Genomic DNA, 53,440 nt, shown 5'->3' with positions numbered 1-53,440 from the left:
GGTCGCCGAGGCGTACCCGCAGCTGCAGGCCAACCAGAACTTCCTCCAGCTCCAGGGCGAGCTCGTCGACACCGAGGACAAGATCCAGGCGTCGCGTCGCTTCTACAACGGCGGCGTGCGCGAGCTCAACACGAAGATCAAAGTCTTCCCGAACACGCTCTTCGTGCGCGGCCTCGGCTTCCACGAGCGCGAGTTCTTCGAGGTCGACGAGCCGTCGGCCATCGCGGAGCCGCCGAAGGTTCAATTCTAAGAAGTGACTCAGGCTCCGCCGGTTGACTGACCGGCGGAGTCGTTTCATACCCGGACCCCGGCTCTCGAGGAACTGAAGAACATGTACTCCGCGATCGCGAAGAACAAGCGCAACACCATCCTGATCATCGTGCTGTTCATGCTGATCATCGCCGCCCTCAGCCTGATCCCGACCTTCCTCTACGGCGACTGGATGATCTCGATCATCACGGTCGTCATCGCGGCGGCCTACGCGGTGTTCCAGTACTTCATGGCGACCCGTCAGACCCTCGCGCTCTCCGGTGCCCACCAGATCCAGAAGTCTGACGAGCCGCGGCTCTACCGCATCGTCGAGAACCTCGCGATCACCGAGGGCATGCCGATGCCGAAGGTCTACGTCATCAACGACCCGGCGCCGAACGCGTTCGCGACCGGCCGCGACCCGGAGCACGCCGTCGTCGCGGCGACCACGGGGCTCCTCGAACTCATGACCGACTCGGAGCTCGAGGGCGTCATGGCCCACGAGATGGGCCACGTCAAGAACTACGACATCCGCGTCTCGCTCATCGTGTTCGGCCTCGTCATCGCGATCGGTCTGATCGCCGACATCATCTTCCGCATGATCTTCTGGGGCGGTCGCAGTCGCGACAGCAACGCCGGTCCCGCCGCGCTCATCATCCTCGCGATCGGCATCGTCGCGGCGATCCTCGCGCCGATCGTCGCCGGCGTCGTCCAGGCCGCCGTCTCGCGTCAGCGGGAGTACCTGGCGGATGCCACGGGCGCCCTCACGACGCGGCACCCCGAGGCGCTCGCCTCGGCCCTGCAGAAGCTCGGTGAGTACGGGCGACCGGTGAAGCGCACCAACACGTCGATGTCGCACCTGTGGATCTCCGACCCGAACCGCCCGGGCTTCCTCGCCCGCCTGTTCTCGACGCACCCGCCGATCCAGGACCGCGTCGCACGCCTGCAGGGCAACGCCGCCCGCTTCTGATCTCGGTGGTCGAGTAGGTCGCGCAGCGACCGTGTCGAGACCTCCTACGGGGCGAACAGCCCCGCGACGTGGTGCGCGAGCTGCCGCGCCCCGGCGTCGGAGTCGGGCGCTCCGTTGACGACGGTCGACACCCAGGTGCCGTGGGCGACGAGGTCGATGCGGTACGAACCGTCGGAGTGCGACGTCATCCGCGCGACACCGTCGGCGGCGAGCGCCGGCACGTCGACCTCGGTACCGTTCGTCGTCACGCCGAGGTGCCGGGCGAGCCACGCGCCGCCGGGCTGCCACGAGACGCTGATCGTCTCGACGCCGCCGAACCAGCCGCAGCCGAAGCCACCGTTGCGCGACATCGCCTCGGCCCAGAGACTCCAGCCCCCGCCGCCGTCGCCCTCGTAGAGCTCGTGGCCTGAGCCGAACACGGAACCGACGAGAGTCGCCGGGAGGGTCACGTCGCAGTCGGAGGGGATCACCTGCAGCCCTGCCGGATACCACGGCTCCCGCAGCGTGCCGAAGCCTGCGGTCGCGGCCTGCAGGTGATCGCCGAACGCCCGTACCGCCGCTTCCGTCCCCGCGCCGACCGTGGTGGCGATCTCTGCCGAGAACCAGTAGCCGTCCGCATGGACGTCGAGGCTGCACACTCCGCTCGCCGCGAAGCACGACACGGAGTCGGCCGTCGGGGCGAAGCCGTAGTACCCGGCGAAGAGCTCCCAGCCGCTCGTCGCGTCCGGCAGCACCGAGAGTTGGATGCCGTGGAACGCGCTCGACCCGGTCTCGCTCGAGTAGGGCTCGCCGTTCGACCATTCGCAGAGCAGACCGCCGACCTGCGCCACAGCGCCGTGGCGGGGGATGGAGGGGGACGCGAAGTACTCCGTGCGCAGCACGTCGTGGGCTTCGAACGCGAAGGGGAGGATCGGCGTCAGCAGGGATGCCGGCACGAGGGTGTCGCACGATGTCTCGAAGCGCGGGGTCGGGCGGTCGGCGGCGAGCTCCGGGGGCCCGGACGTCGCCCCGCCGTCGGGGTCGGCGGTCGCGGTGCTCCCGGGTGTCGTCGCCGGGGTCGGTGTGGGGGAGCCCGGGCCGCACGCGGTCAGGGCGAGCAGGGCGACGAGCGCGGCGGCGGCCGCGGCGGCCTTCCCGATCATGGTCACATCATGTCGACGTGCACGCGCCTCTGAGAGGTTGACGGGGAGGGACCTCGACACGCGGCGGAGCCGCTACTCGACCACGGAGGTGCCCAGGGCGGCGGCGAGGTCACGTGCGAGGTCGCCGCGGTCGGCGACCGTGATGTCGCCGAGACCCTGCCACGCCGCCGTCTCCCGCAGCACGGGCACGAGCCGCTCCACGGCATCCCGGGGGGCGCCCTCCTCGCGCCACGCCGACTGCACGCGCAGCACGCCCGCCTGACGGTCGCTCTTGAGGTCGATGCGGCCGACGAGCTGGTCGTCGACGAGCGCGGGGAGCGTGTAGTAGCCGTACACGCGCTTCGGGGCGGGCGTGTAGATCTCGATGCGGTAGTGGAATCCGAACATCCGCAGAGCCCGATCGCGCTCCCAGACGACCGGGTCGAAGGGCGACAGCAGCGCCGCGGTCTCGATGCGCCGCGGGATGCGCGCACCGGTCGCCAGATAGGCGGGCGCCTTCCAGCCCTCCACGCTCACGCGCTCCGCCTCGCCGGCCTCCACGAGTTCGTCGAGCAGTCGCGCGGTGGTCGCCACGTAGAGCCGGTAGTAGTCGGCGATGTCCTTCGCCGTGCCGATGCCGTGCGACCGGAGCGCGCGGCGTACGAGCTCGCGCTGCGCGTCGTCGATCGGCACTTCGGCGTTCAGCAGGGCGGGGGAGAGCACCTGCTCGGGCAGCGCGTAGACGCGCTCGAACCCTTTCCGCCCGGCGGTGACGACATCGCCGAAGACGAACAGGTACTCGAGCGCCTCCTTGATGTCGGAGAGCCCCCACCACGGACCGCGCCGCACGTTCTCTTCGTGCTCGATGTCGCTCGCCGCCCTCGGCCCGTGGGTACGCAACTCGTCGAGCACGAACCGCATCATCTCGGGATGCGCGGGAACCCATTCCCCGGGGCGGGTGTACTTCTCGCGCATGCGCGCCATGCGCCACTTCCAGAGTGGCCAGTCGTCGCGCGGCACGAAGGTGGCGACGTGCGCCCAGTACTCGAGGTACGGCGCCTTCGGCCGGAGAGTCAGCCGGTCGAGCAGCGTCTTGTCATACGCGCCCAGCCGCGCGAACACCGGGAGGTAGTGGCTGCGCTCGAAGACGTTGACGGAGTCGATCTGCAGCACCCCGAGACGCTGCAGGAGCAGGTTGAGCTGACGCGTTCCGACCTCCGCGGGGCGAGGGATGCCGAAGCCCTGCGCCGCGAGCGCGACCCGTCGGGCGCTCGCCGCTGACATCCGCTCCGGCACGCTTCGACACTAGCCAGCGCCGCGGACACCTGGTCGTCGCCCGCTGTTCACCGTCGGGCTGCCGGCGTGTCGATCGGCGCACCTACCGTCGCTCCGTCGCGGGTCTGCCGCGGCCATCCCCACCACAACGGAGGAATCTGTGATCACCACGCGTGCCATCGTCGGCGTCGCGGCTGCGGCCGCCCTCGCCGTCGGGCTCAGCGCCTGCGCCGGCTCGGACACCCCGGCCCCGTCGGACGTCGACGCGGCCACCGCCACGTCGGCCGAGGACTTCGGCGGACTCGACGCGCTCATCGCGGCCGCGCAGGCCGAGGGCGAGCTCAACGTCATCGCGCTGCCCGACAACTGGGCGAACTACGGCGAGATCAAGGCGCTGTTCGAGGAGAAGTACGACATCATCGTCAACTCCGCCGACCCGGACATCTCGTCGGCCGAGGAGATCGCCGCCGCCGACAACCTCCGCGGGCAGGACACGGCTCCGGATGTCTTCGACCTCGGCACCGCGGTCGCTCTCGACTCGCTCGACTACTTCGCGCCCTACCAGGTGGTCAACTGGGACGAGATCCCGGACGCGAACAAGGAGGCCACGGGCCTCTGGGTGAACGACTACACGGGCTCGATGTCGATCGGCTACAACTCCAACGAGGTGCCGAAGCCGGAGTCGCTCGACGACCTCCTCGGCGACGACTACCGGGGCGCGGTCGCCATCAACGGCGACCCGACGCAGGCGGGCTCGGCCTTCGCCGCGGTCGGCCTCGCCACCGTGCAGAACGGCGGCGACCTGGATGACTTCCAGGCCGGCGTCGACTTCTTCGAGGAGCTCAACGACGCGGGCAACTTCCTGCCGCTCAACGTGACCGACGCCGCCATCGCGTCGGGCGAGATCAAGGTCGCCTTCGACTGGAGCTACAACAACCTCTCGTACGCGAACCTCGTCGACGGGTGGGAGGTCACGACCCTGCCCGGCACGGTCTACACCTCGTTCTACAACCAGGCCATCAACAACGACGCCCCGCACCCGGCGGCGGCTCGCCTGTGGATGGAGTTCCTCTACAGCGCCGAGGTGCAGAACCTCTTCATCGTCGGCGGCGCCTACCCGGTGACCATCGGCACGCTGCAGGAGAACGGCACCGTCGACCAGGAGGCGCTCGACGTGCTCGGCGCCCTCGAGGGCGAGCTCGTCACGCCGACGCCCGAGCAGGCCGAGGCCGCGGCCGCGCTGCTCGCCGAGAAGTGGGCCGCCGCGATCTCCTGATCGCGCCTCCCATGACGCTTCTCACGCGTTCGCGTGGGGGGTGGGCCCTGCTCGGGCTCACCCCCTTCGCGGTGTACGTCCTCGTCTTCTTGGCCATCCCGACCCTGCTCGCGGTCGCCACCGGCTTCCTCACGGAGGAGGGTGCGTTCACGTTCGCGAACATCCTGGGGGTCTTCGAACCGGCCGTGCTCGGAACGTTCGTGAGCTCGTTCTGGGTCTCCGCCGTCACTGCGGTGGTCGGCGCGGTGGTCGGCGCCCTCGTCTGCTTCGCGATGCTCGGAGCGAAGCCCGCGGGGGCCCTGCGGTTCGTCGTCGAGTCGGGCTCGAGCGTTCTCGCCCAGTTCGGCGGGGTCATGCTCGCGTTCGCGTTCATCGCGACGGTCGGCACGCAGGGGCTCATCACCCTGTGGCTGCGCGACACGCTCGGGATCGAGCTCTTCGCCGACGGCCCCTGGATCTACCAGGTCCCCGGTCTTCTGCCCGTCTACATCTACTTCCAGGTGCCGCTCATGGTGATCACGTTCCTGCCCGCGCTCGAAGGGCTCAAGGCCCAGTGGGCGGAGGCGAACGCGACGCTCGGCGGCACCCGGTGGAAGTTCTGGACCCGCATCGCCGGACCTGTCCTCGCGCCGTCGTTCATCGGCAGCCTGTTGCTGCTCTTCGCGAACGCCTTCTCGTCCTACGCCACGGCGGCCGCGCTGATCAGCCAGGGCTCGCAGATCGTGCCGCTGCAGATCCGATCGGCCCTCGTCTCCGAGACCGTCCTCGGTCGCGAGAACATGGCGGGCGCACTCGCGCTCGGGATGATCGTCGTGATGGTGGTCGTGATGTGGGGCTACTCGGTGCTCGCCGCGCGCACCTCGAGGTGGCAACGATGAGCCGACGACTGACCGGCCCGGTGCCGCTCGGACTCGAGCCGGCGACCGCCACGCGCGTCGCCATCCTCGTGATCGTCGGCGTCGTCTTCGCCGTTCCGCTGCTCGCCCTACTCGAGTTCTCGCTGCGCGACGGGCTCACGGGCGACTACACCGGATCGCACTGGACGGGGCTGTTCGATCCCGAGAACGCGCGCGACTACCGGCAGCTCTTCCAGGCGATCGGCAACTCGTTCGTGCTCGCCGGGGTGACCGTCGCGATCATGCTCGTCGTGCTGCTCCCGACGATGCTTCTCGTGCACATCTCGTTCCCGCGGCTGCGACGCGTGCTCGAGTTCGTCTGCATCATCCCGATCACCGTGCCCGCGATCGTGCTCGTCGTCGGGCTCGCGCCCGTGTACTCGATCGTCGTGACGATCTTCGGAAGTGGCACGTGGACGCTCGCGTTCGCCTACGGCATCCTCGTGTTGCCGTACGCCTACCGCGCGATCCAGTCGAACCTCGATGCGGTGCCGGTCGTGACGCTGAGCGAGGCGGCCCGATCGCTCGGGGCGAGCTGGCCGGTGGTGGTGTGGCGCGTGCTGCTGCCGAACCTCCGCCGAGGTGTGCTGGCGGCGGCGTTCATCACGGTCGCCGTGGTGCTCGGCGAGTTCACGATCGCGAGCCTCCTCAACCGCCGCAATCTGCAGACCGCGATCCTGCAGCTCTCGCAGTCCGACCCGTGGGTCGCCGCGATCCTCGCGCTCCTGGCCCTCGCGCTCGCCTTCGTCCTCCTTCTCGTCATCGGCCGCATCGGTTCGGCCGGAAATCGGAGCAAGCCATGACCATGACCACACCTCACCATGCGGCGACCTCGCTCGTCGTGTCGCCGGCCTCCGTCGGGCTGCGCGGCGTCGTCAAGGCCTACGGCGCGATGCGCGCCCTCGACGAGTTCTCGCTCGAGCTCGCCCCCGGCGAGTTCGTCGCGCTGCTCGGCCCCTCGGGCTGCGGCAAGACCACGGCGCTGCGCGCGCTCGCCGGGCTCGAGGCGATCGACGCGGGCTCGATCACGATCGATGGCGACGACGTCTCGACGCTGCCGACCAACAAGCGCGACCTCGGCATGGTCTTCCAGGCCTACTCGCTCTTCCCCCACATGACGGTGCTCGAGAACGTCGAGTTCGGGCTGCGGATGCGCAAGGTCGCCGCGGCGGAACGTCGCGCGCGAGCCCACGAGGCGCTCGAGCTCGTCGGCCTCGGCGAACGTGGCGGGCGGTTCGCGCACCAGCTCTCCGGCGGTCAGCAGCAGCGCGTCGCGCTCGCCCGTGCGCTCGTCACCCGTCCGCGGGTGCTGCTGCTCGATGAGCCGCTGTCGGCGCTCGATGCCAAGGTGCGCGTGCAGCTGCGCGAGCAGATCCGGCGCATCCAGACCGAGCTCGGCATCACGACGCTGTTCGTGACGCATGACCAGGAGGAGGCGCTCGCCGTCGCCGACCGGGTCGCCGTCATGCGCGCGGGCCGCATCGAGCAGATCGGCACTCCTGAGGACCTCTACGTGCGACCGGCGACGCCGTTCGTCGCGGACTTCGTCGGGCTGTCGAACCGCGTTCCGGGGGTGCTCGCCGGTGGTGTCGTCACGGCGTTCGGGTCGACGTTCGCGCTGCTCGGCGACGCGCAGCCCGACGGGCCGGTGCTCGCCTACGTGCGCCCGGAGGATGTCGTGCTGACCATTGGCACGACGCGTGCGGGTGCGAAGAGTGCGAAGGATGCGTACATCCCGGCCACCGTCGTCGCGTCGAGCTTCCTCGGCTCGCTGCGACGCACCGCGGTGAGGCTCGACGACGGCACGCTGCTGAGCGTGCAGCACGACGTCGCGCTCCAACCGGCCCCCGGGGATGCCGTCGGGGTGGCGTTCCGCGGCAACCCCGTGAGCGCGACCCCGGCGGTGTGACCGGAGAGCCGCACCTAGACTGACTCCGTGGCCCGAGCCGAGGAGACGCCCGCCGAGGGCACGAAGCGTCCTGCGCCCAGTCGGCGCGTCCGCAAGGCCGCCGAGGTGGCCACCGCCGTCGCCCAGGCGGCCCCGGCGAAGCCCGACGACAAGGTCGCGTTCGGCATGCGCGTCGCCGCCGCGTGGTCGTGGCGCATCCTCATCGTGCTCGCCCTCATCGCGGTCTTCGGCTTCCTCATCGTGCAGCTGCGCTACGTCGCGGTGCCGTTCTTCATCGGGGTGCTGCTGGCTGCGCTGCTCGTGCCGTTCAGCAACTGGTTGCAGAGCAAGGGGTGGCCGAAGTGGCTCGCGGTGGCGGTCAACGAGATCGCCGTGATCGCCGTCATCGGTGGGCTCATCACCCTCATCGTGTTCCAGGTGCGCGCGGGATTCCCCGCGCTGCAGGCACGCACGATCGAGCGGTTCGAGGAGCTCAAGGCGTTCCTCGCGCAACCGCCGTACGACGTCAGCGAGGACGACATCCAGAACTACGTCGACGGGCTCTTCGCGAGCTTCGGCGACAACCTGTCGACGCTCATCGATCCGGCGCTCGAGATCGGTTCTCTCGGCGGTCACATCCTCGCCGGCTTCGTGCTCGCCCTCTTCACGACGCTCTTCATCCTCATCGACGGTCGCCGCATCTGGCAGTGGATCGTGAAGCTGTTCCCGAACAACGCGCGTGCCGCGGTCATCGGCGGGGGAGAGGCCGGCTGGATCACGCTCACGACCTTCGTGAAGGTGCAGATCGCCGTCGCGGCGATCGACGCGATCGGCATCGGCGTGGGTGCCTTCCTGCTCGGGGCGTTCACGGGCCGCGAGTTCCCGCTCGTGATCCCGATCGCGATCGCGGTCTTCCTCGCCTCGTTCGTGCCCGTCGTCGGTGCCGTGCTCTCGGGGGCGGTCGCCGTGTTCGTCGCCCTCGTCTTCCTCGGGCCGATCGAAGCGCTCGTCATGCTCGGCATCGTGATCCTCGTGCAGCAGGTCGAAGGGCACGTGCTGCAACCCCTGCTCATCGGGTCGGTCGTGAAGGTGCATCCACTTGCGGTCGTGCTCGCCGTCGCCGCCGGCGGCTTCACGGCGGGTATCCCCGGGGCGCTCTTCGCGGTGCCGCTCGTCGCCGTGCTCAACAACACCGTCAGCTACATCGCGCGCGGCGACTGGCGCACCAACCCGCACCCGACCGTCGCCGACGTCACCACGCAGCTTCCCGTCCCGGGGCGTCGACGTGCGGGCTGAACTCGACCGGGCGGCGCTCCCCGGACCGACCCTCGACGACTTCCACGCCGCGCGCGAGCGCGTCTCCGCCGTCGCCGAGGTGACCCCGATGGAGAGCTCGCGGTTCCTCTCCGAGATCGCCGGGCAGCAGGTGTTCCTCAAGACCGAGAACCTCCAGCGCACCGGGTCGTACAAGATCCGCGGCGCCTACAACCGGCTGTCGCAGCTGACCGCCGAGGAGCGCGCCCTCGGCGTCGTCGCCTCGTCGGCCGGTAACCACGCGCAGGGAGTCGCGCTCGCGGCTCGGGAACTCGGGATCCGCGCGACGATCTTCATGCCCAACGGCGTCGCGCTGCCGAAGCTGCAGGCGACTCAGGGCTACGGAGCCGACGTCGTGCTGCACGGCGACGTCTTCGACGAGACGAACGCCGCCGCCCAAGACTTCTGCCTGCGCACCGGCGCCGTGTTCATCCCGCCGTTCGACCACCCCGCCGTGATCGCCGGCCAGGGCACGGTCGCGCTCGAGATCCTCGAGCAGGTGCCCGACGTCGCCACCGTCATCGTGCCGATCGGTGGGGGCGGACTCATCTCCGGCATCGCGTCGGCCCTCGCGCTCGCCGCGCCCGACCGCGACATCCGCGTCATCGGCGTGCAGGCACGCAATGCGGCTCCGTACCCGGCATCGCTCGCCGCGGGCGAGATCCTGCCGGTCGTCGTCGGCCCGACGATCGCCGACGGCATCGCGGTCGCCCGACCGGGCACCCTCAACTTCGAGATCATCAGCCGCACGGTCGACGACGTCGTCACCGTGAGCGACGACGACATCGCCCGCGCCCTCGTCGTGCTGCTCGAGCGCGCGAAACTCGTCGTCGAACCCGCCGGTGGTGCGGGCGTCGCGGCCCTGCTCTCCGGCGATATGGAGCTCACGGGACCGACGGTCGTCGTCCTCTCCGGCGGCAACATCGACCCGATGATCATGGAGCGCGTCATCAGCCGCGGTCTCGTCGCCGACCGCCGTTACCTCAGGGTCGAGATCCCGCTCCCCGACCGACCCGGACAGCTCGCGCGCATCGCCGAGATCATCTCCGAGGCGAATGCCAACGTCGTCGAGGTGCTGCACACCCGGCACGGCACGGGGCTGCAGATCACCGAGGTCGGCATCGAGATCCACATGGAGACGAAGGGCACGCGGCACGCCGAAGAGGTGCTGCAGCATCTGCGGGACGCCGGCTACCGCCCGCGGGTCGACACGCGAGCCTGAGAGCTCAGCCCGTGTAGGTCTCCACCTTGACGACCTCGACGGAGATGTCCTTGCCCGACGGCGCGGTGAACGTCGTCGTCGCCCCGACCTTCAGCCCGAGGATCGCGACGGCGAGGGCGCTCGTCGCGGGGTAGACGTCGATGTCGCTCGCGTCGCCCGCGATCTCCCGGTTGCCGAGCAGGAAGCGCGACTCGCTGCCCGCGATCTTGGCGGTGACGACGGTGCCGATCTCGACGACGCCCGAGGCCGCGGGGGGCTCACCGACGACTGCGTCGCGCAGGAGCGCGGCGAGGGAGCGGATGCGCGCTTCGATCTGACCCTGCTGGTCTTTCGCGGCGTGGTAGCCGCCGTTCTCCTTGAGGTCGCCCTCTTCACGCGCGGCCTCGATCTTCTTGGCGATGTCGAGGCGTGCGGGACCTTCGAGCTCGGCGAGCTCGGCGGACAGGCGGTCGTAGGCCTCCTGGGTGAGCCAGGTGGTGGCGTCGGCGTCGGACATCGGGTGCTCCTTGCGGGATGAGGGGACGTGCCCCGGATAAAACGCGAGCCCGGCCGAAGCCGGGCAATCGCCCCATGCTAGGTCAGCCAGCAGCGGTAGATCAACCCGGTGACGGCCGGCTCTGTGACGCGTACGTTCTCGACGAACGAACGGGTGATCGTGTCTCCCGGGGCGAGCTCGACGATCCTCCAGCCGACGATGGCGAACTGCTCGTTGAGCGCTTGCAGGGCGCATGACACGGGCGTTCCGGGCTCGGTCGTGACCTCGAAGCGGATGTCGACGCTCGTGTCCGACTCCGTGAGCGCGCCGCCTCCCGGTGCGGTATAGCCCGTGTCGCGGGCTTCGAGACTCGCCGACGGGCTGAAGAGCCCGACCCAGACGACCCAGGCGACGACGACGAGCAGCACGCCGACGGCAGCGACGACCGCGAGCGTGAGACGTCGTCGTCGGTCGACGTCGGTGCGCCCATACCGCTCCGCGAGCGCTGAGTCGACCATCCTGCCTCCGTTACCCTGGACTACAGGTTAATCCGATCGGAAGGCTCCCCGTGCTCTGGCTGTCGACGCCCCCCGCGGGCGAGGAGATCGATCCGAACATCGTCACCCCTGGGGTCTGGGGGTTCGTGATCACCTTCGGCATCGTCGTCGTGGTCGTGCTGCTCATCGTCGACATGGTGCGTCGCACGCGTCGCGTCACCTACCGCGCGGCGATCAACGAGCAGCTGGATGCCGAAGAGGCCGCCGCGCGCGACGAGTGACTACCAGCCGAGCGGGTTCAGCACGATGAGCAGGATCGCCGTCCAGTGGCAGAGGAAGGCGATGACCGTGCAGGTGTGGAACAGCTCGTGGAAGCCGAATCGGCCCGGCCAGATGTTCGGCTTCTTGAAGCCGTAGAACATCGCGCCCGCGGTGTAGGAGAGGCCGCCGATGAGCACGAGCAGCATCGCGACCGGGTTGAACGACACGAGGTCGACGGCGTAGAACACCGCAGCCCAGCCGAGCCCGACATAGAGCGGCACGTACGACCAGCGCGGCGCGTGCACCCACACGACGCGGAACAGGATGCCGAGCAGCGCGACGGCCCAGACCGCGCACAGCAGCACGATGCCCTTGTCGAAGGGGAGGGCGCTCACCGCGAGCGGCGTGTAGGTGCCGGCGATGAGCACGAAGATGTTCGAGTGGTCGAGCCGGCGGAACACGGCCTTGACCTTCGGGCTCCAGTTGAACCGGTGGTAGACCGCGGAGACGCCGAACAGCAGGATCGACGACGCCATGAAGATCGCCGACGCGGCCTTCGCAGCGGCGCCGTCGGCGAGCACGATGAGCACGATGCCCGCGACGAGCGCGACGGGGGCCGTGGCGGCATGGATCCAACCGCGCCAGGTGGGCTTCTGCTCGTCGTCGGGATGCGCGATCGCGTCGTCGAGAAGGGGGATGTTGGGCAGATCGGGCTCGACCTCGGTCGATGCGGTGGGCATGCGGGGAGTGTACGGGGACTCGCGGTCAACACCCTGGGAGGCGTCGACTACCTTAGTCAGGTGCCACAACGGAAGGGCGCATCAGGCCGGGGCCTCTTGTATGGGCTCTACTCGGCTCGTCTGCGCAAGGAGCTCGCGGACCTCCCCCGACCCCACCACGTCGGCATGATCATCGACGGCAATCGACGGTGGGCGCGCGAGCAGGCGCTCGAGACGGCCGCGCACGGCCACCGCGCGGGGGCGGCCAAGATGCGCGAGTTCCTCGGCTGGTGCGACGCGCTCGGCATCCGTCACGTCACGATCTATCTGCTCTCGACCGACAATCTCACGGGCCGCGACGACACCGAGCTCAGGCAACTGTTCGAGATCATCGCCGACCTCGCCGACGATCTGTCGCGCGCTGCGGACTGGCGCATCCAGCACGTCGGCAATGCCGAGGGGCTGCCGCAGCAGCTCATCGACGTGCTGCAAGCGGCCGAAGACCGCACCGCCGGCAACGCGGGACTGCACGTCAACCTCGCGGTCGGCTACGGCGGGCGCCGGGAGATCGCGGATGCCATGCGCAGCATCGTGCGCCAGCACGGCAAGGGCGGCGGATCGATCGACGACCTCGCCGAGCTCCTCACCCCGGAGCTCATCGCCGAACACCTCTACACGCAGGGCCAGCCCGATCCCGACCTCATCATCCGCACGTCGGGTGAGCAGCGCCTTTCCGACTTCATGCTCTGGCAGAGCGCTCACAGCGAGTTCTACTTCCTCGAGTCCCTCGGCCCCGACCTCCGTGAGGTCGACTTCCTGCGCGCGCTGCGCGCCTACGCTACGAGGGATCGCCGTTACGGAGCCTGAGGCTCGTACTCGGTGATGCGCACCCCGGACTCGAACTCGCGGCTCGCGACGGGACGAAACCGTCGTAGGGCTGCCGTGCCCGAGAACAGCGGGATGCCCTCGCCCAGCACGAACGGATTGAGCTTGAGCACGAGGCGATCGATCTCGTCGACGAGCGCTCCCGCCAGCTCGCCGCCTCCGGCGAGGTAGATGCCCGTCCCGGGCTCGCGCTTGAGGGTTCGCACGGTGCCGACGGGGTCGCCGGTCGTCTCGATGCCGTCGGCCAGGTGGCGGGAGGAGCGCGTCGCGACGATCTGGCGGAGATGGGCGTAGGGATGGGTGATGCCGACGTCGAGGGCGGGCGTATATGTAAGCCAGCCCATGATCACGGTGTCGAAGCGGGAGCAATCGGCCTCCAGCCCGACGGCGGCCTGCACGTGGGTCGGAATGGTGTCGGTGAACTCGTGCATGAGCACCTCCATGTGGTCGCCCTCGACCGGGAACGCGCTCGCGTCGCCGTCGGGGGCCGCGATGAAGCCGTCGAGGGTGACGGCGACGTAGTAGGTCAGCGGGCGCATGCGACTCCAATCACGACAGATGTAGTACTTGAGTGATCGACAATGTACTACAGCCGTAGTGGGTGCCGCTAGACTCGGGCCATGGTGCGCAACGACGATCGGCGCCGCGAGTTGACGGATGCCGGCATCCACGTGCTGGCCCGCGAGGGAGCCCGCGGGCTCACCCACCGTGCCGTCGACGCCGCTGCCGCAGCTCCCGCGGGCACCGCGTCCAACTACTTCCGCACGCGCGCCGCCCTGCTCGACGCCCTCGTCGCACGGATCGGGGAACGGCTGGCGCCCGACCCCGTCGTGCACGCCGCCCTCGCCGAGCGCGCGCCCGACCGACAACTGTTCCGCGACTACATCCGGGACATCGTGTCGCGCCTCACCGCCGAACGCGACGTGACGCTCGCACTGTTCGAGCTGCGGCTCGAGGCCGCACGCCGCCCCGACGTGGCGGACGTGCTCGGCGGGTGGCTTCGGGCGGGGCTCGAGGGAGACGTGCGGTTCAACCGCGAGGCCGGCCTGCCCGGCGGCCGGACTGAGATCATCCTCCTCCACTACGCGATCGACGGGCTGCTGCTCGACCGGCTCACCACGTCGATCGACCCCGGAGCCGCAGCGGACGAGGCCGTCGAGGAGCTCGTCGATCGCCTGCTCGAATCGCCGCGTCGACCCCGAGTCGACACAATGGAGGGGCACATCGAGCGAGGAGAAGTGACGGCGTGAACCTGGGGGACTATCAGGCACGGTTCGGGGAGGAACCCGGCTACCTCGACTACGCGCGCCTCGCGCCGGTCGGCCGCACCGTGCTCGAGGAGCAGACGGCGCTGAGCGACACGCTGTCGCACCTGCGGTTCGGATCGACGGCCGCACTGCTGATGCAGCACGATCGGATGCGCGACGCGGTCGCCGCCGTCGGCGGATTCCGCCCCGACCAAGTCGTGTTCCAGCCCAACACATCCCAGGCTCTGATGCACGTCGCCTTCGGGTTGACCGGCGGGGTGGCGCTCTCGCCCACCGAGTTCCCGTCGCTCACCTTCGCCGCCTCGCGGGCATCCGACGCGCTCGGGGTGCTCCAGCCGCTCTGGCTCGAGACCGAGGACGGCAAGGTCACGCCGGGCAACCTGCGCGACCAGCTCACGTCATCGGTCGTCGCCGTCGCGGTGAGCCTCGTCGACTTCCGCACCGGGTTCCTCGTCGACCTCGAGGGCATCCGCCAGGTCATCGGCGACCGCCTGCTCATCGTCGACGCCATCCAGGGCTTCGGCGTCATCGATGCCCCCTACGAGGTCGCGGATGTCGTCGCCTCGGGTGGCCAGAAGTGGGTGCGCGCCGGGATGGGCACGGGCTTCCTCGCGCTGAGCGATCGCGCGCGCGAGCACCTCACGCCGGTGTGGTCGGGCTTCGTCGCGGGCGAGGAGGGTGCGTACGACCGCGTCACCCCGCCCGTCGCCGGAGCCGCCGCGTTCCAGATCAGCCACGCCGACCCCGTCGCCGCCGGTCGTCTCGCCGCCGCGCTCGAGGAGATCCAGCGCGTGGGGGTGCCGACCCTCAACGCGGCCATCGCCGAACGGGTGAGCCGCATCATCGACCTCGCCGACGAGTATGCGCTTCCGGTCGTCTCGCCGCGCGCGGAGGCGGAGCGCGCGGGAATCATCGTGGTGGAGCCCTCGCCCGAGCAGCTCACGCTTCTCGCAGCGTCGCTGCACAATCACGGCATCACGGCGACGATCCGCAACGATCGTGTGCGCTTCTCGGCTCACGCCACGACCGACGAGGAGACTTTCGCGATGCTGCGCGCAGCGCTCCTCTCTTACTCCACGTCGCTCTGAGGTTCGGGCGCAGAGCCGCGCCGGCGTCACGTTCGCACCCGACCGGATGCCGCCCGCCAGCACTGCTCGCGCACTCGGATCGCCTGCGCGACCGGCTCACGGCATCCACCTCTCCGTGAAGTTCACAGGTTCGTAACCGGCGCCCGGGGCGTGTCGGCACGGTGGAGTCTCCGGGGCGGGGTTAGCGTGACGACATCAGGCACGGCGCCTGGTCGGAACGGCCACATAAGTTCGTTCCGTGCTGAAGTGGCCGCTCCGAACACATACCGGGGGAACACCCGGGGATGGAGTGGGAGTGCCCGCGCTCGACAAGCCCCAGCAGAACACCACCACCGCAGCCTCGAAGGGCGGAGGTGGGAAGCCGAAGCAGGGGGAGCGTACGTTCGTCCTCGACACCTCGGTGCTGCTGAGCGATCCCAAGGCGATCTTCCGGTTCGCGGAGCACGCCGTCGTCCTTCCCGTCGTCGTCGTCACCGAGCTCGAGGCCAAGCGCAACGACCCCGAGATCGGCTACTTCGCCCGTCAGGCGCTGCGCAACCTCGACGAGTTGCGCCGTCAGCACGAGCGACTCGACTTCCCGATCGCCGCCGGGGAAGGCGGATCGATCCGAGTCGAGCTCAACCACTCGAACCAGTCGGTACTGCCCTCGGGGCTGCAGCTCGGCGACAACGACTCGCGCATCCTCGCCGTCGCGATGAACCTCGCGAATGACGGGCTCGACGTCACCGTCGTGTCGAAAGACCTTCCGATGCGCGTCAAGGCCGCGTCGATCGGCCTCACCGCCGAGGAGTACAAGGCCGAGCTCGCGGTCGACTCCGGCTACACCGGCATGGCCGATGTCGACCTCTCGTCGGAGCAGATGGCCGACCTCTACGAGACCGAGACGATGTCGTCGCGCGCCGTCGCCGATCTGCCGATCAACACGTCGCTCGTGGTGCACTCCGATCGCGGGTCTGCCCTCGGCCGGGTCTCCGGCAAGGGCGAGTTCAAGCTGGTGCGCGGTGATCGGGATGTCTTCGGGCTCCACGGTCGCAGCGCCGAGCAGCGCCTCGCGATCGACCTGCTGCTCGACCCGGAGATCGGCATCGTCTCCCTCGGCGGCCGCGCCGGCACGGGCAAGTCGGCGCTCGCGCTGTGCGCCGGACTCGAGGCCGTGCTCGAGAAGCAGCAGCACCGCAAGATCATGGTCTTCCGTCCGCTCTACGCGGTCGGCGGTCAGGAACTCGGCTACCTGCCCGGCGACAAGGACGAGAAGATGAACCCCTGGGGGCAGGCGGTCTTCGACACCCTCGGCGCCCTCGTGTCCGACAACGTGCTCGAGGAGGTCGTCGAACGCGGCATCCTCGAGGTGCTGCCGCTCACGCACATCCGCGGCCGGTCGCTGCACGACGCGTTCGTGATCGTCGACGAGGCGCAGTCGCTCGAGCGCAACGTGCTGCTCACGGTGCTCTCGAGGATCGGACAGAACTCCCGCGTCGTGCTCACCCACGACGTCGCCCAGCGCGACAACCTGCGGGTCGGACGCCACGACGGCGTCGCCTCGGTCATCGAGACGCTCAAGGGGCATCCGCTGTTCGCGCACATCACCCTCACCCGCTCGGAGCGCTCGGCCATCGCGGCCCTCGTGACCGAGATGCTGGAAGGCAACGAGCTGGCGTGAGGTGACGTCCACGCGGCGGCGGGTGGCTCTCGACGGGCCGCCCGCCGCCTCGCGACGATGAGGGGATGCAGCTCCTCCCGCTCTCCGAGGCCGACGGCTACGTCGAGCAGCTCTCGGTGCCCGACCTCTCCGTCGGGCTGTACCGCATCCCCGCCGGCGGCTCCGATCCGCAGTCGCCGCACACCGAGGACGAGATCTACGTCGTGCTCTCCGGTCGCGCGACGTTCACCGGCGACGACACGGGGTCGGTGCCGGTCGGGCCCGGCTCGGTGATCTTCGTGCCGGCGGGGGAGGGTCACCGCTTCCGCGACATCACCGAAGACCTCACCACGGTCGTCGTGTTCGGCCCTGCGGAGGGATCGCGCGCCTGACCGGCCGTCGCGGTTAGCATCCGGGCATGCGACGGATCGGGTGGCAGCTTCCGCTGACGCTCGCGCTCGGGGTGCTCGCGTGGTTCGCGATCGGCCCGCTGGTCGCCGCCATCCCGGCTCTCTACGTCGCCGCGGTGGCGCCGGAGCTCACGAGGATCGACCTGGCCGAACATCGGCTGCCGAACCGGCTCGTCGTGCCGGGGCTCGTCGTCGGACTGCTCGCGGTGGCCGGGTCGTGGGCGACGACCGGGGCCTTCCCGCTCGTGCCGCTCGTCGCCGGGTCGGCGTACGGCGGGATGCTGTTCCTGCTCGCGCTCACCGGGGGCATGGGGATGGGCGATGTGAAGCTCGCCGCAGTGCTGGGGCTCGCGTCGCCGACGGTGACCGTCGCGCTCGCGTCGCCGGTGATCGCGTTCCTGAGCGGCGGCGTCGTGTCGCTGGTCGTGCTGATGCGGCGGGGGAGGGCTGCGCGCATCCCGTTCGGACCGTTCCTGCTGCTCGGGTTCGTGGGCGCGCTCGTCGCGGTTTGCGCTCTATCTCTATATAGGTAGATTTGTGGGATGGAGCCGCTCAGCCGCCTCACCCCCGCCACCCTCGACGTGCTCGCGGCCCTGCTCGGCGAGCCCGAGCACATCTGGGGCCTGCGCATCGTCGGCCTCACGTCACGCCCGGCGGGCAGCGTCTACCCCATCCTGGAACGGCTCGAGCGCGCGGGGTGGGTCGACTCGGAATGGGAGGACGACCCCGACCGCAGCGGTCCACGGCGCCGGCTGTACCGCCTCACCGCCGACGGAGCGGAGGCCGCACGTGCGGCGGTCACCCGCGCGCCCGCGACCCGGCCGGCCATGCGTCCCGGGATGGCCGGCGCATGAGCGGGCTCTCCGGTGCCGTCGTGCGGCTCGCGGCACGCAGCCTTCCGGCACTCGTGCGAGCCCGCTATCGCGAGGAGTGGCTCGCCGACCTCGCGGGGGCCGACGAGGCGGGCGTCGCCCGATCTTCGATCGCACTCGGCGCGCTCTCGACGGCCGTGACGATCGACCGACTCCACCCGGCGGCTCTCGGGATGACGCTCTCCCGCGCGTTCGCGCTGCGGGTGCGCGCGGCGGCGGGATTCGGATTCGCGGCTGCGCTTCTCGCGATCGGCTCCGACGCGTACGCGGGCTTCCCGGGCCTCCCGGCGCTGGCCGCGGTCGTCGCCACCCTCGTCGCCGTGCTGGCCGTCGGTGCGGTCATCGCGACGGTCGGGGCGCTGCAGGTGGCGGTCGTCGCGCGGCGGCTCGGGGCGGCGATCCTCGTGGTGCTCGCGGCCCTCGCGCTGCTCGCGGTCGTGCTCTCGCGGGTCGGCGCCATGCTCGTCATCCTCGCGGCGGTGCCGGGCGTCGGCGGGCTCATCGCGCTCGCACTGCTGCTCACGGGAGGACGACGCGCCGTGCGGTGGTTCCGGGTCGCGGCGGGAGTGGTGGTGCCGGTCGTCGCATTCACCGTCGCAGCAGTCGGACTCGCGCACGTCTTCGTCTGGAACCCACTCGCCAAGCTGCCCGGCATGACCCTCGCCGAGGTCTACGCGGGTCTGGCGGCCGCAGGCGAGGGCCCCGGCGGCGGACCGACACCGTGGATCGTCGCGGTCGCGGTGCTCGTCGGTCTCGGCGCCGCCGCCTACTCGACGTTCGCGCTCGCGCCGGCGCGTCGCTGGGCACGGTTCCGCACTCGGCGGCGCCTGGTGGCGCTCGGTCTGCTTCTCGTGGGCGGCGTGGTCGCCCTCGTGTTCCTCCCGGGCTTCTCGATGGGCATGGGCATCGCCGACGCCTTCGCCACGAGCGGGGGCGATGCCGCGGGATCGGGCGCCGTGCTCGCGGTCATCGGGATGCTCGCCTTCGCCGGCTCGGTGCTCGTCTCGTTCGTCAGGATCGAGCCCGCGCCGCCCGAGGGGGCTCCCGCCCCGGTGTGAGCGTCGTCAGCCCGCCGCAGGGTCCGGGTCGCGCAGCCCGACCATGACCTCGGCCCAGCGGAGCAGGAACGCGGGCTCGTCGCGGCGGGTGCGCCGCAACCATCCCGTCACCTCGTCGTTGCTCTTGCTCGCATTGCACGATCGGCAGGCCGGTACGACGTTCTCGAGCGTGTAGCGGCCGCCCCGGGAGAGGGGGAGCACGCAGTCCTTCTGCAGGTCGTCGGCGACCACTCCGCAGTAGGCGCAGCATCCCCACGCGACGCGGATCGACATCCATTCGGCCGGCGTGAGGTCGTTGTCGGCCGCGAGGAACCGTCGGTAGCGTCGCCTGGCGGCGACGGCGCGGCGGGAGCGGTTGACGGGCACGCGGTCAGTGTCGCACCGCGGCCCGACGCTCGGCAGCTGCGCGCCCGCGAGTTGCCGGCGCGCCCCGATTCGATAACCTGACGACAACTCGACGACCGAAGGGCCCTCGATGGAGCGACGGAAGACCGCACGTGCGGTACAGGTAGTGGCTGCGGCTGCCGTGGTGGGAGCGGCCGTGGGGGTCGCAGTTCCCGCAATCGCCGCCGAATTCACGGTGCAGACGGCTGGCTGGGACTGGATCGAGGTGCACGACACCGCGCTCGGCATCTCCGACGCGACAGCGTTCCATCGCGACGTGCTCGGCAGCGGAGTCGTGCTCAAAGGCTGGACCGAGGATGCATTCGACGCGTACGACGGCGTCGACGGTTACCTGTCGAACCTGGGCTTCACGCATCAGGATCCGGGGCTGAGCAGCGTGCTCTCACCCGTGCCGGTGTCGTTCGTCAGCCATCCGGGCGGTGGCGCGACGGTGGTGTCGGTCGTCGAGGACTACGACCTCGGAGGCGGCGAGCTGCTCGACGTCGAGGTCACGCTCGACATCGAGGGAAGCTTCGCCCGATGGACGATCGTCGTCGACGACGGAGGCTCGGGTCTCGTCGAGAGCATCTGGGGAAGCGGCGAACTCGGGTCGCCGACCACGATCACGACGGTCGGCGGCAACGGGCTCGTCGTGTCCGGCCCGTCCGGGCTCGGTCCGGTGATCGGGTTCCACGTCGAGTCGGACGGGGTGAGCGACACCGTCGACGACGTCGACCCCGAGTACCCCGGCTTCGAGTCGTTCGGAGCCGCGACGATCGTCTACACGCTCGCGCTGCTCGAGTACGACCCGTGTGCAGAGAGCGCGGCGATCGCGCAGATGACGTCGCTCGTGCCCACGCTGTCGGCATCGTTCGGCGATGACCTGGCGCCCGTGCTCGCCGAGTGCGTGCTCGTCGCGCCGCCCGTCGCGATGCAGGCGGGAGCATCGACCGACCAGCTGCTCGAACTGACGCTCGACGGGGAACTGGCGGGTGGGCATCCCCGCCTCGACGGCGAGACCTACTTCGACTACCTCGACCTGTGGACGAGCGGGCTCGCGGTGCTGGCGCCCGACCTTCCCGCGGGCCTGACCCTCGAGGTCGTGGAGCACCCCGTCACCCTGCAACCCGCGTTGCGTCTCAGCGGCACACCGACGGAGGCGTTCACCGGCGATCTGCCGCTTCGCTTCTACGGCATCCGTAATTCTCCGGACTTCGCGGGCGAGCTGCCGGTGGCCGCCACCCTCGGCGTCGACATCGCCGCCGCCGATCCGCCGGAGGGCGAACTCGCCGCGGCCGGCGTCGACTCGCGCGTGCTCGTCACCACCGCCGCTGCGCTGCTCGCCGCGGGCGGGCTGGCCCTGTTCGTCAGCCGCCGGCTTGGAGCTGCGACGCCGCGGGGATGACGCGATCGCCGATTCCGGGTGGTCGTCGGAATCGCAGATTGCTGCCGGAAGACGCAGCAATGTGCAACTAACCCGACAAAACCCTCAGCCGGGGTGCGTCATCGACAGCACGTCGAGGGCGGTGTCGAGCTGCTCTTCGGTGAGCTCACCGCGCTCCACGTAGCCGAGGTCGATCACCGCTTCGCGCACCGTGAGGCCCTTCGCGACGGAGTGCTTCGCGATCTTCGCGGCGTTCTCGTAGCCGATGAACTTGTTGAGCGGGGTGACGATCGACGGGCTCGACTCGGCGAGGGCGCGGGCCCGCTCGACGTTCGCCTCGAGGCCGGCGACGGTCTTGTCGGCGAGGAGGCGCGAGCTGTTCGCGAGCAGACGGATCGACTCGAGCAGCGCCGTGCCCATGACCGGGATGGCGACGTTGAGCTCGAAGTTGCCGGTCGCGCCGGCCCAGGCGATCGTCGCGTCGTTGCCGATCACGCGCGCGCCGACCATGATCACGGCCTCCGGGATCACGGGGTTGACCTTGCCGGGCATGATCGACGAGCCCGGCTGCAGGTCGGGGATCGAGAGCTCGGCGAGACCCGTGTTCGGGCCCGACCCCATCCAGCGCAGGTCGTTGCAGATCTTGGTGAGCGAGACGGCGATGACACGCAGCGGACCGGATGCCTCGACGAGCCCGTCGCGCGCGCCCTGCGCCTCGAAGTGGTCGAGCGCCTCGGTGATCGGCAGGCCCGACGTCTCGGCGACGACCTCGATCACGCGGGCCGAGAAGCCGGCGGGGGTGTTGATGCCGGTGCCGGTCGCGGTTCCGCCGAGAGGCACCTCCGCGACGCGCGGGATGGATGCGTGGATGCGCTCGATGCCGAGTCGCACCTGGCGCGCGTAGCCGCCGAACTCCTGCCCGAGGGTGACGGGCGTCGCGTCCATGAGGTGGGTGCGTCCCGACTTGACGACGCCCTTCCACAGCTCGGCCTTCTGCTCCAACGCGACGGCGAGATGGTCGAGCGCCGGCACGAGATCGTTCAACAGAGCACCCGTCACGGCCACGTGCACCGAGGTCGGGAAGACGTCGTTCGACGACTGCGACATGTTGACGTGGTCGTTCGGGTGCACCTTGTCGCCGCGCTTCGCGGTGGCGAGGGTCGCGAGCACCTCGTTCATGTTCATGTTCGACGACGTGCCCGAACCGGTCTGGTAGGTGTCGACCGGGAACTGGTCGTGGTGGGCACCGCCGATGATCTCGTCGGCGGCCGCGACGATCGCGTCGGCGATCGACGCATCGAGGATGCCGAGCTCGCTGTTCACGACGGCGGCGGCGCGCTTGATGCGCGCGAGCGCGACGATCTGGCCGGGCTCGAGCCCCGAGCCCGAGATGGGGAAGTTCTCGACGGCGCGCTGGGTCTGCGCGGAGTAGAGGGCGGACGCGGGCACGCGCACCTCGCCCATGGTGTCGTGCTCGATGCGGAAGCCGGACGCGGTCTTCGGGGTCTCGGTGCTCACGGCGACGTGGCCTTTCGTAGGGGTTCTGGCGAAGGGTTGGTGGCGTGGCGGGTGACGCGGGTCAGGACTCGATGACACCCAGGACGACGCCCGGAACCACGCGACCCTCTTCGAGTCGGTAGTTCGCGCCGACGACAGCCAGCGTACCCGCGGCGACGGCGTCGGAGATGAGCTCGCTGCGCTCGACGAGCGCCTGCACGGTGCTCTCGAGGTGCTTCGCGCCGACCGTCTCGGGATCGCGCGACGCCGAGGCGCGCACAGCGGGCCGGATGCCGGCGATGTGCCCGGCGATGCGGGGCGGGAGGGGAGCGGCGTCGGCGGAGTCGAGGTCGATCGCCGCCTGCACCGCGCCGCACGCATCGTGGGCGAGCACGAGGATGAGGGGCGTGTCGAGCACGGACACGGCGTACTCGAGCGACGCGATCGCCGAGTCGGAGATCACCTGACCGGCGTTGCGCACGACGAAGAGGTCGCCGAGCCCCTTGTCGAAGATGATCTCCGCCGCGAGACGCGAGTCGGAGCACCCGAACAGGGCGACCTGCGGCGACTGTCCACCCGCGAGTTCGGCGCGGCGTTCCGCGTCCTGCCGGGGATGCGCGGGCTCGCCCGCGACGAAACGCTCGTTGCCGCGCGCCATCTCGCGCCAGACGTCGGCCGGGGTGCGGCGCACGGTCATGACAGCGACTCCGCGACGGCGGCGGCGAGGGTCTCGAACTCGTCGTCGGAGGCGGTGCCGCCGAGCACGACCGTCGACGTGTCGACGGTGGTCGCGAGCGCGTACTCGAGGTTGCCCGGGTCGTCGTTCTCGCGGCGGTCGTAGCGGTCCCACGTGAGTCCGCCGATGCGTGCGGTGCCTTCGGCCCGTTCATTCGCGACCTCGGCCGCGAGCCACGAATCGTTCGCATCGACACCCTGCACGAGGCCGATGTAGGCGCCGTCGGGGGTCAGGAAACCGATCTCCCACCGCACGACGCCGTCGGCGGGGTCCGAGACGAGACGCGCACGGTTCGCCGACCACCCCTCGGGCAGCTCGGGCACGGCGAGGTTCTCATCGATCGACTGCTGCGACGTCTCGCCGACGGCGATCCAGTCGATCGTGGGGCGCTGCATGTCGGGGCGCACGACCACGACGACGATGAGGATCACGAGCCCGAGCGAGGCGAGCAGCGCGATGACGAGGTTGAAGGTGGTCTGGTTGGCGCGACGCGCGGCGCGGCGCTCCTCGATGGTCGGCGCCGACTCTTGAGCAGGTAGCGTCACGAGGCGCTCTCCGGCGACGCCGGTCCGCCGGGGGCGTTGCGGGCGGCGTCGAGTCGCGCCTTCGCCCCGATGAGCCACTCCTCGCAGCGTTTCGCAAGGGCCTCGCCGCGTTCCCAGAGGGCGAGCGACTCCTCGAGCGACACGCCGCCCTGCTCGAGCGCGGAGACGACCTTCACGAGCTCGTCGCGGGCCTGCTCGTAGGAGAGGTCGGCGAGGTCGGACACGGCCTCCACCTTACCCAGCGCCGTCGACGGTCGCGGCGACCTCGCCATCGCTGAGGGTGAGCCGCACGCGGGCGCCGGCTGTGGCATCCGCGGCTCGGCGCAGCACCGCACCCGACTCGAGTCTCGGGATGGCGTAGCCGCGTTCGAGCGTCGCCTGCGGTGAGAGGGCGCGCAGCTGGCCGCGCAGCTCGACGACCCGCTGGCCGGCGCGTTCGAGGGCGTAGTCGACGAGCTCGGAACCGCGCGCGACCCATCGGGTGAGCTCCTCGGCGCGATCGGTCACGAGGCGACCGGGGTCGGCCATCACCGGGCGGGAGCGCAGATGTCCGATCCTGTCGATCTCGGCCGTGACCTGGCCGGTGACACGCATCGCCATCCGGCCGCGGGCCTGACGCACGCGCGCGAGTTCGTCGGCGATGTCGGGCACGACGCGTTTGGCGGCGTCGGTCGGCGTGGAGGCGCGCAGATCGGCGACGTCGTCGAGCAGCGGACGGTCGGCCTCGTGCCCGATCGCGCTCACGACCGGCGTGGGGCACTCGGCGACCGCGCGAAGCAGCCGCTCGTCGCTGAACGGCAGCAGGTTCTGGAAGTCGCCGCCGCCGCGCGCGACGATGATGACGTCGACTTCGGGGTCTTTATCGAGCGACCTGATCGCGCCGATCACATCCGAGACGGCGCGGTCGCCCTGCACCGACGCGTACCGGATGCGGAACTGCACGGCGGGCCAGCGCAGCTGGGCGTTGCGCAGCACGTCCTTCTCGGCATCCGAGTCCTTGCCCGTCACGAGGCCGATGCACCGCGGCAAGAACGGCAGCCGCTGTTTGCGCTCGAGCGCGAACAGACCTTCGTCGGCGAGCGTGCGTCGCAGCGCCTCGAGCTTGGCGAGCAGGTCGCCGATGCCGACATGGCGGATGTCGTAGACCTGCATCGTGAGGGTGCCGCCCTTGGGCCACCACTCCGCCTTCACGAGCGCGACGACGCGGTCGCCCTGGCGGAACTCCTCCTTGAGCTTCATGAGCGTCGTCGACCACACGCGGAAGGAGAGCGTGACGTCGGCCTCGAGGTCTTTGAGCTTGCCGTACGCGTTGCCGCCCGAAGCCCCCCACTGGGTGATCTCGCCTTCGACCCACACGGTGCCGAGGCGGTCGATGTAGTCCTTGAGCTTTCCCGACATGACCGCGACGGGCCACGGCGCCTCGGGGGAGGAGCGCTCGGGCTCGGCGCTCTGCTGTCCGGAAGGCACGCACCGAGGCTAGCCGAGCCCGCCGTCCTCCCAGCCGAGCTGGGGAGGGCTCCGTAGAATCGACGCATGGCCGGCATCACGAACGGCGCGGTCGTCGTCGAGACCCCCCGCGCTCCCGCGGTCCGCGGGCGACTCGTCGACCATCCCGTCGCAGGGGGCAAGCGCGTGCTGCTCGCCGCCCCGCGCGGCTATTGCGCCGGCGTCGACCGCGCGGTGATCGCCGTCGAGAAGGCGCTCGAGAACTTCGGCGCCCCGGTCTACGTGCGCAAGCAGATCGTCCACAACGTGCACGTCGTGAGCACGCTCGAGAAGAGCGGTGCCATCTTCGTCGACGACGTCGACGAAGTGCCGCACGGCGCCCACGTCGTCTTCTCGGCGCACGGCGTCTCGCCCGCCGTCGTGCAGGGCGCCGCCGACCGCGGGCTCCAGGCGATCGACGCCACCTGCCCCCTCGTCACCAAGGTGCACCGCGAGGCGACGCGTTTCGCGAAGCAGGACCTCGACATCCTCCTGATCGGTCACACCGGTCACGAAGAGGTCGAAGGCACGATGGGGCACGCGCCCGAGCGCACCACCCTCGTCACCTCGCCCGACGACGTCGACTCGCTCGTCGTGCGCGACCCCGACAACCTCGTCTGGATCTCGCAGACCACGCTCTCCGTCGACGAGACCATGGAGACGGTGCGCCGGCTGCGCGAGCGCTTCCCGAACCTCCAGGACCCGCCGAGCGACGACATCTGCTACGCCACCCAGAACCGTCAGGTCGCGATCAAGAAGGTCGCGCCGGCCGCCGACCTCGTGATCGTCGTGGGATCGGCCAACTCCTCGAACTCGGTACGACTCGTCGAGGTCGCGCTCGAGCACGGGGCGAAGGCCGCGCACCGCGTCGACTACGCGAGCGAGATCCGGCAGGAGTGGCTCGACGGGGTGTCGACGGTCGGGGTCACGAGCGGTGCGAGCGTGCCCGAGGTGCTCGTCCGCGAGGTGCTCGACGATCTCGCGGATGCCGGCTACCGCGAGGTCGAAGAGGTGACGACGGCGGAGGAGGACCTCATGTTCTCGCTCCCCAAGGAACTGCGCAGGGATGCCGACGGCAACCCCGACGAGCGCGGACTCGGCGGACGCACCCGTCGCCTCGACTGGCAGAGCTGAGCTTCCGCGTGCGCGTCCGCGTCCTGCCGCGCGAGACGGCGGCCGCCGTCATCACGGGGGCGGTCTCGGCGATGGGCTGGGCGGTCGCGGCGGCGACGATCGTGCTCACCGTCCCGGTGCTGATCGAGACCCTCGCCGCGCGCGGCCGGCTCGGCGATCTGCCGCTGCCGCTGCTGCTGCTCGCCGTGATCCTGGGAGGTATCGTCGCGGTCGCGCTGCGGCCGAGGCGCTGGGTCGTTCTCGTCTACTTCGTCGTCGCGGGCGCGGCCACCGTGGGCTACGAGGTCGCGCTGCTCGTCGGCGATCCGGGCATCGTCGAGGCCTCCCCGTACGTCGTCAATCGGCCGACCCTCGCCCTCGTGCTCGTCGGCATCCCGGCGACGCGCGCGCTCGTCGGCATCGGCTGGTCGTTCCTCGGATTCCTCGTCGCGGTCGTCGTCGGACTGGTGGCGGCGCGCATCGTCGAACAGCAGTTCCAGCCGGGCTTCGGCCCGCTCATGGTCTTCCTGCTCGCGAGTGTCGCGTACCTGACCCTCGCGGCCGTGCAGCTGCGCATCCGACGGCGCGTGCCCAACTTCGATGAGCTCGAGGCGGAGACGCGCGCACTCGCCCACGGCGAAGACCTCGCCCGTCGCACGACGGCGGTCGTGCACGACACCCTGCTCAACGATCTCGCCGTCGTCATGAACGCCCCCGACCAGCTCGCCCCGGCCGCGCGCGACCGGCTGCTCGCCGATCTCGACACCCTCCGCGGTGCCGACTGGATCTCCGCGGCCGCCGACACCGAGGCGCTCGACGAAGACGAGGCTGAGCTGCGCAACGATTTCATGCGGCTCGCGAGCGAGTTCCAGTGGCGCGGGCTCAGCCTGCACTTCACCGGCGACCGGAACGCGAACTACCGGGTGCAAAGCGATGTCGCGGCGGCGCTGCTCTCCGCGACACGCGCGAGCCTCGAGAACGTGGCCCGCCACTCCGGCACGTCGAGCGCGGAGGTCGAGATCATCGCGTCGCCGGGCACGGTGACCGTCATGATCACCGACCAGGGTGCGGGCTTCGATCCCGCCGAGATCGGTCCCGACCGTCTCGGGCTGCGCGCCTCGGTCGTCGAGCGGATGGCCGCGGTCGGCGGCAACGCGAAGTTCTGGTCGGCTCCCGGCCAGGGCACCTCGGTCGTCATCACGGCCCCGGCTCTCGAGGAGGACGAGGAATGAGACCTCTCGTCTTCGACCGCCGGTTCTGGAACCTCTCCGCCCAGGAGGCCGACCCGCTGAGCTGGTTCACCGGCTCGCTCGTGCCGCTCGTCTTCGCCGGACTCAACCTCGCCTACGGCATCACGTTCGCGATCGCGACGTGGAGTGCGAGCAAGCAGCCCGTGCTGCAGATCGTGGGAGTGCTGCTGTGCGCGGCTTCGTGCGTGCTCGTGCACGTGCTGACGCGGCCGATGAGGCGACGGCTCGGCTGGGGCGGCGCCTCGATCGCCGTCGCGATCGCCGTCGTCGGGTTCGGCATCTCGGCGCTCGGCTACGCGGGCACCGCCCTCTCGATCGAGCTCTGGTGGGCTCCGTTCGGCCTCGCGCTCGCGATCGGCAGCCTCGGCCCCTACCTCCCCGCGCGCGCCCTCATCCTGCTCGGCACGGCGGCGGCGCTCGTGGCGGTGCCCTTCGCCTGGGTCACGGTGCGCGAACATCCGCTTCCCTGGGGTCCTGTCTCCACCGCCCTCATCATCGCGTCGCCGATCGTGAGCGGCGTCGTGGCGCTGTCGGCGTTCTCGCTCGCCGTCGTGTCGCGCACCGTGCCGCTCATCGAGCGGCGCACGCAGTCGATGCTGTCACTCGATGCGCCCCGCGGGGCGAGCAACGAGGCCGCCGAACGCGAGCGGCTCTCTGTGCTCATCTCACGTGCGGCGCCGTTCATCGAGCAGATCGCGCGCGACGGCGTGGTGCGTCCCGCCGACCGCACCCTCGCCGGTCAGCTCGCCCGTCGGCTGCGTGACGACCTCGTGACGCAGTCGAACCTCTCGTGGCTCGATTCGGTCGCCCACGACCGGCTGGTCATCGTCGATCCCGACCACCAGGCGGGGATCATGCGCGCCGCCCAGCGCACGGCGCTTCGAGCGCTCATCCGTGCGATCCTCGCGACGCCGGGCACCGACGCCGGGTCGCTCCTCGTCGAACTCCGCGCGCATCCGGACGGGTCGACCGCGGTCGGCGTCTCGCTCGACTTCGAGCTGCCCGAGGGGCGGCGCATCATGCACCTCGCGCCCTACTACCTCGCGCTGCGCGGCAGCGTCGACGACCTGCAGTGGAGCGACGACAGGTTCCTGCGCGTCACGTTCAACCTCCCCGCGGAAGACGCGGGCCCGAAATCGGTCGTCGAGTAGCCGCGCAGCGGCGTGTCGAGACGCGCGAGGTGGTCTCGACACGCGCCCAGGGGCGCTACTCGACCACCGAGACGTCTACTTGGACGTGATCGAGTGGGCGGCGCTGCCGAGCTGGCGGGTCGCCTCCGCCACGCGCGCGGCCATCGCGGTCTCGGCGATCTTGCCCCACGCGCGCGGGTCGTAGATCTTCTTGTTGCCGACACCGCCGTCGACCTTGAGGACGCCGTCGTAGTTCGCGAGCATCGTGCCCGCGATCGAGCGGGTGAACGCGTACTGGGTGTCGGTGTCGATGTTCATCTTCACGACGCCGTAGCTCACGGCATCCGCGATCTCCTGGTCGGAGCTGCCGGAGCCGCCGTGGAAGACGAGGTCGAGCGGCTTCGGTCCCGTGCCGTACTTCGCGGCGAGGCCATCCTGGATCTCTTTCAGCAACTCGGGGCGCAGCTTCACGTTGCCCGGTGCGTAGACGCCGTGCACGTTGCCGAAGGTGAGCGCCGCCATGTAGCGGCCCTGCTCACCGAGGCCGAGCGCCTCGACGGTCGCGATCGCGTCGTCGAGCGTCGTGTAGAGGTGCTCGTTGATCTCGTGGGCGACGCCGTCCTCCTCGCCGCCGACGACGCCGATCTCGACCTCGAGGATGGCGTTGATCGCCTTCATACGGGGCAGTAGCTCCTTCGCGATCTCGAGGTTCTCCTCGAGCGGCACGGCCGAGCCGTCCCACATGTGCGACTGGAAGATCGGGTTGCCGCCCGCCTTCACCTGGGCCTCGGACGCCGCGATGAGCGGCTCGACGAAACCGCCGAGGGCGTCCTTCGGGCAGTGGTCGGTGTGCAGCGCGACGGTGATCGGGTAGTTCTTGGCGACCTCGGTGACGAAGGCGGCGAACGCGAGCGCGCCCGAGGCGCGAGCCTTGACCGTCTGGCCGGCGAAGTAGTCGGCACCTCCGGTGGTGACCTGGATGATGCCGTCGGACCCCGCCTCGGTGAGCCCCTGCAGCACGGCGTTGATCGTCTGCGACGACGACACGTTGATCGCGGGGAACGCGAAGCCCGTCTTCTTGGCGGTGTCGAGCATCTCGGCGTACTGGTCGGGCGTGGCGATAGGCATGGGTTGAGCCTACCGAGGCTCGATAGGCTGGTTCCACGCCCTCCGCCACCGGGCTCCAGCAGCACTTCGACGACGACGAGGACACACCGCATGGCGGACGACGACGGCATCCTGTTCACCCACCCCGACCGCAACCTCGGCATGGAGCTCGTGCGGGCGACCGAGGCGGCCGCCATCCGCGCGTTCCCGTTCATCGGACGCGGCGACAAGAACGGCGCCGACGGAGCGGCGGTGGATGCGATGCGCAAGTTCCTGGGCACCGTCGACTTCGCGGGCACCGTCGTCATCGGCGAGGGCGAGAAGGACGAGGCGCCGATGCTGTTCAACGGAGAGGTCGTCGGCAACGGCAACGGTCCGGCCTGCGACATCGCGGTCGATCCGATCGACGGCACCTCGCTCACGGCCGCCGGCCGCAGCAACGCGATCTCGATGATCGCCGCGTCGGACCGCGGCACGATGCTCGACGCCTCCTCCGTCTTCTACATGCAGAAGCTCGTGACGGATGCCGCCGGCGTCGGCGTCGTCGACATCCGCCGACCGGTGGGCGAGAACATCCGCGCCCTCGCGAAGGCGAAGGGCAAGACCGTCGGCGAGATGCTCATCGGCGTGCTCGACCGCCCGCGCCACGCGGAGCTGATCGAGGAGATCCGCGCCGCCGGGGCCGGCACGCGACTGCTGCTCGACGGTGACGTCGCGGGCGGCATCAACGCCGCCTCCTACGAGAGCCGACTCGACATGTGCGTCGGCATCGGCGGCAGCCCCGAGGGGGTCGCGACGGCGTGCGCGATCAAGGCGCTCGGCGGGTTCATCCAGGGCATCATGCACCCTCAGACCGACGAGGAGCGCGAGAAGGGCGCCGAGGCGGGGCTGCTCTTCGATCACGTCTACGAGGCCGACGATCTCGTGCGCGGCGACAACACGTTCTTCGTCGCGACGGCGGTCACCGACGGCGCTCTCGGTCGCGGGGTGCTGCGCAAGGGTCCGATCATCCGCACCGAGTCGATCGTGCTGCGTGCACGCTCGGGCACCATCCGCCGGGTGACGGCCGATCACCTCGTTCAGAAGTGGCTCGGCGAGGACTGAGAGCACCGCGGGGCGCCGGGTCAAGACGCATCACGCGCGGCACGCGGCTGTCACGCTGAGCGGATGAGCAACCGCACCCGGTCCACGGCGTCCCGCGCCCGGAACACCCCGGCACTCCGCACGGCCGCCCGCCTCGGCTTCGCCGTGAACGGCCTCCTCAACATCGCGATCGGCGCGATCGCGCTCGGCATCGTCGGGTCGGGGGCCTCGGGTTCCGCGAGTCCGAACGGCGCGTTGTCCGGTCTCGCACAGGGTCCGGGCGGCCAGCTGCTCATCTGGGTCATCGCGGTCGGGATGCTCGCGCTCGGGCTCTGGCAGTTCGCCTCCGCAGCGCTGGAGAGCGAGCCCGACCGCCGGAAGCGGTGGATGTCGCGCGCGAAGCTGGTCGGCAAGGGGGTCGCCTACCTCGCGATCGGCGGGATCGCCGTGCGCGTCGCGTTGCAGGGTGCGAGCGGCGGGGGTGGCGCGGAGGAGGATCTCACCGCGCGGCTGCTGGCGACGCCGGGCGGTGTCGTGGTGGTCGTGCTCATCGGCCTTCTCACGTTCGCGATCGGTGCATACCTCGTCGTGAAGGGCGCTCGGAGGAAGTTCCTCGATGACCTCTCGGTGCCGGCGGGCGCGATGGGAAAGGCGACGACGGTGCTCGGGGTGACGGGCTACGTGGCTCGTGGGCTCGCCTTCGGCGTGATCGGCATCCTGTTCCTCGTCGCCGCGGTCACCGCCGACCCGTCGACCGCGGGCGGCCTCGACGCGGCCCTCGCGGCCCTCGCCACGCTGCCGTTCGGTCAGGTGCTGCTCGTCGCCGTCGCGATCGGTTTCATCGCGTTCGGCGTGTACTCCGTCGTGCGCGCCCGGTACGCGAAGCTCTGACTCAGCGCGTTCCCTACGTGAGCGGGTCGGCGGCGGCCTCCTCGCGCCGCACGTGACTGCGGGCGTGCTCCACGGCGTCGGGAAGCGTCGCGAACAGGTGCTTCTGGTGCCGAAGGGCGCTCAGCACGCCCACGCTGCGGAACAGTTCGGCATGCCCCTCCTGCACCCCCTTGAGCAGGACCGTGACCCCGCGGGCCTCGAGCCGGTGCACGATCTCCGTGAGCACGTGGGCGCCCGTCGCATCGACGAGTTCCAGCTTCGACATCCGCAGCACGACCACCGAGACGCCGTCGAGGGTCGTGACGGTGTCGAGCACGCGGTCGGCGGCGGCGAAGAACAGCGGCCCGTCGAGTCGGACGATCGCGATGCGCTCATCGCCCGCGACGGGTTCACCCGCGATGGGCTCCCGGTGCACCCCGGTCGCTCGTGACAGACCGCGGAGGGCGAACACGCCCGCGACCAGCATGCCGATTCCGACGGCGACGATGAGGTCGACCGACACCGTCACGAGCGCCGTGAGCACGAACGCCGCCGCATCCGCACGCGTCGAACGCAGGATCGACCGCACCGTCGCGGCGTGCACCATCCGCGTCGCCGTCACCATGAGCACACCGGAGAGGGCGGCGAGTGGGATGTTGCCGACGGGTCCGGCGATGATCAGCACGACGACGAGGAGCACGACCGCGTGCGTGACCGACGCGAGTCGCGTGCCCGCGCCGGACCGCACGTTGACCGCGGTGCGGGCGATCGCCCCGGTGGCGGGCATCCCGCCGAAGAGGCCCGCCGCGACGGACGCGAGGCCCTGCCCGACGAGTTCGCGGTCGGGGTCGTAGGGGCCAGTGTCGGCGAGGCCTGCCGCGACCCGAGCCGACAGCAGCGACTCGATCGCGGCGAGCGCGGCCACCGTGGCCGCAGGCAGGAGGAGCGAGCCGGGCACCGCCGGGTCGAAGACGGGGATGCTCGGCGCCGGGAGTGCGTGGGGGAGCTCGCCGATGAGCGAGAGCGGGCTCGGCACCGCGAGCACGAGAACCGTGACGATCACGATCCCGACGAGCGACCCGGGGATCGCCCGATGCAGCCGGGGGAGGAGCAGCATGCACGCTGCGATGATCGCGACGGCGCCCCCGGCCCACGCGAGGTAGACGGGATCGGCGGAGGCGAGAGCGGTGACGGCTTCGACGACGACGTTGCCGTGCGAGGCGCCGCTCGTGGACGACGTGAGTGCCGGCACCTGCTGCAGGAAGATGATGACCGCGATCCCGAGGGTGAAGCCCTCGATCACCGGCCACGGGATGAAGGACACCGTGTGCCCGAGGCGCGCGACGCCCGCCGCGAGCACGAGGATCCCCGCGAGGAGGCTCACGACGGCGACGGCGGCCATGCCGTGTGCGGCGACGATGGGCGCGAGCACGACGACCATCGCGCCCGTCGGCCCGGACACCTGCACGTTCGAGCCGCCGAAGACCGCCGCGACGACGCCCGCGACGATCGCCGTGATGAGGCCGGCCTCGGCGCCGGCGCCGGACGAGATGCCGAAGCCGAGGGCGAGGGGGAGCGCCACGATCCCGACCGTCACGCCGGCGAGGAGGTCTCGCCGCCAGGTGCGCGGAAGCGCGGCGTAGTCGCGCGGCGACGGCACCAGGCGCCGGAGGTGGGCGACGACACCGCTCACGGGATGCTCAACTCCGGCAGCGCGTCGAGGGCCGCGTAGCGCTTGTGGTCGGTGGTGACGACGGCGCCGAGAAGCCGTCGCGCGACGGCGAGGAGCTCGGCGACCTCGGGCTCGGCGATGCGGTAGTACACGTGGCTCGCGCGTCGTTCGGAGAGGACGAGCCGGTGGCGACGCAGTACGGCGAGGTGCTGGGACAGGTGGGAGGGCTCGAGCCCCGTGCCCTGCTGGAGCTCACCGACGGTGTGCTCCTCGCCGTCGGCGAGCAGTTCGAGCAGTCGGATGCGCAGCGGATGTGCGAGGCCCTTGAACAGGCCAGCCTTGACCTCGTAGAGGGGGCGCTCACTACGATCTAGTGACATGATGGAGTCATCATATTGTCCGACTCGACGATTTGCGGAGTGAGCGCTCACTCAGTTAGCATCACCCGGTGGTCAAGGCCGGGGAAGCGTTCGTCGACGTCGCGGAGTTCTCGCGCGCCCGCGCCAAGCCGCTCGCTCCCGAAGACCGGCGCGACGCCATCCTCGACGCGGTCGTGCCTCTCCTGCGCGCCAAGGGCCGGGATGTCTCCAGCCGCGAGCTCGCCGAGGCCGCCGGCGTCGCGGAGGGCACCCTGTTCCGCGCGTTCGGCGACAAGGAGTCGCTCATCGCCGCCGCGATCGAGCGCATCTTCGACCACACCCACCTCTGGGCAGCGCTGAGGGGGATCGATCCCGAGCTCCCCTTCGAGCTCAAGCTCGACCGTGTGGTCTCGCTGCTGCGTCACCACCTCAGCGACATCGTGGCCGCCGTCATCGCCCTGCGGATCGAGGAGCGGCACCCCGGGCCCGATCCCGAAGACCGGCAGCTGGCGATCATCCTGCGCGAGGTCTTCGTCGGGGACATGGATCGCTTCGCCGTCCCTCTCGACATCGTCGCCGACTACGTGCGCATGGTCGCGTTCGCGTCGGCACTTCCCCTCATGCCCCAGTTCGACAACGGCGTGCTCTCCGGGCTCATCGCCCGCGGCATCCTCACCACCATCGATCTCCCCGAAGGAGTGCACCTCTGATGCTCGGCAAGATCCTCGTGCGCTTCGTGCGGCCCTACTGGCCGTGGCTGCTGCTCGTGATCGTCTTCCAGGCGGCCCAGTCGGTCGCGACGCTCTGGCTTCCGAGCCTCAACGCCGACATCATCGACGACGGCGTCGCGCAAGGTGACTCGGGGCTGATCCTGAGGCTCGGCGCGGTCATGCTCGCGATCACGCTCGGCCAGATCATCTGCGCCGTCGTCGCCGTGTACTTCGGCGCGAAGGTCGCGATGGCGTTCGGCCGCGACCTCAGGGCTGCGATCTTCGCGCAGGTCGGCAGCTTCTCCGAGCAGGAGGTCTCGCGCTTCGGCGCCCCGTCGCTCATCACCCGCACGACGAACGACGTGCAGCAGATCCAGATGCTCGTGCTCATGACCTGCACGCTCATCATCTCCACCCCGATCCTCGCCGTCGGCGGCGTGATCTTCGCGATCTCCGAAGACCCCGGGCTGTCGTGGATCATGGTCGTCGCCGTGCCGGTGCTGCTCGTCGCGGTGGGGCTCATCATCTGGCGCATGACGCCGCAGTTCCGTCGCATGCAAGACCGCATCGACGCCGTCAACCGGGTGCTGCGCGAGCAACTCACCGGTATCCGTGTCGTGCGCGCGTTCGTGCGCGAGCCCGCCGAGGTGCGCCGCTTCGGCGTCGCCAACGACGAGCTCACCGAGACGGCGACGAAGGCGGGGCGGCTGTTCGCCCTCATGTTCCCCGTCGTGATGCTCGTGCTCAACGTGTCGAGCGTCGCGGTGCTGTGGTTCGGCTCGTACCGCATCGAAGACCAGAGCCTGCAGGTCGGATCGCTCATCGCGTTCCTCAGCTACCTCGTGCAGATCCTCATGGCGGTGCTCATGGCGACGATGCTCGCGTTCTTCCTCCCCCGCGCGGCGGTGTCGTCCGACCGGATCGGCGAGGTGCTCGCGACCGAGTCGAGCGTCGTGCCGCCCGTCGACGGCATCACCGCGCTTCCCGACCCCGGTCGCCTCGAGTTGCGCGACGTCACGTTCGCCTACCCCGGTGCCGACGCCCCTGTGCTGCACGGGCTCGACATCGTCATCGAGCCCGGCACGACGACCGCCATCGTGGGCAGCACGGGAGCCGGCAAGACGACCCTCGTGAACCTGCTGCCGCGGCTTTTCGACTCCTCGTCGGGCGCGGTGCTCGTCGGCGGCGTCGACGTGCGCCGCATCGACCCCGACGTGCTGTGGGGCGGCATCGGTCTCGTGCCGCAGCGCGCCTACCTGTTCTCCGGCACCGTCGCGTCGAACCTCCGGTACGGCAAGCCCGACGCCACCGACGAGGAGCTGTGGACCGCCCTCGAGATCGCGCAGGGACGCGACTTCGTCGAAGCGATGCCGGAGAAGCTGGATGCCCCCATCGCCCAGGGCGGCACGAACGTCTCGGGCGGTCAGCGGCAGCGCCTCGCGATCGCGCGTGCGCTCGTGAAGCGGCCGGGTGTCTACGTGTTCGACGACTCGTTCTCGGCGCTCGACACGGCGACGGACGCGCGCCTGCGCGCCGCGCTGACCCGTGCCGTCCCCGACGCGACGAAGGTCATCGTGGCGCAGCGCGTCGCGACCATCCTCGACGCCGACCAGATCATCGTGCTCGACCACGGCGTCGTCGTGGGACGCGGCACACACGACGAGTTGCTCGAGAGCTCGGCGGAGTACGCCGAGATCGTCGCGAGCCAGCTGGCGGCGGAGGAGGCGGCCTGATGTCCGACGAGACGATCACCGAGGAAGAACCCCGCCCGGCGCCCCCGCGCCGCGGACCGGGCGGCGGCGGCCCGTTCGGCATGCAGCTGCCGGCCGAGAAGAGCATGAACTTCGGCCCCTCCGCGAAGCGACTCCTCGGGTTGCTCCGCCGCGAGCGGCTCGGCGTGCTGATGGTCATCCTGCTCGGCGTGCTGAGCGTGCTGCTCGCCGTCGTCGGGCCGAAGGTGCTCGGCATGGCGACCGACATCATCTTCGAGGGCGCCATCTCGTTGCAGCTGCCCGCGGGAGTCTCGCAGGAGCAGATCATCGCGGGCCTCGAAGCGTCGGGAGACCAGCAGCAGGCCGACTTCCTGCGCAACATGAATCTGACGCCCGGCGAAGGCATCGACTTCGCCGCCCTCCAGCTCGTGCTCGGCTTCGTACTGCTGCTCTACGTGTTCTCGTCGCTCTTCCAGTACGTGCAGGGTTACGTGCTCAACGACATCACGCAGCGCACCGTGCGGCGCCTGCGCGGCGACGTCGAGGAGAAGCTGCACCGCCTCCCGCTGTCGTACTTCGACAAGCAGCCGCGCGGAGAGCTGCTCTCGCGCGTGACGAACGACATCGACAACGTGTCGCAGTCGTTGCAGCAGACGCTCTCGCAGATGCTGTCGTCGATCCTCACGGTCGTGGGCGTCGTCGTGATGATGTTCATCATCTCGCCGCTGCTCGCGCTCATCGCCCTCGTCGCCGTGCCGCTGACCCTCGTCATCACCGTGCTGATCGCGAAGCGCTCGCAGAAGCTCTTCGTCGATCAGTGGACCCACACGCGCGCCCTCAACGCCCAGATCGAGGAGGGCTACTCGGGGCACGCGCTCGTGAAGGTGTTCGGACGCCACCGCGAGGTCGAGGCGCGCTTCGCCGAGAAGAACGACGAACTGTTCAAGGCGTCCTTCGGCGCCCAGTTCATCTCGGGGCTCATCATGCCGTCGACGATGTTCGTCGGGAACCTCGTCTACGTCGCGATCGCCGTCGTCGGTGGCGTGCTGGTGGCGAACGGCTCGATGCGCATCGGCGACGTGCAGGCCTTCATCCAGTACTCCCGGCAGTTCACGCAGCCGCTCAGCCAGCTCGGCTCGATCGTCAACCTGCTGCAGTCGGGCGTCGCGAGTGCCGAGAGGGTCTTCCAACTGCTGGATGCCGACGAGCAGAGTGCCGACCCGGCATCCCCGGTGTCGCCGCCCGCGACCGCGGGCCGCCTGGTCTTCGAGGACGCGACCTTCTCCTACGACCCGGCGAAGCCCCTCATCCACAAGCTGTCGCTCGTCGCGGAGCCGGGTTCGACCGTGGCGATCGTCGGTCCCACGGGAGCCGGCAAGACGACGCTCGTCAACCTCATCATGCGGTTCTACGACCTCGACGAGGGACGCATCACGCTCGACGGCGTGGACATCCAGGCGATGACGCGTGACGACCTGCGTTCGCGCACCGGCATGGTGCTGCAGGACACCTGGCTGTTCAAGGGCTCGATCCGCGACAACATCGCCTACGGGCGACCGTCGGCGTCGGAGGAGGAGATCCTCCAGGCGGCCACGGATGCCTTCGTCGACCGGTTCGTGCACGCCCTGCCCGACGGGTACGACACGGTGCTCGACGATGAAGGCGGCAATGTCTCGGCGGGCGAGAAACAGCTCATCACGATCGCGCGGGCGTTCCTCGCGCGGCCCGAGCTGCTGATCCTCGACGAGGCGACGTCGTCGGTCGACACCCGCACCGAGCTGCTCGTGCAGCGCGCCATGCGGGAGCTGCGACGCGAGCGCACGTCGTTCGTCATCGCGCACCGCCTCTCGACGATCCGGGATGCCGACCTGATCCTCGTGATGGAGGCGGGTTCGATCGTCGAGCAGGGCACCCACGAAGACCTCGTCGCCCGCGGCGGTGCCTACGCCCGTCTCTACGAGGCGCAGTTCGCCGCCCCCGTCGAGTCGGACTCGGAGGAGCAGCCGGTCGTGGGGGCCTAGGGTCTTGTCGCCTTAGTTGCACATTGCCGCGTATTCCCGCCGCACTGTGCAACTGAGCGACGCGTCACCGACTCGCAGTTGCAGATTCACTCCGGAAGACGGAGCAATGTGCAACTAACCCGACAAAAGTCGTCAGCCCGCGATGACCCGTTCGTAGAGGGCGGCGATCTCGGCGTGCGTCGGCACGAGGGGGTTGTTGCCGGGCGACCCGGACGCGAGCGCCTGCTCGGCCATGACGGGGATGGCGGCTCGCCACGCGGCGGGATCGGCGAGGGTCGAGGCGGCGGGCACCCCGAGGGTTGTGCAGAGGTCTTCGAGCGCCGTGACGAGGGCGGACGCGGCGACGGCGTCGGGGGCGTCGGCCGTCGCGGCCCCGAGCGCGCGAGCACACTCGGCGTACCGCTGCTCGGCGCCGGGAAGCGAGAACCGGGTGACCTCCGCGAAGAGCAGCGCGTTCGACAGCCCGTGGGCGATCCCGAAGTGCGCGCCGATCGGGCGGCTCATGCCGTGCACGAGCGCGACGCTCGCGTTGGAGAAGGCGATGCCGGCGAGCAGCGACGCGAGCATCATGTCGGAACGGGCCGCGGCATCCCCGCCATCGCGATGGGCGCGCACGAGGCTGCCACCGATGAGTGTGATCGCGCGCAGGGCGAACGGGTCGCTCAGCGGCGTCGCCTTGCGGCTCACGTAGGCCTCGACGGCGTGGGTGAGGGCGTCGATGCCCGTGTCGGCCGTGAGACGCGGGGGCATGGATGCCGTCAGCTCCGGGTCGACGAGCGCGACGGCCGGCAGGAACACGGGCCCCGAGCACAGCATCTTCTCGGCGGTGGACCCGGAGTCGTCGGTGATGATCGTGAACTGGGTCGCCTCGGACCCGCTCCCCGACGTCGTGGGCACCGCGACGATCGGCAGCACGGCGCCGGTCGTGATCGCGGGTGCCCGGAAGTCGCGCATCCGTCCTCCTCGGCTCGCGAGGAGTGCGACGGCTTTGGCGGTGTCGAGAGGGCTGCCGCCGCCGAGCCCGATGACGGCGTCGGCGCCGTGGGCATGTGCGGCGGCGACGGCCGCGTCGACCGAGGTGACGGTCGGATCGGGCACCGCGCCGGAGAACACGGCGACCTCCGCCCCGACCGCGAGTTCGGCGAGCGTCGAGGCCACCCCGGTCGTGGCGTGGAACTCGTCGGTGACGAGGAGCGGGCGCGTCGCGCCGAGTTCGGCGATGACCTCACCAAGACGGGAGCGGACGCCGGCACCGAACAGGATGCGCGGCACACGCAGCGACGCCACCGGGGAAAGCTCGGTCATCCTCGTCCTCGCAAACAGTCGGGCCCCCACGATAACGGGGGGCCCGACACGAGAGCCGGCGGGTTTTCACCCAGCGGCAGGCACGACTATGCCGACTTGGGCTTCTTGATCGGGGTCGGCTCGGACAGGTCGAATCCGAGGTCGAGTTCGGGTCGCGCGATGCCGGTCTCGTCGAGCGCCTTGAACTCGGCCTCGATGACCTCGGTGAGGTCGGATGCCGTGACCTGTCGGGTGTCTTCGTCGATCTCCGCGAGCGGCGGCAGCACCTTCGACTCGTCGAGCTGGCTCAGGCGACGGGCCGACGGCAGCACCTGACGCTCGAGCGAGCCGACGAACGTGTTGTAGTCCTTGACGCTGCGCTCGATCGACCGGCCGAGCTTGTCGACGTGCGTGGCGAGCGTCGTGAGGCGGGCATACAACTCGCGGCTGACGTCGAACAGCGCGCGCGCCTCCTGCGTGACGACCTCGTGGCGCCACGACACCGCGACGGCCTTGAGCACGGAGAACAGCGTGACCGGGGAGGCGAGCGCGACGTGCTTCGAGAACGCGAACTCCATGATCGTCGGGTCGGCCTCGAGTGCCGCGGAGAGCAGCGACTCGCTCGGGATGAAGGCGACCACCATCTCGGGGCTCGAGTCGAGGCCGTCCCAGTAGGAGCGCGAGCCGAGCGCGGTGATGTGGTCGCGCACGGCCTTCACGTGCTGCTTGATGAGCGCCTCGCGCTTGATGAGCTCGCCCTCCGACGCGGTCGGGGCGATCGCCGACGCCTCGAGGTAGGAGTTGAACGGCACCTTCGCGTCGACGGCGATGCTCTTGCCGCCCGGCAGGCGCACGATCATGTCGGGACGCGCGACGCGGCTCTCGACCTTGATCGACGACTGCACGTCGAAGTTGACGTTCTGCAGCATCCCCGCCGCTTCGACGACGGCGCGCAGCTGCGTCTCGCCCCACACGCCGCGGGTGGCGTTGTTCTTGAGCGCCGACGAGAGCGACTCGGCGGTCGCGCGGAGGCGCTCCTCCGACTCGGCGGCCGACTTGAGCTGCTGCGTGAGCTCGCCGTGCTGGAGCTGACGCTGCTGCTCGAGCTCCGACACCTTCTGCTGCATGGTCGAGAGGGTCTCCTTGACGGGTGCGAGGGCCTCGAGCACCTGACTCTGCGACTTCTCGCCCTGGGCACGCTCGGCGGCCTCGAGTCGCGAGCGCTCCATGAGGTCGCGGTACTGGCCCTGGGCGTCGGAGAGCTGCGAGCGCAGCCCGGCGAGCGACGCTTCGGCGGCGGCGAGCGCCGACTGCACCTCGGCCCGAGCCGCGGCCTCCTGCGAGCGCAGCTCGGCCACCGCGGCGGCGTGACGTGCCTCGAGCACGGCGGGGGAGGCATCCACTTCGCCCCGTGACGACCGGGCGCGCACGACGAGCCCGCCGACCACGCCGCCGAGGGCGAGACCGACCAGCAGGCCGATGATGAGGGTGAGCGTCGCATCCATATCAGGAGTGTCCCAACCGCATCCGACATCCGACGCGACCAACCCTCTGAAAGCCCAGAAAATGTTCGGGAAATGTCAAGCGGTTAGCTTGGGTGCATGACCTCCACCGTGCTCGACCACTGGGTGTCGGGAGCCGCGTTCACCGGCACCTCCGACCGCACCGCTCCCGTCTACGACCCCGCACGCGGCGTCGTGCAGAAGGAGGTGCGACTGGCGAGTTCCGAGGATGTGGACGCCGCGGTCGCCGCCGCGAAGGCCGCGTTCCCCGCGTGGTCGGATGCGTCGTGGAACAAGCGGCAGGGCGTGCTCTTCGCCTTCCGTGAGATCGTCAACGCGCGCAAGGAGGAGCTCGCCGCCATCCTGACCAGCGAGCACGGCAAGGTGACCCCGGATGCTCTCGGCGAGATCGCCCGCGGCCTCGAGGTGATCGAGTTCGCCTGCGGCATCCCGCACCTCGCGAAGGGCGAGTACACCGAGAACGCCTCGACCGGTGTCGACGTCTACTCGCTGCGTCAGGCGCTCGGCGTCGTCGGCATCATCTCGCCCTTCAACTTCCCGGCGATGGTGCCGATGTGGTTCTTCCCGATCGCGATCGCTCTCGGCAACACCGTCGTGCTGAAGCCGAGTGAGAAAGACCCGTCCGCGGCGATCTGGATGGCGCAGGCCATGAAGGAAGCGGGCCTGCCCGACGGCGTGCTCAACGTGCTGCACGGCGACAAGGTCGCGGTGGACGGTCTCCTCGACCACCCGGATGTGGCCTCCATCTCCTTCGTCGGCTCGACGCCGATCGCGAAGTACGTCTACGAGCGCGGCACCGCGGCGGGCAAGCGCGTGCAGGCCCTCGGCGGGGCGAAGAACCACATGCTCGTGCTGCCCGACGCCGACCTCGATCTCGTCGCCGACTCCGCCGTCAACGCGGGCTTCGGCTCGGCGGGGGAGCGGTGCATGGCGATCTCGGTCGTCGTGGCGGTCGAGCCGATCGCGGACGACCTCATCCCGAAGATCGTGTCGCGCATGTCGGGGCTGAAGGTCGGCGACGGCACGCGCGGGTGCGACATGGGTCCGCTGATCACGAAGGAGCACCGCGACAAGGTCGCGGGTTACCTCGACGTCGCGACGGCCGACGGCGCCGACCTCGTCGTGGATGGCCGCGGCATCGAGGTCGACGGCGAGAGCGACGGCTTCTGGCTCGGCCCGACCCTCATCGATCGCGTTCCGACCACCTCCGACGTCTACACGCACGAGATCTTCGGTCCCGTGCTGTCGGTCGTGCGGGTCGAGTCGTACGACGAGGGTCTCGCGCTCATCAACGGCTCGCAGTACGGCAACGGCACCGCGATCTTCACGAACGACGGCGGGGCGGCCCGACGCTTCCAGCGCGAGGCGACGGTCGGGATGATCGGCATCAACGTGCCGATCCCCGTGCCGGTCGGCTACTTCTCGTTCGGCGGCTGGAAGGATTCGCTCTTCGGCGACACGAAGGCTTACGGCCCCGACGCCATCCACTTCTTCACCCGGCAGAAGGCCGTCACGTCGCGCTGGCTCGACCCCTCGCACGGCGGGATCAACCTGGGCTTCCCGACGAACTGAGCGGGGGCTCCGCCGAGTTCCATCCCCGCTTGGCTCCAGCCAACTGCGGTCGGACCCGCATCCAGGTGGGTCCATCCGCGCGCAGATGGAGCCAAGCGAGAGGATGGGGTGATGGATGCCGAGGAGGTCGTCGACGCGACGGTCGAGAAGCTCCGGGATGCCGGGGCGCCGACCGAGGTGCGCGTCGCGGCCCTGCGCGGCGCGTTCGGTCGCACGAAGCTGCGTCCCGTCGGCGAGGTGTGGCGGCTCGGTGCCCTCTGTCTCGCCGACGACGGGACGGTGTTCGCGACGGGTGACGTGCTCGTCGTGACCCGACCGACGCATCCCAACCACCGCTCGGCGGCGGCGCTCGAGCGCAACGAGCTGCGCGCGGTGCTGCTGCGGGCCGGGGTACCCGAGGGGGCCACCGCCGTGATCGACGCGAGGCCGCTCGACCTCGACGCCGCCGATCCGCCGCTCGTCGCGCTCGACGAGGGACTCGGCGTGCTGTGGACGCCCGGGGGAGCGGCGGTGCCGTTCGCGGCGTACCTCGCCGAGCGCGCCGACCTGCTGCTCCACCCGCCCGCAGGCTCGACCGACTAACGACCGGCCGGCGGGCGACTAACGACCCGCGGCGTAGCCCTGCGCCCCACGCGGGTTGGCCGCCGCGAACAGGATGCCGTCGTCACCCACCCCGACGGTGGAGAGGCGGCCCAGCGTCCAGTCGCCCGCGCGGGTCACGTCGTGCCCACGCGCCGCGAGCCCGTCGATGACGGCGTCGCCGAGCCGGTCTTCGACGACGAGCCCGGCGGGCTCGAACACGCGGGCTCGAACGACGACACGTGCGAGGTCGTGTGGAAGGTCGGCGCGTCGATGGCCGCCTGCGGGTCGTAGCCGCCGACGATGCGGCGCAGGAGGTAGGGCACCTGCCACTGGTCCTGCTGGTCACCGCCGGGCGTGCCGAGCGCCTCGACGGTGTGGCCTCCGCGCATCACGAGGGTGGGCGCGAGCGTCGTGCGCGGCCGCCTCCCCGGGGCGAGCGCAGACGGGGATGTCGGGTCGAGCCACCCCATCTGCAGGCGGCTGCCGAGGCAGAACCCGAGCTCGGGCAGGTACGGCGACGACTGGAGCCAGCCCCCCGAGGGCGTCGCCGAGACGATGTTGCCGTGCCGGTCGATGACGTCGAGGTGGCAGGTGTCGCCGCGGGTGGCGCCGTCGCGGCGCACGGTCGGCTCGCCCGTGCCGTCGAGCACTGCGCCCGTCGGCCCGAGCAGCGGGGGAGTCCACGGTGTCGCGCCGCCCGGGGCGCCGGGGCGGAACTCCGCCGACGGGGTGTCGCCGATGAGCGCCGCACGCTCCCGGGCGTAGGCGGGATCGAGCAGCGCCTCGACAGGAACCCTCGACGGGTCGCCGAAGTAGGCGTCGCGGTCGGCGAGCGCGAGCTTGAGTGCCTCCGCGATGGTGTGCACGCCGAGCTCGGTCGACGGGTCGAGCCGCTCGTCGGGGAGGGTGTCGAGGATGGCGAGGGCCGCGAGCAGCGTCGGTCCCGAGCTCCAGGCTCCCGCCTTCGCGATCTCGACGCCGCGGAACGCCAGCACGACGGGTTCTTCCACCCCAGGACCCCACCCCGCGAGGTCGGCGGCGGTGATCACGCCCGGTGCCTCGATGCCCGAGGAGTGCCGCGACGGGGTGCGCACGGCATCCTCGATCGCGGCCGCGACGAATCCGCGCGACCAGGCATCGCGGGCGGCGCGGATGCGGGACTCACGGGTCGTCGCTCCGGCCCCGGCGGCGAGCAGCCGCTCGAGCGTGCGTGCCCAGGCTTCGTTGCGCACGAGCTGCCCGGGCTCGGGGAGGCGTCCTTCGGGCAGCCACTGCTGCGCCGAGTCGGTCCAGTGCCGTTCGAACAGTTCGCGCACGCGGGCGATCGTGGCGACGGTGGCGGCGAGGATCGGATGCCCGTCGCGCGCGTAGCCGAGGGCGAACGCGAAGATGTCGGCGAGCTCCCACGTGCCGCGCTCCTCGAGCAGCTGCAACCACGCCGGTACGGCACCGGGGATCGCGGCGGCGAGCAGCCCCGCACCGGGCATCTCGGAGAAGCCGGCCGCCCGGTGGTGCTCGATCGTCGCGCCCGCGGGAGCCGGTCCCTGCCCGGCGATCACTCGGGGCGCGGGCTCGCCGGCGGCGTGCACGAGGGCGACGAGGTCGCCACCCGGGCCGTTGAGGTGGGGCTCGACGACGTGCAGGGTGAACGCGGCGGCGACCGCCGCGTCGAAGGCGTTGCCGTCGCGCTCGAGGACCGCCTGCGCGGTGGCGGTGGCGAGCCAGTGCGTGGATGCCGCCATCCCGAACGTGCCGCGCAGCTCGGGGCGCGTGCGGAACGCGGGAGCCGGTGTGAACGTCACCCGATCACGCTAACCCCGCGGGGTCGGCGCGGTCAGCCCGCGAGGGCGGCGGCGGGTGGCTGGATCGCCGAGATGCGCACGCCGGCGTGGGCGACGAGCTCGGGCACGTCGATGGCGCCGTACTTGTCGGCCGCGTGGATGATGATCGCCGCGCACGCCTCGGCATCCGCCACGGCGTCGTGGTGCGGGAAGTCGGCGAACCCGGCGGCCAGTGCGACCGACGGCAGCTTGTAGGAGTCGAGCTGGTAGGTGCTGCGCGCGATCTGCAGCGAGCAGAAGTAGGAATAGAGCGGCGTCGGGATGCCGGTGGTGGCGCAGGCCGTCGTGATGACGCGCATGTCGAAGCCCGCGTTGTGTGCGACGAGGAGGTCGTCGCCGGCGAACGCGGCGAGGTCGGGCATCTGCTCGATCCAGGTCGGCGCGTCGAGCACCATGTCGGCGGTGATGCCGTGGATGCGGGTGTTCCACTCGATGAAGTGGTCGTGCCCCTGCGGCGGGCGGATGAACCACCCGATGCGATCGACGACCTGACCGTCGCGCACCTTCACGAGGCCGACCGAGCACGCGCTCGCCATCGACGAGTTCGCCGTCTCGAAGTCGATGGCGGTGAAGTCGAGCGGCACATGCCGACTCTGACACGGGCACCCGACACCGCCCGGCGGGCACGCCGGATCGGGCTAACTCTCGCGGTCGCGCCCCGAGAGCACGTCGTCGCGCTGGTCGATCCAGTTGGTGAGGTACGGCAGGCGGCCGTCGCCCGACTCCCAGTGCTCGCGCGCCGCGCCACCCGAGCGCATGACCTCGTCGAGACCCTCGAGGTCGTCCGTCTTCCATCCGTAGGGGTAGGGATGCCCGCGCGCGTCGTCGAGCAGCTTCTGCACATAGGCGGCATCGTCGAGGCCCTCGTGGGTGACGTGCGTGCTGCCGCGCTCGGAGTGCGTCACCGTCCAGAGCCCCGCCGTCGAGCGGGTCGCCGTGATGATCGGGTCGTCGCCGTCGCGGAACTCCGTTGCGGTCGACGGCTCGGCGCGCGACCAGTCGTCGCCCGCCGCGAGGGCCGCGTGCAGGCCCTGCGGCGTCCACCGCACCGGGAAGCGACTGAGCAGCGCGATCCGCAGCACCGACGCGGGGAGGTGCACGGGCGCGAGGTCCGCGCGGTCGGGGTGGGTGCGTCGGATCGAGTTGTGGACGCCCTCGAGCGTGCTCAACAGGATGAACGTCGGCAGCGTGACACGATCGCGGTCGAGGGCCGCGAGATGCGCCGACAGCTGCCGCAGGAAGAGCCGCGCCTCGGCCACGTCGGCGAACGGCGGCACCGGGATCATGCGGTCAGTCTAGGAATGCCTCGCCGGTAGGCTCGTACCCCGTGGCATTGACTATCGGCATCGTCGGACTCCCCAACGTCGGCAAGAGCACCCTCTTCAACGCGCTCACCAAGAACGACGTGCTCGCGGCGAACTACCCGTTCGCGACGATCGAGCCGAATGTCGGCATGGTGAACCTGCCCGACCCGCGCCTCAAGGTGCTGGCCGAGATCTTCGGCAGCGAGCGCATCCTCCCTGCCACGGTCTCGTTCGTCGACATCGCCGGCATCGTGAAGGGCGCGTCGGAGGGTGAGGGTCTGGGCAACCAGTTCCTCGCCAACATCCGCGAGGCCGACGCGATCGCGCAGGTCGTGCGCGGCTTCGAAGACTCGGATGTCGTGCACGTCGCCGGCGTCGTCGACGCGAAGGACGACCTCGAGGTCATCACCGCGGAGCTCGCGCTCGCCGACCTTCAGACCCTGGAGAAGGCGGTCGCCCGCTTCGAGAAGGAGGTGCGGGGCAAGAAGCTCGACCCCGCCGTTCTGGATGCCGCGCTCGCCGCCCAGAAGGCGCTCGAGGCCGGCACGCCGCTGTCGCGCGCGACCGGTGTCGACGTGCCGCTGCTGCGCGAGCTCGGGCTGCTCACCGCGAAGCCCATCATCTACGTCTTCAATGTCGACGAGTCGGTGCTGACGTCGCCGGAGAAGAGGGATGCCTTGTCAGCTCTCGTCGCCCCCGCCAACGCCGTCTTCCTCGACGCGAAGGTCGAGTCGGAGCTCATCGACCTCTCGCCCGAAGACGCCGCCGAGCTGCTCGAGTCGACCGGGCAAACGGAGTCGGGACTCGACCAGCTCGCCCGCATCGGCTTCGACACCCTCGGACTGCAGACCTACCTCACCGCCGGCCCCAAGGAGTCGCGCGCCTGGACCATCGGCAAGGGCTGGAAGGCCCCGCAGGCGGCGGGCGTCATCCACACCGACTTCGAGAAGGGCTTCATCAAGGCCGAGATCGTCTCGTTCGACGACCTCGTCGCGACCGGGTCCATCGCCGAAGCCCGCGCGAAGGGCAAGGCGCGCATCGAGGGTAAGGACTACGTCATGCAGGACGGCGACGTCGTCGAGTTCCGCTTCAACGTGTAGGACTCGGGGACCGCGCTGAGACCTTAGGCCCTGGCTGCCTCGGCCGCCGCACGGGCAGCATGGACCCATGGGTGTGATCGAGAACTCCAAACTCACCGTCGTCGGCGCGGGCAGTGTCGGCACGTCGGTCGCTTACGCGGCGCTCATCCGCGGTTCGGCGCGGCACGTCGCGCTCTATGACATCGCGACCGAGAAGGTCGACGCGGAGGTGCTCGACCTCGCGCACGGCACCCAGTTCACCGGGTCGAGCGAGGTCTCCGGGGGTTCCGACATCTCCGTCGCGGCGGGGTCGCACGTCGTCGTCGTGACGGCGGGGGCCAAGCAGGACCCCGGGCAGTCGCGGCTCGATCTCGCGGCGACGAACGCGCGCATCCTCGGCTCGCTCATGCCGAAGCTGCTCGAGGTCGCGCCCGACGCTGTCTACGTCATCGTGACCAACCCGTGCGATGTGCTCACCGTCCTCGCGCAGCAGGCGTCGGGCCTGCCGGCGAAGCGCGTCTTCGCGTCGGGCACCGTGCTCGACACCTCCCGATTGCGGTGGAAGCTCGCGCAGCGGGCGGGGGTGTCGCCGTCGAGCGTGCACGCCTACATCGTGGGCGAGCACGGCGACTCGGAGTTCCCGCTCTGGTCGCGCGCGACGATCGGCACGGTGCCGATCCTCGACTGGGAGGTCGACGGACGCCCGCGGATGACGGTCGCCGAGCTGGATGCGATCGCGGACGACGTGCGCAACGCCGCGTACACGGTCATCAAGGGCAAGGGCGCGACGAACTATGCGATCGGGCTGTCGAGCGCGCGCATCGTCGAGGCGATCCTGCGTGACGAGCGGGCCGTGCTGCCGGTCTCGACGGTGCTCGACGGCGCGTACGGGGTGAGCGGGGTCGCCCTGTCCGTGCCGTCTGTCGTCAGCTCCGAGGGCGCAGTGCCGGTCGACGGCCTCGACTTCGACCCGGTCGAGCGCGAGGCGTTCGAGCGGTCCGCGGCTGCGGTGCGCCGCGTCGCCGACGACTTGCGGGGCTGAGCCGCGGATTCTTCCTCTGGCGGCGGGGGCGCTCTACTCCGGGCCCGACCGTCGCCGCTGCTCGGCGGCCCACGTGTGGTCGGCGATCGCCGCGGAGACGGCATCCCGATGCGCCTGCCCATCGGGCCCTCGGTACAGGTCCCGCGCAAAATACTCCGACTCCGGGCGGTAGGGCGCACTGTGGTGGATGCCGCGAGCGAGCTCCGAGAGCGCGTCCCGCCCACCCGCCCGATACGCGGCGACCTCGGTGTCGCTCAGGCGGATGAGGGCCGAGTCGTCGATGAGCGCGCTGTAGCTGTAGCGGGCGTCGAGGTAGAGGACGCCCTCCTCCTCGACGAGGAACCAGGTGCCCGGCTCGTGGTCGACGTACTCCATCCCCCGAGGGTATGACGGGGGAGGATGAGGGCATGGGCCTCGACGACGACCCCTTCGACTACCGGATCACGAAGGATGGGCGCATCCTCGTGTCCCGCGGTGGGCGCCAGATCGTGACGATCGCCGGCTCACGCGCCGAGCGGCTGATCGGGATGCTCGGTGCCGATCCGGCGCAGGATCAGGAGCTGCTCGCCCGAGCCACCGGCAACTACCGCCGGGGCAACGAGCGCTGATCCTCGCCGGCGTCGGTCGGGGAGTCAGCTGCCAGCGCTGCCTTCCGCTCGCGCGTGATCTTCCAGATGTGCCACGCGTTGATGAGGATGACGGCGGCGTTCATCGCGACCATCGGCCACGTCTCGACGAGCACGTTGTAGAAGACGAGCATCGCCGACGCGATGGAGTTGATGACGCGCAGCCGCAGCATCTTCCCCTGCAGCAGCGACACGATCAGCAGCCCGGAGCCGATCCAGCCGAACACCTCGATCCAGACATCCATGGCGGTGTTCCTCTCCGGCGCGCGACGGCGGTGTCGCGTCCTCCCCTCATTCTCCGTCACGGGACCAACGTCCTGCTCGGGGAGCGCGCCCAGCGCCTATACCTGTCTCAGGGGGTATGTCGGCCGGGGGGCTGCTCGTACTGAGTGCGGAGGTTCGGGGGGACCTTCGCACTCAGTACGCAGCGATCGATCCGGCAACGGGATCGGCGCCCGCCTCCCGGGGGAGACGAGCGCCGATCGTGGAACGACGTGGATCAGTTGGTGGTGCCGTAGTTCGGGTCGTCGCGGAGGTTGTCGACCTCGGTCTCGATCGTGTCGATGTCGGCCGGAAGCTCGAAGCCGCACGCCTCGATCTCCTCGGTGACCTCCTTGGTCAGACCGACCTTGCCGTCGGCATGCGCCGTCTCGACGGTGCCGCTCTTGATGATGTTGTTCTCCTCGTCCTGCGACTCGAGCTGCAACTCGTCGACGCTGTCGCAGAGGTGGTAGACGTTGCCCTGGGGCGTCCAGTAGACGTCGTTCGCGCCCGTGATCTGCTGCACGATCGCGGTGTACTCGTCGACCTGGCCCTCGTTGGCGGCCTCGACCTCCTGCTCCTGCTCGATGTCGCCCTCGGTCTCGGACTCCAGCGAGTTGGGGTTGTACTCGATGCCGAGCAGCACGGCCGCGATGAGCACGACGCCGCCCACGGCACCCGCGATGCCCTTCGTCTTGCCGTCGACGTTCTTGCTCAGCACGAGCACGAGGATGAACGGCACGAACGCGATGATCGGGATGATCGCGCCGAGCTGGTTCTGTACGAAGAACTTCACCGGCTCCTGGCGGGAGGCCGGGTCGGCCTGGTTGGCGGCCTTCCAGAGCTGAGAGCCGATGATCGTCAGGATGCCGAGCACGACGAGCAGGCCGATCGCCGCCCACAGGAACCAGCTGGGCTGACCGTCGTCGAGCTGCGTGAGCACGTACCAGACGCCGACGCCCTCGAGAATGATCGCGACGGCCCACAGGATGACGGCGATGACGCGCTTCGTCGACGCGCCCTTCTTCGCCTCGGCGGAGGCCTGCCAGCCCTCGCCCTCGCGCACGCGACGGTCGGCTTCGGCCTTCACCTCTGCTTTGGAGGCCTTCTGCTCCTCCGCCGTCGGGCCCTCGACCTCGACCTTGACGACCTTCTTGCCGCTGCGGCTGCTGCGCTCTGCCATGTGGTGCCACCCCTCCTGAGTGTTAGCTGGGCGACACTATATCGGCGCGGCGCAACGCCCCGGGATCAGCCCGGCGTCTGCCCCGGCTCGGTCGCGTTGAACCAGCCGAGCCAACCGTCGTCGGTCGGCACGACCTCGTAGTCGCCGCAGCCCTGGACCTCGTCGGGGAAGCCGTCGGGCGACCAATTCAGGTCGGCCCAGTCGGCCGCGAGCGTCGGGATGCCCCGTCTCTCGACCGTCGCGCAGTCGTCCGGCAGCGGCGAGTCGGTGACGACCCGCACGACCGCGACGGTCTCGTCGCCCGTGGCGAGGTTGCGCAGGTCGGTGGCGTCGGTCGGAATCCAGTGCGGGATGCCGACCCCCACCCAGCCCTCGGCTGCCTGGTCGTAGGTGGCGAACTGCTCGCGGTGCTGCTTGCTCAGCACGTCGCTGATCGCGGAGCAGCCGGCGAGCGAGCCGAGGAGCAGGATGCCGGCGCCGAACGCGACGGCGGCGGAGGTGGCGGAGTCGAATCGTGACATGCTTCGACTCTCGCGGCCCGGGCTCACCGCCGCGTCCGCCGGAAGCCCGATCGTCGTCCGTCTCGGGATCGATCCGCGGGATGCCGGAGGATGAGGGGATGGAGTCGGCACCTCGCGACGAACACTGGGCGCGGTCGCATCCGGCCGAGGAGTGGCGGGAGTTCCACCACGCCCTCAGGTACTTCACGGGGGTGATCCCCCGTCCGAAGGAGGCCGAGGGTGACCGCTTCGTACTGGCGATGCGGTGCGGCGACGACGCGGAGGCACGCTCCCGCATCCTGGATCTCGGCGGCACGCCGGACGGCGTCCAGCTGTCGGCGCCGCTCGGGTCGGGCACCGTCTACACCGCCGTTCACCGGAACGGCGTACTGCTCATCGCGGTGTCGGGCGCGTCGGGGGACTCCTACGCGGTGACACGCGAGGATGTCGACGTGTGCGTCGAATGGGAGCGCCGCATCGACGCGCGCGGCTGGGGCGGTGACGTGGATGTCGCGCTCCTCGAGGAGCGCTGGGGGTGGCCGCCGTCGGTTCTCAGCGCGGCGCGGTACCCCGAACTGCACTGACGGCCGAGGTCACCTCCCCGCGGGTCTCGACACGCGCCTGCGGCGCTACTCGACCAACGAGGGGAGGCGCGCGACCTTCTTCGCGATCTTGCGGGCGTCGATGCCGAGCTGGCGGAGGTTGCCGGTGATCGGATTCGAGTAGCCGAGGAAGAAGAGTCCCGGATGCGCGGCGAGCTGCGCGTCGGCATTGATGAGCGGACGTTCCGAGCGGGCGAGCACCCCGAGGTCGCCGACGAGGCCCTCGAGTCCCCGCTGGAAGCCGGTCGCGACGACCACGGCATCCGGCCGCAATTCCGAGCCGTCGGCGAGCACGACGGCGTCGCGCGTGAGCGAGGCGACGGCGGGTACGACTCGCACCTTGCCTGCCCGCAGCGCAGCGAGCAGACCGACGTCGATCGTCGGCGTGACGTCGTCGAGGCGTTGCTGGCTCACGATCCCTCGGGGCGCCTTCGGGATGCCGTAGCGGCGCAGGTCGCCGACGACGAGGCGCTGCAGGAACCGGGCGAGCGCATCCTGCACTTTCTCCGGAAGCGGTGACATCGAGACGACGAGACGGGTCGTCGGGATGCCGGCGACGGAGCGCAGCACGATATTCGGCGGGGTGCGCATCGCGAGCGTCACCGCGACGCCTGCCTCTGCGAGGTCGGCGGCGATCTCGCCCCCGCTGTTGCCCGGTCCGACGACGAGCACGTCGCGCGCGCCGAGAGCGGACGGGTTGCGATACGCGCTCGAGTGCACGACCGTGCCCGTGTATTCAGTGAGCCCCGGCCAGTCGGGCAGCTTCGCGGTGTGGTTGTAGCCCGTCGCGATGACCACCACGTCGGCACTGAGCCGGCCCTTCTCGGCCCCGCGCGTCCAGGCGACGCTCCATCCGTCGAGACCGCGCTCGACCGCCGTGGCCGTCACCCCGAGCCGCACGTCGAGTTCGTGGTGGGCCGCGTAGTCGGACAGGTAACGCAGCACGTCGTCGCGCGCCACCCAGCGGCCGAAGCGACGCGGGATCGGGTAGCCCGGCAGGTGCGAGAGTCCGCGGGAGGTGTGCAGATGCAGGCGGTCGTAGTGCGTCACCCAGCTCGAACCGACGCGATCGGCCTTGTCGAGCACGAGCGTCTCGACTCCCGCGCGCTGCAGCTCGGCGGCCGCGGCGAGACCGCCGGGGCCGGCGCCCACCACGACGGCACGGACACGTTCGGGGAGGGCGTCTTCGCTCACGGATCACACTGTAGGGCCGCGTGGGTAGCGTGGAGGGATGGACCTCCAGCTCACCGGTAAGCGCGCACTCGTCCTCGGCGGAACGAAGGGGATCGGCCGCGCGGCCGCGGTCGCACTCGTGCGGGAGGGCGCGGTCGTCACGGTCGCCGCACGGCACGACGTCGCCGAGATCGCCGCGGCGCTCGCCGCGGAGACCGGGGGAGATGTACACGGCGTCGCGATCGACTCGCGCGACGACGCGTCGGTGCAGACCGGGGTGGCCGAGGCGGTCGCCGCGATGGGCGGCGTGGACATCCTCGTCAACACCGCCGCCGCGCCGTGGACGGCGGCGAAGAACACGATCGCGTCGCAGACCTCCGACGACGCGCTGCGCGAGGAGTTCGAGGAGAAGGTGCTCGGCTACCTG

57 protein-coding genes and 1 pseudogene are annotated in these 53,440 nt (G+C 70.4%); 33 read left to right on the top strand and 25 right to left on the bottom strand.

Annotation, left to right across the window (positions count from 1 at the left end; all coding sequences use genetic code 11):
• Both ACO1X9_RS07980 and ACO1X9_RS07975 read left to right on the top strand, forming a co-directional pair.
• The coding region (locus ACO1X9_RS07980) for a LemA family protein (protein WP_486350290.1) at window positions 1-250 on the top strand (250 nt) is incomplete at its 5' end.
• A gap of 81 nt (window positions 251-331) precedes the next feature.
• A complete protein-coding gene (locus tag ACO1X9_RS07975) occupies window positions 332-1,219 on the top strand; it encodes a M48 family metalloprotease (RefSeq protein WP_486350289.1) in 888 nt (295 codons plus the stop codon).
• 44 nt (window positions 1,220-1,263) lie between these two features.
• On the opposite strand, the gene ACO1X9_RS07970 is transcribed toward ACO1X9_RS07975, so the two are convergent.
• Both ACO1X9_RS07970 and ACO1X9_RS07965 read right to left on the bottom strand, forming a co-directional pair.
• On the bottom strand, window positions 1,264-2,361 hold the full coding sequence (locus tag ACO1X9_RS07970) for a hypothetical protein (protein WP_486350288.1): 1,098 nt from the start codon (window positions 2,359-2,361) through the stop codon (window positions 1,264-1,266).
• Between the two features lie 72 nt (window positions 2,362-2,433).
• Window positions 2,434-3,636, bottom strand: a complete 1,203-nt coding sequence (locus ACO1X9_RS07965; protein WP_486350287.1) for a winged helix-turn-helix domain-containing protein — start codon at window positions 3,634-3,636, stop codon at window positions 2,434-2,436.
• Window positions 3,637-3,778: 142 nt separating this feature from the next.
• Here ACO1X9_RS07965 and ACO1X9_RS07960 point away from each other — a divergent pair, with 142 nt between their 5' ends.
• Genes ACO1X9_RS07960 through ilvA form a run of 6 tightly spaced genes read left to right on the top strand, consistent with a single transcriptional unit; the run spans window position 3,779 to window position 10,211 of the window.
• A complete protein-coding gene (locus ACO1X9_RS07960; RefSeq protein ID WP_486350292.1) occupies window positions 3,779-4,891 on the top strand; it encodes an ABC transporter substrate-binding protein in 1,113 nt (370 codons plus the stop codon).
• An 11-nt stretch (window positions 4,892-4,902) separates the two neighbouring features.
• Window positions 4,903-5,769, top strand: a complete 867-nt coding sequence (locus ACO1X9_RS07955) for an ABC transporter permease (RefSeq protein WP_486350286.1) — start codon at window positions 4,903-4,905, stop codon at window positions 5,767-5,769.
• A complete protein-coding gene (locus ACO1X9_RS07950) occupies window positions 5,766-6,590 on the top strand; it encodes an ABC transporter permease (RefSeq protein WP_486350285.1) in 825 nt (274 codons plus the stop codon). Before ACO1X9_RS07955 ends, ACO1X9_RS07950 begins: the two co-directional genes overlap by 4 nt.
• Window positions 6,587-7,696 carry an ABC transporter ATP-binding protein gene (locus ACO1X9_RS07945; RefSeq protein ID WP_486350284.1) on the top strand — a complete coding sequence of 370 codons (1,110 nt, stop codon included), beginning with the start codon at window positions 6,587-6,589 and terminating at the stop codon, window positions 7,694-7,696. Before ACO1X9_RS07950 ends, ACO1X9_RS07945 begins: the two co-directional genes overlap by 4 nt.
• A gap of 27 nt (window positions 7,697-7,723) precedes the next feature.
• The gene (locus tag ACO1X9_RS07940) at window positions 7,724-8,971 is read left to right on the top strand and encodes an AI-2E family transporter (RefSeq protein ID WP_486350283.1); all 1,248 of its coding nucleotides are present in this window, start codon (window positions 7,724-7,726) and stop codon (window positions 8,969-8,971) included.
• On the top strand, window positions 8,961-10,211 hold the full coding sequence (gene ilvA / locus ACO1X9_RS07935; RefSeq protein WP_486350282.1) for a threonine ammonia-lyase: 1,251 nt from the start codon (window positions 8,961-8,963) through the stop codon (window positions 10,209-10,211). The genes ACO1X9_RS07940 and ilvA overlap by 11 nt, the downstream gene beginning before the upstream one ends.
• 4 nt (window positions 10,212-10,215) lie before the next feature.
• Here the strand turns inward: ilvA and greA are convergent, their stop codons facing one another.
• Together greA and ACO1X9_RS07925 are read right to left on the bottom strand one after the other, a co-directional pair.
• Complete coding sequence (greA, locus tag ACO1X9_RS07930; protein WP_486350281.1) at window positions 10,216-10,707, bottom strand: transcription elongation factor GreA; 492 nt, start codon at window positions 10,705-10,707, stop codon at window positions 10,216-10,218.
• A gap of 77 nt (window positions 10,708-10,784) precedes the next feature.
• Window positions 10,785-11,204, bottom strand: coding sequence for a DUF4307 domain-containing protein (locus ACO1X9_RS07925; protein WP_486350280.1), 420 nt, complete (start codon window positions 11,202-11,204; stop codon window positions 10,785-10,787).
• 50 nt (window positions 11,205-11,254) lie between these two features.
• Between ACO1X9_RS07925 and ACO1X9_RS07920 the strand changes: the two genes are divergently transcribed.
• Entirely contained in the window at window positions 11,255-11,464 is a 210-nt protein-coding gene (locus tag ACO1X9_RS07920; RefSeq protein ID WP_486350279.1) for a hypothetical protein, read from the top strand.
• Here ACO1X9_RS07920 and trhA read toward each other — a convergent pair whose 3' ends face one another.
• Window positions 11,465-12,184 (bottom strand): PAQR family membrane homeostasis protein TrhA, encoded by a 720-nt coding sequence (gene trhA, locus ACO1X9_RS07915; protein WP_486350278.1) that lies wholly within the window; start codon window positions 12,182-12,184, stop codon window positions 11,465-11,467.
• 60 nt (window positions 12,185-12,244) lie between these two features.
• On the opposite strand from trhA, the gene ACO1X9_RS07910 reads away from it, so the two are divergent.
• Complete coding sequence (locus ACO1X9_RS07910) at window positions 12,245-13,030, top strand: isoprenyl transferase (protein WP_486350277.1); 786 nt, start codon at window positions 12,245-12,247, stop codon at window positions 13,028-13,030.
• On the opposite strand, the gene ACO1X9_RS07905 is transcribed toward ACO1X9_RS07910, so the two are convergent.
• The gene (locus ACO1X9_RS07905) at window positions 13,018-13,587 is read right to left on the bottom strand and encodes a dihydrofolate reductase family protein (RefSeq protein WP_486350276.1); all 570 of its coding nucleotides are present in this window, start codon (window positions 13,585-13,587) and stop codon (window positions 13,018-13,020) included. The genes ACO1X9_RS07910 and ACO1X9_RS07905 overlap by 13 nt on opposite strands.
• Window positions 13,588-13,668: 81 nt before the next feature.
• Here ACO1X9_RS07905 and ACO1X9_RS07900 point away from each other — a divergent pair, with 81 nt between their 5' ends.
• The 7 genes from ACO1X9_RS07900 (at window position 13,669) to ACO1X9_RS07870 (ending at window position 19,383) form a co-directional block, all read left to right on the top strand.
• A complete protein-coding gene (locus ACO1X9_RS07900; RefSeq protein ID WP_486350275.1) occupies window positions 13,669-14,298 on the top strand; it encodes a TetR/AcrR family transcriptional regulator in 630 nt (209 codons plus the stop codon).
• Window positions 14,295-15,404, top strand: coding sequence for an aminotransferase class V-fold PLP-dependent enzyme (locus ACO1X9_RS07895; RefSeq protein WP_486350274.1), 1,110 nt, complete (start codon window positions 14,295-14,297; stop codon window positions 15,402-15,404). Before ACO1X9_RS07900 ends, ACO1X9_RS07895 begins: the two co-directional genes overlap by 4 nt.
• Before the next feature lie 295 nt (window positions 15,405-15,699).
• On the top strand, window positions 15,700-17,064 hold the full coding sequence (gene phoH2 / locus ACO1X9_RS07890; RefSeq protein WP_486350273.1) for an RNA 5'-3' helicase PhoH2: 1,365 nt from the start codon (window positions 15,700-15,702) through the stop codon (window positions 17,062-17,064).
• Window positions 17,065-17,129: 65 nt separating this feature from the next.
• Window positions 17,130-17,435 (top strand): cupin domain-containing protein, encoded by a 306-nt coding sequence (locus tag ACO1X9_RS07885; RefSeq protein ID WP_486350272.1) that lies wholly within the window; start codon window positions 17,130-17,132, stop codon window positions 17,433-17,435.
• Window positions 17,436-17,461: 26 nt separating this feature from the next.
• Complete coding sequence (locus ACO1X9_RS07880) at window positions 17,462-17,986, top strand: prepilin peptidase (protein ID WP_486350271.1); 525 nt, start codon at window positions 17,462-17,464, stop codon at window positions 17,984-17,986.
• 9 nt (window positions 17,987-17,995) lie between these two features.
• Window positions 17,996-18,307 carry a PadR family transcriptional regulator gene (locus tag ACO1X9_RS07875; protein ID WP_486350270.1) on the top strand — a complete coding sequence of 104 codons (312 nt, stop codon included), beginning with the start codon at window positions 17,996-17,998 and terminating at the stop codon, window positions 18,305-18,307.
• Entirely contained in the window at window positions 18,304-19,383 is a 1,080-nt protein-coding gene (locus ACO1X9_RS07870) for a hypothetical protein (protein ID WP_486350269.1), read from the top strand. The genes ACO1X9_RS07875 and ACO1X9_RS07870 overlap by 4 nt, the downstream gene beginning before the upstream one ends.
• 6 nt (window positions 19,384-19,389) lie before the next feature.
• On the opposite strand, the gene ACO1X9_RS07865 is transcribed toward ACO1X9_RS07870, so the two are convergent.
• Window positions 19,390-19,749, bottom strand: a complete 360-nt coding sequence (locus tag ACO1X9_RS07865) for an HNH endonuclease (protein WP_486350268.1) — start codon at window positions 19,747-19,749, stop codon at window positions 19,390-19,392.
• A gap of 145 nt (window positions 19,750-19,894) precedes the next feature.
• On the opposite strand from ACO1X9_RS07865, the gene ACO1X9_RS07860 reads away from it, so the two are divergent.
• Window positions 19,895-21,172, top strand: coding sequence for a hypothetical protein (locus ACO1X9_RS07860; protein ID WP_486350267.1), 1,278 nt, complete (start codon window positions 19,895-19,897; stop codon window positions 21,170-21,172).
• Window positions 21,173-21,256: 84 nt separating this feature from the next.
• On the opposite strand, the gene ACO1X9_RS07855 is transcribed toward ACO1X9_RS07860, so the two are convergent.
• From ACO1X9_RS07855 to xseA, 5 genes are all read right to left on the bottom strand, one after another.
• The gene (locus ACO1X9_RS07855; protein ID WP_486350266.1) at window positions 21,257-22,669 is read right to left on the bottom strand and encodes a class II fumarate hydratase; all 1,413 of its coding nucleotides are present in this window, start codon (window positions 22,667-22,669) and stop codon (window positions 21,257-21,259) included.
• A gap of 61 nt (window positions 22,670-22,730) precedes the next feature.
• On the bottom strand, window positions 22,731-23,345 hold the full coding sequence (locus ACO1X9_RS07850; protein WP_486350265.1) for a carbonic anhydrase: 615 nt from the start codon (window positions 23,343-23,345) through the stop codon (window positions 22,731-22,733).
• Entirely contained in the window at window positions 23,342-23,929 is a 588-nt protein-coding gene (locus tag ACO1X9_RS07845) for a DUF4245 domain-containing protein (RefSeq protein ID WP_486350264.1), read from the bottom strand. Before ACO1X9_RS07845 ends, ACO1X9_RS07850 begins: the two co-directional genes overlap by 4 nt.
• Entirely contained in the window at window positions 23,926-24,201 is a 276-nt protein-coding gene (locus tag ACO1X9_RS07840; protein ID WP_486350263.1) for an exodeoxyribonuclease VII small subunit, read from the bottom strand. The genes ACO1X9_RS07845 and ACO1X9_RS07840 overlap by 4 nt, the downstream gene beginning before the upstream one ends.
• Window positions 24,164-25,327, bottom strand: a complete 1,164-nt coding sequence (gene xseA, locus ACO1X9_RS07835) for an exodeoxyribonuclease VII large subunit (RefSeq protein ID WP_486350291.1) — start codon at window positions 25,325-25,327, stop codon at window positions 24,164-24,166. Before xseA ends, ACO1X9_RS07840 begins: the two co-directional genes overlap by 38 nt.
• Window positions 25,328-25,462: 135 nt before the next feature.
• Here xseA and ACO1X9_RS07830 point away from each other — a divergent pair, with 135 nt between their 5' ends.
• The 3 genes from ACO1X9_RS07830 to ACO1X9_RS07820 are packed head-to-tail and all read left to right on the top strand — an operon-like array spanning window position 25,463 to window position 28,928.
• Window positions 25,463-26,548, top strand: coding sequence for a 4-hydroxy-3-methylbut-2-enyl diphosphate reductase (locus ACO1X9_RS07830; RefSeq protein WP_486350262.1), 1,086 nt, complete (start codon window positions 25,463-25,465; stop codon window positions 26,546-26,548).
• A gap of 8 nt (window positions 26,549-26,556) precedes the next feature.
• The gene (locus ACO1X9_RS07825; protein ID WP_486350261.1) at window positions 26,557-27,759 is read left to right on the top strand and encodes a sensor histidine kinase; all 1,203 of its coding nucleotides are present in this window, start codon (window positions 26,557-26,559) and stop codon (window positions 27,757-27,759) included.
• Window positions 27,756-28,928, top strand: coding sequence for a hypothetical protein (locus ACO1X9_RS07820; protein ID WP_486350260.1), 1,173 nt, complete (start codon window positions 27,756-27,758; stop codon window positions 28,926-28,928). Before ACO1X9_RS07825 ends, ACO1X9_RS07820 begins: the two co-directional genes overlap by 4 nt.
• A 75-nt stretch (window positions 28,929-29,003) precedes the next feature.
• On the opposite strand, the gene fbaA is transcribed toward ACO1X9_RS07820, so the two are convergent.
• Window positions 29,004-30,035 (bottom strand): class II fructose-bisphosphate aldolase, encoded by a 1,032-nt coding sequence (gene fbaA / locus ACO1X9_RS07815; protein WP_486350259.1) that lies wholly within the window; start codon window positions 30,033-30,035, stop codon window positions 29,004-29,006.
• A gap of 90 nt (window positions 30,036-30,125) precedes the next feature.
• Here fbaA and glpX point away from each other — a divergent pair, with 90 nt between their 5' ends.
• Together glpX and ACO1X9_RS07805 are read left to right on the top strand one after the other, a co-directional pair.
• Entirely contained in the window at window positions 30,126-31,118 is a 993-nt protein-coding gene (gene glpX, locus ACO1X9_RS07810; RefSeq protein WP_486350258.1) for a class II fructose-bisphosphatase, read from the top strand.
• 63 nt (window positions 31,119-31,181) lie between these two features.
• Window positions 31,182-31,988 (top strand): DUF1206 domain-containing protein, encoded by an 807-nt coding sequence (locus ACO1X9_RS07805; RefSeq protein WP_486350257.1) that lies wholly within the window; start codon window positions 31,182-31,184, stop codon window positions 31,986-31,988.
• Window positions 31,989-32,001: 13 nt separating this feature from the next.
• Here ACO1X9_RS07805 and ACO1X9_RS07800 read toward each other — a convergent pair whose 3' ends face one another.
• Both ACO1X9_RS07800 and ACO1X9_RS07795 read right to left on the bottom strand, forming a co-directional pair.
• Window positions 32,002-33,660 carry a SulP family inorganic anion transporter gene (locus ACO1X9_RS07800; protein ID WP_486350256.1) on the bottom strand — a complete coding sequence of 553 codons (1,659 nt, stop codon included), beginning with the start codon at window positions 33,658-33,660 and terminating at the stop codon, window positions 32,002-32,004.
• The gene (locus ACO1X9_RS07795; RefSeq protein ID WP_486350255.1) at window positions 33,657-34,019 is read right to left on the bottom strand and encodes an ArsR/SmtB family transcription factor; all 363 of its coding nucleotides are present in this window, start codon (window positions 34,017-34,019) and stop codon (window positions 33,657-33,659) included. The genes ACO1X9_RS07800 and ACO1X9_RS07795 overlap by 4 nt, the downstream gene beginning before the upstream one ends.
• A gap of 68 nt (window positions 34,020-34,087) precedes the next feature.
• Here ACO1X9_RS07795 and ACO1X9_RS07790 point away from each other — a divergent pair, with 68 nt between their 5' ends.
• The 3 genes from ACO1X9_RS07790 to ACO1X9_RS07780 are packed head-to-tail and all read left to right on the top strand — an operon-like array spanning window position 34,088 to window position 38,441.
• A complete protein-coding gene (locus ACO1X9_RS07790; protein ID WP_486350254.1) occupies window positions 34,088-34,708 on the top strand; it encodes a TetR/AcrR family transcriptional regulator in 621 nt (206 codons plus the stop codon).
• Window positions 34,708-36,441, top strand: coding sequence for an ABC transporter ATP-binding protein (locus ACO1X9_RS07785; RefSeq protein WP_486350253.1), 1,734 nt, complete (start codon window positions 34,708-34,710; stop codon window positions 36,439-36,441). The genes ACO1X9_RS07790 and ACO1X9_RS07785 overlap by 1 nt, the downstream gene beginning before the upstream one ends.
• Window positions 36,441-38,441: an ABC transporter ATP-binding protein gene (locus ACO1X9_RS07780; RefSeq protein WP_486350252.1), complete on the top strand. Its 2,001-nt coding sequence runs from the start codon at window positions 36,441-36,443 to the stop codon at window positions 38,439-38,441. Before ACO1X9_RS07785 ends, ACO1X9_RS07780 begins: the two co-directional genes overlap by 1 nt.
• Window positions 38,442-38,573: 132 nt before the next feature.
• On the opposite strand, the gene ACO1X9_RS07775 is transcribed toward ACO1X9_RS07780, so the two are convergent.
• Both ACO1X9_RS07775 and ACO1X9_RS07770 read right to left on the bottom strand, forming a co-directional pair.
• On the bottom strand, window positions 38,574-39,746 hold the full coding sequence (locus tag ACO1X9_RS07775; RefSeq protein WP_486350251.1) for an iron-containing alcohol dehydrogenase: 1,173 nt from the start codon (window positions 39,744-39,746) through the stop codon (window positions 38,574-38,576).
• A gap of 86 nt (window positions 39,747-39,832) precedes the next feature.
• The gene (locus ACO1X9_RS07770) at window positions 39,833-41,230 is read right to left on the bottom strand and encodes a DNA recombination protein RmuC (RefSeq protein WP_486350250.1); all 1,398 of its coding nucleotides are present in this window, start codon (window positions 41,228-41,230) and stop codon (window positions 39,833-39,835) included.
• Window positions 41,231-41,326: 96 nt separating this feature from the next.
• Between ACO1X9_RS07770 and ACO1X9_RS07765 the strand changes: the two genes are divergently transcribed.
• Both ACO1X9_RS07765 and ACO1X9_RS07760 read left to right on the top strand, forming a co-directional pair.
• On the top strand, window positions 41,327-42,820 hold the full coding sequence (locus ACO1X9_RS07765; protein WP_486350249.1) for a CoA-acylating methylmalonate-semialdehyde dehydrogenase: 1,494 nt from the start codon (window positions 41,327-41,329) through the stop codon (window positions 42,818-42,820).
• A 111-nt stretch (window positions 42,821-42,931) separates the two neighbouring features.
• Entirely contained in the window at window positions 42,932-43,402 is a 471-nt protein-coding gene (locus tag ACO1X9_RS07760) for a hypothetical protein (protein ID WP_486350248.1), read from the top strand.
• An 18-nt stretch (window positions 43,403-43,420) separates the two neighbouring features.
• Here the strand turns inward: ACO1X9_RS07760 and ACO1X9_RS07755 are convergent.
• The 3 genes and pseudogenes from ACO1X9_RS07755 to ACO1X9_RS07745 form a co-directional block, all read right to left on the bottom strand.
• A pseudogene (locus ACO1X9_RS07755) lies at window positions 43,421-45,144 on the bottom strand (gamma-glutamyltransferase family protein).
• A gap of 92 nt (window positions 45,145-45,236) precedes the next feature.
• Window positions 45,237-45,827: a 3'-5' exonuclease gene (locus ACO1X9_RS07750; RefSeq protein ID WP_486350247.1), complete on the bottom strand. Its 591-nt coding sequence runs from the start codon at window positions 45,825-45,827 to the stop codon at window positions 45,237-45,239.
• Window positions 45,828-45,881: 54 nt separating this feature from the next.
• Window positions 45,882-46,529: a hypothetical protein gene (locus ACO1X9_RS07745; RefSeq protein ID WP_486350246.1), complete on the bottom strand. Its 648-nt coding sequence runs from the start codon at window positions 46,527-46,529 to the stop codon at window positions 45,882-45,884.
• A 41-nt stretch (window positions 46,530-46,570) separates the two neighbouring features.
• Here ACO1X9_RS07745 and ychF point away from each other — a divergent pair, with 41 nt between their 5' ends.
• Window positions 46,571-47,647 (top strand): redox-regulated ATPase YchF, encoded by a 1,077-nt coding sequence (gene ychF, locus ACO1X9_RS07740; protein WP_486350245.1) that lies wholly within the window; start codon window positions 46,571-46,573, stop codon window positions 47,645-47,647.
• Window positions 47,648-47,714: 67 nt separating this feature from the next.
• Window positions 47,715-48,668 (top strand): L-lactate dehydrogenase, encoded by a 954-nt coding sequence (locus tag ACO1X9_RS07735; protein ID WP_486350244.1) that lies wholly within the window; start codon window positions 47,715-47,717, stop codon window positions 48,666-48,668.
• Window positions 48,669-48,701: 33 nt separating this feature from the next.
• On the opposite strand, the gene ACO1X9_RS07730 is transcribed toward ACO1X9_RS07735, so the two are convergent.
• Window positions 48,702-49,043: a hypothetical protein gene (locus ACO1X9_RS07730; protein WP_486350243.1), complete on the bottom strand. Its 342-nt coding sequence runs from the start codon at window positions 49,041-49,043 to the stop codon at window positions 48,702-48,704.
• Window positions 49,044-49,075: 32 nt separating this feature from the next.
• Here ACO1X9_RS07730 and ACO1X9_RS07725 point away from each other — a divergent pair, with 32 nt between their 5' ends.
• Window positions 49,076-49,276: a hypothetical protein gene (locus ACO1X9_RS07725; RefSeq protein WP_486350242.1), complete on the top strand. Its 201-nt coding sequence runs from the start codon at window positions 49,076-49,078 to the stop codon at window positions 49,274-49,276.
• On the opposite strand, the gene ACO1X9_RS07720 is transcribed toward ACO1X9_RS07725, so the two are convergent.
• From ACO1X9_RS07720 to ACO1X9_RS07710, 3 genes are all read right to left on the bottom strand, one after another.
• The gene (locus ACO1X9_RS07720) at window positions 49,252-49,539 is read right to left on the bottom strand and encodes a YgjV family protein (RefSeq protein ID WP_486350241.1); all 288 of its coding nucleotides are present in this window, start codon (window positions 49,537-49,539) and stop codon (window positions 49,252-49,254) included. The genes ACO1X9_RS07725 and ACO1X9_RS07720 overlap by 25 nt on opposite strands.
• Before the next feature lie 254 nt (window positions 49,540-49,793).
• The gene (locus ACO1X9_RS07715; RefSeq protein ID WP_486350240.1) at window positions 49,794-50,738 is read right to left on the bottom strand and encodes a hypothetical protein; all 945 of its coding nucleotides are present in this window, start codon (window positions 50,736-50,738) and stop codon (window positions 49,794-49,796) included.
• Between the two features lie 65 nt (window positions 50,739-50,803).
• Window positions 50,804-51,259, bottom strand: coding sequence for a hypothetical protein (locus ACO1X9_RS07710; protein ID WP_486350239.1), 456 nt, complete (start codon window positions 51,257-51,259; stop codon window positions 50,804-50,806).
• A 98-nt stretch (window positions 51,260-51,357) separates the two neighbouring features.
• On the opposite strand from ACO1X9_RS07710, the gene ACO1X9_RS07705 reads away from it, so the two are divergent.
• Entirely contained in the window at window positions 51,358-51,822 is a 465-nt protein-coding gene (locus tag ACO1X9_RS07705; protein WP_486350238.1) for a hypothetical protein, read from the top strand.
• Between the two features lie 45 nt (window positions 51,823-51,867).
• Here the strand turns inward: ACO1X9_RS07705 and ACO1X9_RS07700 are convergent, their stop codons facing one another.
• Complete coding sequence (locus ACO1X9_RS07700) at window positions 51,868-53,034, bottom strand: flavin-containing monooxygenase (RefSeq protein WP_486350237.1); 1,167 nt, start codon at window positions 53,032-53,034, stop codon at window positions 51,868-51,870.
• Between the two features lie 37 nt (window positions 53,035-53,071).
• Here ACO1X9_RS07700 and ACO1X9_RS07695 point away from each other — a divergent pair.
• Window positions 53,072-53,440, top strand: a 369-nt coding sequence (locus ACO1X9_RS07695; protein ID WP_486350236.1) for an SDR family NAD(P)-dependent oxidoreductase, incomplete at its 3' end; no start/stop codon positions are given.

The organism is Pseudolysinimonas sp. (assembly GCF_057350545.1).
This window is presented reverse-complemented; position numbering and strand designations above follow the sequence as displayed.

Excerpts from the sequence above, each read along its gene's own strand:
- ACO1X9_RS07975 (WP_486350289.1), top strand. The coding sequence starts at position 332 with ATGTACTCCGCGATCGCGAAGAACAAGCGCAACACCATCCTGATCATC.
- ACO1X9_RS07970 (WP_486350288.1), bottom strand. The coding sequence starts at position 2,361 with ATGATCGGGAAGGCCGCCGCGGCCGCCGCCGCGCTCGTCGCCCTGCTC.
- ACO1X9_RS07955 (WP_486350286.1), top strand. The coding sequence starts at position 4,903 with ATGACGCTTCTCACGCGTTCGCGTGGGGGGTGGGCCCTGCTCGGGCTC.
- ACO1X9_RS07950 (WP_486350285.1), top strand. The coding sequence starts at position 5,766 with ATGAGCCGACGACTGACCGGCCCGGTGCCGCTCGGACTCGAGCCGGCG.
- ACO1X9_RS07945 (WP_486350284.1), top strand. The coding sequence starts at position 6,587 with ATGACCATGACCACACCTCACCATGCGGCGACCTCGCTCGTCGTGTCG.
- greA (WP_486350281.1), bottom strand. The coding sequence starts at position 10,707 with ATGTCCGACGCCGACGCCACCACCTGGCTCACCCAGGAGGCCTACGAC.
- ACO1X9_RS07925 (WP_486350280.1), bottom strand. The coding sequence starts at position 11,204 with ATGGTCGACTCAGCGCTCGCGGAGCGGTATGGGCGCACCGACGTCGAC.
- trhA (WP_486350278.1), bottom strand. The coding sequence starts at position 12,184 with ATGCCCACCGCATCGACCGAGGTCGAGCCCGATCTGCCCAACATCCCC.
- ACO1X9_RS07905 (WP_486350276.1), bottom strand. The coding sequence starts at position 13,587 with ATGCGCCCGCTGACCTACTACGTCGCCGTCACCCTCGACGGCTTCATC.
- ACO1X9_RS07900 (WP_486350275.1), top strand. The coding sequence starts at position 13,669 with ATGGTGCGCAACGACGATCGGCGCCGCGAGTTGACGGATGCCGGCATC.
- ACO1X9_RS07885 (WP_486350272.1), top strand. The coding sequence starts at position 17,130 with ATGCAGCTCCTCCCGCTCTCCGAGGCCGACGGCTACGTCGAGCAGCTC.
- ACO1X9_RS07880 (WP_486350271.1), top strand. The coding sequence starts at position 17,462 with ATGCGACGGATCGGGTGGCAGCTTCCGCTGACGCTCGCGCTCGGGGTG.
- ACO1X9_RS07875 (WP_486350270.1), top strand. The coding sequence starts at position 17,996 with ATGGAGCCGCTCAGCCGCCTCACCCCCGCCACCCTCGACGTGCTCGCG.
- ACO1X9_RS07870 (WP_486350269.1), top strand. The coding sequence starts at position 18,304 with ATGAGCGGGCTCTCCGGTGCCGTCGTGCGGCTCGCGGCACGCAGCCTT.
- ACO1X9_RS07850 (WP_486350265.1), bottom strand. The coding sequence starts at position 23,345 with ATGACCGTGCGCCGCACCCCGGCCGACGTCTGGCGCGAGATGGCGCGC.
- ACO1X9_RS07840 (WP_486350263.1), bottom strand. The coding sequence starts at position 24,201 with ATGGCGAGGTCGCCGCGACCGTCGACGGCGCTGGGTAAGGTGGAGGCC.
- xseA (WP_486350291.1), bottom strand. The coding sequence starts at position 25,327 with ATGTCGGGAAAGCTCAAGGACTACATCGACCGCCTCGGCACCGTGTGG.
- ACO1X9_RS07830 (WP_486350262.1), top strand. The coding sequence starts at position 25,463 with ATGGCCGGCATCACGAACGGCGCGGTCGTCGTCGAGACCCCCCGCGCT.
- ACO1X9_RS07820 (WP_486350260.1), top strand. The coding sequence starts at position 27,756 with ATGAGACCTCTCGTCTTCGACCGCCGGTTCTGGAACCTCTCCGCCCAG.
- fbaA (WP_486350259.1), bottom strand. The coding sequence starts at position 30,035 with ATGCCTATCGCCACGCCCGACCAGTACGCCGAGATGCTCGACACCGCC.
- glpX (WP_486350258.1), top strand. The coding sequence starts at position 30,126 with ATGGCGGACGACGACGGCATCCTGTTCACCCACCCCGACCGCAACCTC.
- ACO1X9_RS07805 (WP_486350257.1), top strand. The coding sequence starts at position 31,182 with ATGAGCAACCGCACCCGGTCCACGGCGTCCCGCGCCCGGAACACCCCG.
- ACO1X9_RS07795 (WP_486350255.1), bottom strand. The coding sequence starts at position 34,019 with ATGTCACTAGATCGTAGTGAGCGCCCCCTCTACGAGGTCAAGGCTGGC.
- ACO1X9_RS07785 (WP_486350253.1), top strand. The coding sequence starts at position 34,708 with ATGCTCGGCAAGATCCTCGTGCGCTTCGTGCGGCCCTACTGGCCGTGG.
- ACO1X9_RS07780 (WP_486350252.1), top strand. The coding sequence starts at position 36,441 with ATGTCCGACGAGACGATCACCGAGGAAGAACCCCGCCCGGCGCCCCCG.
- ACO1X9_RS07775 (WP_486350251.1), bottom strand. The coding sequence starts at position 39,746 with ATGACCGAGCTTTCCCCGGTGGCGTCGCTGCGTGTGCCGCGCATCCTG.
- ACO1X9_RS07770 (WP_486350250.1), bottom strand. The coding sequence starts at position 41,230 with ATGGATGCGACGCTCACCCTCATCATCGGCCTGCTGGTCGGTCTCGCC.
- ACO1X9_RS07765 (WP_486350249.1), top strand. The coding sequence starts at position 41,327 with ATGACCTCCACCGTGCTCGACCACTGGGTGTCGGGAGCCGCGTTCACC.
- ACO1X9_RS07760 (WP_486350248.1), top strand. The coding sequence starts at position 42,932 with ATGGATGCCGAGGAGGTCGTCGACGCGACGGTCGAGAAGCTCCGGGAT.
- ACO1X9_RS07745 (WP_486350246.1), bottom strand. The coding sequence starts at position 46,529 with ATGATCCCGGTGCCGCCGTTCGCCGACGTGGCCGAGGCGCGGCTCTTC.
- ACO1X9_RS07735 (WP_486350244.1), top strand. The coding sequence starts at position 47,715 with ATGGGTGTGATCGAGAACTCCAAACTCACCGTCGTCGGCGCGGGCAGT.
- ACO1X9_RS07730 (WP_486350243.1), bottom strand. The coding sequence starts at position 49,043 with ATGGAGTACGTCGACCACGAGCCGGGCACCTGGTTCCTCGTCGAGGAG.
- ACO1X9_RS07725 (WP_486350242.1), top strand. The coding sequence starts at position 49,076 with ATGGGCCTCGACGACGACCCCTTCGACTACCGGATCACGAAGGATGGG.
- ACO1X9_RS07720 (WP_486350241.1), bottom strand. The coding sequence starts at position 49,539 with ATGGATGTCTGGATCGAGGTGTTCGGCTGGATCGGCTCCGGGCTGCTG.
- ACO1X9_RS07715 (WP_486350240.1), bottom strand. The coding sequence starts at position 50,738 with ATGGCAGAGCGCAGCAGCCGCAGCGGCAAGAAGGTCGTCAAGGTCGAG.
- ACO1X9_RS07710 (WP_486350239.1), bottom strand. The coding sequence starts at position 51,259 with ATGTCACGATTCGACTCCGCCACCTCCGCCGCCGTCGCGTTCGGCGCC.
- ACO1X9_RS07705 (WP_486350238.1), top strand. The coding sequence starts at position 51,358 with ATGGAGTCGGCACCTCGCGACGAACACTGGGCGCGGTCGCATCCGGCC.